General features: G+C 72.8%; 44 protein-coding genes, 1 pseudogene and 1 riboswitch. Of the genes and pseudogenes, 14 read left to right on the forward strand and 31 right to left on the reverse strand.

Translation table 11 applies throughout. The annotated features are described in order from the left end of the window. Positions 1-94: 94 nt before the first annotated feature. From AC1Q5D_RS13400 to AC1Q5D_RS13415, 4 genes are read right to left on the reverse strand one after another with little or no spacing between them, the layout of a single operon-like run. Positions 95-931, reverse strand: coding sequence for a bifunctional allantoicase/(S)-ureidoglycine aminohydrolase (locus tag AC1Q5D_RS13400; protein ID WP_481738962.1), 837 nt, complete (start codon positions 929-931; stop codon positions 95-97). Beyond that, entirely contained in the window at positions 924-2228 is a 1305-nt protein-coding gene (locus tag AC1Q5D_RS13405; protein ID WP_481738963.1) for a DUF6986 family protein, read from the reverse strand. Before AC1Q5D_RS13405 ends, AC1Q5D_RS13400 begins: the two co-directional genes overlap by 8 nt. After that, a complete protein-coding gene (gene aceB / locus AC1Q5D_RS13410; RefSeq protein ID WP_481738964.1) occupies positions 2225-3850 on the reverse strand; it encodes a malate synthase A in 1626 nt (541 codons plus the stop codon). Before aceB ends, AC1Q5D_RS13405 begins: the two co-directional genes overlap by 4 nt. A 27-nt stretch (positions 3851-3877) precedes the next feature. Further along, positions 3878-5263 (reverse strand): NAD-dependent malic enzyme, encoded by a 1386-nt coding sequence (locus AC1Q5D_RS13415; protein WP_481738965.1) that lies wholly within the window; start codon positions 5261-5263, stop codon positions 3878-3880. A 251-nt stretch (positions 5264-5514) separates the two neighbouring features. Here AC1Q5D_RS13415 and AC1Q5D_RS13420 point away from each other — a divergent pair, with 251 nt between their 5' ends. Beyond that, positions 5515-6276, forward strand: coding sequence for an IclR family transcriptional regulator (locus AC1Q5D_RS13420; RefSeq protein ID WP_481738966.1), 762 nt, complete (start codon positions 5515-5517; stop codon positions 6274-6276). Between the two features lie 193 nt (positions 6277-6469). Here AC1Q5D_RS13420 and AC1Q5D_RS13425 read toward each other — a convergent pair whose 3' ends face one another. The 4 genes from AC1Q5D_RS13425 to uraD all read right to left on the reverse strand — a co-directional run bounded on the left by AC1Q5D_RS13425 (position 6470) and on the right by uraD (position 10108). Beyond that, a complete protein-coding gene (locus tag AC1Q5D_RS13425) occupies positions 6470-8140 on the reverse strand; it encodes a nucleobase:cation symporter-2 family protein (protein WP_481738967.1) in 1671 nt (556 codons plus the stop codon). Positions 8141-8243: 103 nt separating this feature from the next. Further along, positions 8244-9170, reverse strand: a complete 927-nt coding sequence (gene pucL / locus AC1Q5D_RS13430; protein ID WP_481738968.1) for a factor-independent urate hydroxylase — start codon at positions 9168-9170, stop codon at positions 8244-8246. A gap of 2 nt (positions 9171-9172) precedes the next feature. After that, on the reverse strand, positions 9173-9535 hold the full coding sequence (gene uraH / locus AC1Q5D_RS13435) for a hydroxyisourate hydrolase (protein WP_481738969.1): 363 nt from the start codon (positions 9533-9535) through the stop codon (positions 9173-9175). A gap of 75 nt (positions 9536-9610) precedes the next feature. Then, positions 9611-10108, reverse strand: a complete 498-nt coding sequence (gene uraD / locus AC1Q5D_RS13440; protein ID WP_481739005.1) for a 2-oxo-4-hydroxy-4-carboxy-5-ureidoimidazoline decarboxylase — start codon at positions 10106-10108, stop codon at positions 9611-9613. A 461-nt stretch (positions 10109-10569) separates the two neighbouring features. On the opposite strand from uraD, the gene AC1Q5D_RS13445 reads away from it, so the two are divergent. Next, positions 10570-10767 carry a hypothetical protein gene (locus AC1Q5D_RS13445; RefSeq protein ID WP_481738970.1) on the forward strand — a complete coding sequence of 66 codons (198 nt, stop codon included), beginning with the start codon at positions 10570-10572 and terminating at the stop codon, positions 10765-10767. A gap of 292 nt (positions 10768-11059) precedes the next feature. Here AC1Q5D_RS13445 and aceE read toward each other — a convergent pair whose 3' ends face one another. After that, the gene (gene aceE / locus AC1Q5D_RS13450) at positions 11060-13738 is read right to left on the reverse strand and encodes a pyruvate dehydrogenase (acetyl-transferring), homodimeric type (RefSeq protein ID WP_481738971.1); all 2679 of its coding nucleotides are present in this window, start codon (positions 13736-13738) and stop codon (positions 11060-11062) included. 170 nt (positions 13739-13908) lie between these two features. On the opposite strand from aceE, the gene AC1Q5D_RS13455 reads away from it, so the two are divergent. Further along, positions 13909-14721: an SDR family oxidoreductase gene (locus tag AC1Q5D_RS13455; RefSeq protein ID WP_481738972.1), complete on the forward strand. Its 813-nt coding sequence runs from the start codon at positions 13909-13911 to the stop codon at positions 14719-14721. 39 nt (positions 14722-14760) lie between these two features. On the opposite strand, the gene AC1Q5D_RS13460 is transcribed toward AC1Q5D_RS13455, so the two are convergent. After that, positions 14761-15558, reverse strand: coding sequence for a dioxygenase family protein (locus tag AC1Q5D_RS13460; RefSeq protein WP_481738973.1), 798 nt, complete (start codon positions 15556-15558; stop codon positions 14761-14763). Between the two features lie 128 nt (positions 15559-15686). Here AC1Q5D_RS13460 and AC1Q5D_RS13465 point away from each other — a divergent pair, with 128 nt between their 5' ends. From AC1Q5D_RS13465 to AC1Q5D_RS13480, 4 genes are all read left to right on the forward strand, one after another. Further along, complete coding sequence (locus AC1Q5D_RS13465) at positions 15687-16823, forward strand: WD40/YVTN/BNR-like repeat-containing protein (RefSeq protein ID WP_481739006.1); 1137 nt, start codon at positions 15687-15689, stop codon at positions 16821-16823. Positions 16824-16832: 9 nt separating this feature from the next. Then, positions 16833-17150: a MoaD/ThiS family protein gene (locus AC1Q5D_RS13470; protein WP_481738974.1), complete on the forward strand. Its 318-nt coding sequence runs from the start codon at positions 16833-16835 to the stop codon at positions 17148-17150. 44 nt (positions 17151-17194) lie between these two features. Next, positions 17195-18283 (forward strand): tellurite resistance/C4-dicarboxylate transporter family protein, encoded by a 1089-nt coding sequence (locus AC1Q5D_RS13475; protein ID WP_481738975.1) that lies wholly within the window; start codon positions 17195-17197, stop codon positions 18281-18283. 127 nt (positions 18284-18410) lie between these two features. Continuing rightward, positions 18411-18917 (forward strand): GyrI-like domain-containing protein, encoded by a 507-nt coding sequence (locus AC1Q5D_RS13480; protein WP_481738976.1) that lies wholly within the window; start codon positions 18411-18413, stop codon positions 18915-18917. On the opposite strand, the gene AC1Q5D_RS13485 is transcribed toward AC1Q5D_RS13480, so the two are convergent. The 13 genes from AC1Q5D_RS13485 to AC1Q5D_RS13545 all read right to left on the reverse strand — a co-directional run bounded on the left by AC1Q5D_RS13485 (position 18907) and on the right by AC1Q5D_RS13545 (position 30231). Then, positions 18907-19764, reverse strand: coding sequence for a class II glutamine amidotransferase (locus AC1Q5D_RS13485; RefSeq protein ID WP_481738977.1), 858 nt, complete (start codon positions 19762-19764; stop codon positions 18907-18909). The two genes, AC1Q5D_RS13480 and AC1Q5D_RS13485, sit on opposite strands and share 11 nt — an antisense overlap. 2 nt (positions 19765-19766) lie before the next feature. Next, positions 19767-21143, reverse strand: coding sequence for a replicative DNA helicase (gene dnaB, locus AC1Q5D_RS13490; protein ID WP_481738978.1), 1377 nt, complete (start codon positions 21141-21143; stop codon positions 19767-19769). Positions 21144-22008: 865 nt separating this feature from the next. Continuing rightward, positions 22009-22515, reverse strand: a complete 507-nt coding sequence (locus tag AC1Q5D_RS13495; protein WP_481738979.1) for a flavin reductase family protein — start codon at positions 22513-22515, stop codon at positions 22009-22011. A 50-nt stretch (positions 22516-22565) separates the two neighbouring features. Then, a riboswitch (SAM riboswitch) is annotated at positions 22566-22680 on the reverse strand. Positions 22681-22834: 154 nt separating this feature from the next. Then, positions 22835-23293, reverse strand: coding sequence for a 50S ribosomal protein L9 (rplI, locus tag AC1Q5D_RS13500; protein WP_481738980.1), 459 nt, complete (start codon positions 23291-23293; stop codon positions 22835-22837). Positions 23294-23311: 18 nt separating this feature from the next. Next, positions 23312-23551, reverse strand: a complete 240-nt coding sequence (gene rpsR, locus AC1Q5D_RS13505) for a 30S ribosomal protein S18 (RefSeq protein ID WP_481738981.1) — start codon at positions 23549-23551, stop codon at positions 23312-23314. 65 nt (positions 23552-23616) lie between these two features. Beyond that, positions 23617-24207: a single-stranded DNA-binding protein gene (locus tag AC1Q5D_RS13510; protein ID WP_481738982.1), complete on the reverse strand. Its 591-nt coding sequence runs from the start codon at positions 24205-24207 to the stop codon at positions 23617-23619. 44 nt (positions 24208-24251) lie between these two features. Continuing rightward, the gene (gene rpsF / locus AC1Q5D_RS13515; RefSeq protein ID WP_481738983.1) at positions 24252-24557 is read right to left on the reverse strand and encodes a 30S ribosomal protein S6; all 306 of its coding nucleotides are present in this window, start codon (positions 24555-24557) and stop codon (positions 24252-24254) included. A 224-nt stretch (positions 24558-24781) separates the two neighbouring features. After that, positions 24782-26068, reverse strand: coding sequence for a M18 family aminopeptidase (locus AC1Q5D_RS13520; protein WP_481738984.1), 1287 nt, complete (start codon positions 26066-26068; stop codon positions 24782-24784). 56 nt (positions 26069-26124) lie between these two features. Next, complete coding sequence (locus AC1Q5D_RS13525) at positions 26125-26289, reverse strand: hypothetical protein (protein ID WP_481738985.1); 165 nt, start codon at positions 26287-26289, stop codon at positions 26125-26127. Between the two features lie 10 nt (positions 26290-26299). After that, positions 26300-27040 carry a response regulator gene (locus AC1Q5D_RS13530; RefSeq protein ID WP_481738986.1) on the reverse strand — a complete coding sequence of 247 codons (741 nt, stop codon included), beginning with the start codon at positions 27038-27040 and terminating at the stop codon, positions 26300-26302. Then, positions 27012-28340 (reverse strand): sensor histidine kinase, encoded by a 1329-nt coding sequence (locus AC1Q5D_RS13535; RefSeq protein WP_481738987.1) that lies wholly within the window; start codon positions 28338-28340, stop codon positions 27012-27014. Before AC1Q5D_RS13535 ends, AC1Q5D_RS13530 begins: the two co-directional genes overlap by 29 nt. Positions 28341-28432: 92 nt before the next feature. After that, positions 28433-29269 carry an ABC transporter permease gene (locus AC1Q5D_RS13540; protein WP_481738988.1) on the reverse strand — a complete coding sequence of 279 codons (837 nt, stop codon included), beginning with the start codon at positions 29267-29269 and terminating at the stop codon, positions 28433-28435. Between the two features lie 2 nt (positions 29270-29271). Next, a complete protein-coding gene (locus tag AC1Q5D_RS13545; RefSeq protein ID WP_481738989.1) occupies positions 29272-30231 on the reverse strand; it encodes an ABC transporter ATP-binding protein in 960 nt (319 codons plus the stop codon). Positions 30232-30412: 181 nt separating this feature from the next. On the opposite strand from AC1Q5D_RS13545, the pseudogene AC1Q5D_RS13550 reads away from it, so the two are divergent. Beyond that, positions 30413-31317: pseudogene (locus AC1Q5D_RS13550) on the forward strand (IS982 family transposase). A gap of 106 nt (positions 31318-31423) precedes the next feature. Here AC1Q5D_RS13550 and AC1Q5D_RS13555 read toward each other — a convergent pair. The 3 genes from AC1Q5D_RS13555 to AC1Q5D_RS13565 are packed head-to-tail and all read right to left on the reverse strand — an operon-like array spanning position 31424 to position 34835. Further along, the gene (locus AC1Q5D_RS13555; RefSeq protein WP_481738990.1) at positions 31424-32062 is read right to left on the reverse strand and encodes a response regulator transcription factor; all 639 of its coding nucleotides are present in this window, start codon (positions 32060-32062) and stop codon (positions 31424-31426) included. Continuing rightward, positions 32059-33336 carry a sensor histidine kinase gene (locus AC1Q5D_RS13560; RefSeq protein ID WP_481738991.1) on the reverse strand — a complete coding sequence of 426 codons (1278 nt, stop codon included), beginning with the start codon at positions 33334-33336 and terminating at the stop codon, positions 32059-32061. The genes AC1Q5D_RS13555 and AC1Q5D_RS13560 overlap by 4 nt, the downstream gene beginning before the upstream one ends. Beyond that, on the reverse strand, positions 33333-34835 hold the full coding sequence (locus AC1Q5D_RS13565; protein ID WP_481738992.1) for a glycosyltransferase family 87 protein: 1503 nt from the start codon (positions 34833-34835) through the stop codon (positions 33333-33335). The genes AC1Q5D_RS13560 and AC1Q5D_RS13565 overlap by 4 nt, the downstream gene beginning before the upstream one ends. A 174-nt stretch (positions 34836-35009) precedes the next feature. Here AC1Q5D_RS13565 and AC1Q5D_RS13570 point away from each other — a divergent pair, with 174 nt between their 5' ends. Together AC1Q5D_RS13570 and AC1Q5D_RS13575 are read left to right on the forward strand one after the other, a co-directional pair. Further along, positions 35010-36089, forward strand: a complete 1080-nt coding sequence (locus tag AC1Q5D_RS13570; protein ID WP_481738993.1) for a hypothetical protein — start codon at positions 35010-35012, stop codon at positions 36087-36089. A gap of 97 nt (positions 36090-36186) precedes the next feature. Continuing rightward, a complete protein-coding gene (locus AC1Q5D_RS13575) occupies positions 36187-37272 on the forward strand; it encodes an inositol-3-phosphate synthase (RefSeq protein WP_481738994.1) in 1086 nt (361 codons plus the stop codon). 160 nt (positions 37273-37432) lie between these two features. On the opposite strand, the gene AC1Q5D_RS13580 is transcribed toward AC1Q5D_RS13575, so the two are convergent. The 5 genes from AC1Q5D_RS13580 to AC1Q5D_RS13600 all read right to left on the reverse strand — a co-directional run bounded on the left by AC1Q5D_RS13580 (position 37433) and on the right by AC1Q5D_RS13600 (position 42177). Continuing rightward, a complete protein-coding gene (locus tag AC1Q5D_RS13580) occupies positions 37433-39118 on the reverse strand; it encodes a formate--tetrahydrofolate ligase (protein WP_481738995.1) in 1686 nt (561 codons plus the stop codon). Positions 39119-39411: 293 nt separating this feature from the next. Beyond that, positions 39412-39534 carry a hypothetical protein gene (locus AC1Q5D_RS13585; RefSeq protein WP_481738996.1) on the reverse strand — a complete coding sequence of 41 codons (123 nt, stop codon included), beginning with the start codon at positions 39532-39534 and terminating at the stop codon, positions 39412-39414. Continuing rightward, the gene (locus AC1Q5D_RS13590; protein WP_481738997.1) at positions 39527-39682 is read right to left on the reverse strand and encodes a hypothetical protein; all 156 of its coding nucleotides are present in this window, start codon (positions 39680-39682) and stop codon (positions 39527-39529) included. The genes AC1Q5D_RS13585 and AC1Q5D_RS13590 overlap by 8 nt, the downstream gene beginning before the upstream one ends. Positions 39683-40087: 405 nt before the next feature. Continuing rightward, positions 40088-40723 (reverse strand): histidine phosphatase family protein, encoded by a 636-nt coding sequence (locus AC1Q5D_RS13595; RefSeq protein ID WP_481738998.1) that lies wholly within the window; start codon positions 40721-40723, stop codon positions 40088-40090. Further along, positions 40720-42177: a CCA tRNA nucleotidyltransferase gene (locus tag AC1Q5D_RS13600; RefSeq protein ID WP_481738999.1), complete on the reverse strand. Its 1458-nt coding sequence runs from the start codon at positions 42175-42177 to the stop codon at positions 40720-40722. The genes AC1Q5D_RS13595 and AC1Q5D_RS13600 overlap by 4 nt, the downstream gene beginning before the upstream one ends. Before the next feature lie 114 nt (positions 42178-42291). On the opposite strand from AC1Q5D_RS13600, the gene AC1Q5D_RS13605 reads away from it, so the two are divergent. The 4 genes from AC1Q5D_RS13605 to trxB form a co-directional block, all read left to right on the forward strand. Then, complete coding sequence (locus AC1Q5D_RS13605) at positions 42292-42828, forward strand: NUDIX hydrolase (protein WP_481739000.1); 537 nt, start codon at positions 42292-42294, stop codon at positions 42826-42828. Further along, a complete protein-coding gene (gene murJ / locus AC1Q5D_RS13610) occupies positions 42818-44515 on the forward strand; it encodes a murein biosynthesis integral membrane protein MurJ (RefSeq protein ID WP_481739001.1) in 1698 nt (565 codons plus the stop codon). Before AC1Q5D_RS13605 ends, murJ begins: the two co-directional genes overlap by 11 nt. A 100-nt stretch (positions 44516-44615) precedes the next feature. After that, positions 44616-46529 carry a hypothetical protein gene (locus AC1Q5D_RS13615; protein WP_481739002.1) on the forward strand — a complete coding sequence of 638 codons (1914 nt, stop codon included), beginning with the start codon at positions 44616-44618 and terminating at the stop codon, positions 46527-46529. Positions 46530-46632: 103 nt separating this feature from the next. After that, a partial coding sequence (trxB, locus tag AC1Q5D_RS13620) for a thioredoxin-disulfide reductase (protein WP_481739003.1) occupies positions 46633-47498 on the forward strand: 866 nt, incomplete at its 3' end.

Below are 47498 nucleotides of genomic sequence, written 5' to 3' on the forward strand. Positions count from 1 at the left end.
GTGGCCGGCCGTTGGCCAGCCGGGTGGGGATCCCGGACGCACGCGGGCCCGGGCACCGCGTCGGCGGTGCCCGGGCCCGGCAAGGCGGCAGGCGCTACAGCGCGACCTGGCGGTTGACGTCCTTGTAGAGGAGGTAGCGGAAGTTCGCGGGACCGCCCGCGTAGCAGGCCTGCGGGCAGAAGGCGCGCAGGGACATGTAGTCGCCCTCCTGCACCTCGACCCAGTCCCCGTTGAGGCGGTACACGGCCTTGCCCTCGAGCACGTACAGGCCGTGCTCCATCACGTGGGTCTCCGCGAAGGGGATCGACGCGCCGGGCTCGAACGTGACGACGTTGACGTGCATGTCGTAGGCGAGGTCCTGCGGGTCCAGCATCCGCGTGGTGCGCCACTTGTTCTCGGTGCCGGGCATCGGGCTGGGCTCGATGTCCCGCTCGTTGCCGACGACCGGCTTCGGGGTGTGCCCGGCCAGCGGCTCGTAGCGCTTGCGGATCCAGTGGAAGTGGGCGGCGTCGACCCCGTTGTTCGCGACGCTCCAGGCCGTCCCGGCCGGGACGAACGCGAAGCCGCCCGGGACGAGCACGTGCGCCTGGCCCGCGATGGTGACGGTGAGCTCGCCCTCCATGACGAAGAGGAAGCCCTCCACCTCGGTCTGCGGCTCCGGCTTCTCGGAGCCGCCGCCCGGGGAGACCTCCACGATGGACTGCGCGAACGTCGTCGCGCCCCCGGCGACCGGCCGGTTCAGCACCCACGCCCGGGTGTTGGTCCACTCCGGGAAGACGGAGGTCACGATGTCCCGCAGGACCCCGCGCGGGATCACGGTGTACGCCTCGGTGACGATGGCGCGGTCGGTCAGCAGGTCAGTCTGCGGCGGGTGGCCGCCCTGGGCGGAACGGTAGTGGCCGGCGGAACGCGCCGTGGCGGTCTCAGACATGGGATTCCTCTTCGGAGTTGGCGGGGCGGTTGAGGGCGAGACCGCGCACGGTGGCGGCGTCGACCTCGGCGGCCTCCTCCACCTCCGCGGCGGTCAGTGCGCCGCAGACCAGGCCGCGGTGGATGAAGGCCGCCAGGGCACGGGCCGTGGCGGGTTCGTCCATGATCGCGGACTCGATGCGGTGGACGTAGTTGCGCAGCCGGGTCGCGGCCGCGCCGAAGCCGTCGCGGTAGAACGCGTAGGTCGCCAGGTAGCGCGTCGGCAGCTGGGCCGGGTGCAGGTCCCAGCCCTGGTAGATGCCCCGCTCCAGGTGGCGCCGCACCAGCCGGGCGTGCAGGCGCCAGGCGGCGGCGACGTTCTCCGGGTCCCCGACGGGCAGGATGTTCGTCGACCCGTCGGAGAGGTGCACGCCGGTGCCGGCGACCGCGACCTGCAGGACGTTCTTCGCGTAGTCCGCGGCCGGGTGCTCCATCGACTGGTAGGCCGCCGCGATGCCCAGCGACGCCGAGTAGTCGTAGGTGCCGTAGTGCAGCGACGTCACCCGGCCCTTGCCGGCGTGGATCAGCCGCGCGGAGGGAACGGTCCCGTCGGCGGCCAGGACCAGCTGCGGCGTCTCCATCTGCACCTCGAAGCCCAGGCGGCCGCGGCGCAGCCCGTGGGCGGCCTCGATGCGCTCGAGGGCGAACACCATCGCCTCGACCTGGGCGACGGACGTGACCTTCGGCAGCGTCAGGACCAGGCCCTCCGGCAGCTCCCCGGCCCCGGCGAGCCCGCCCAGGAAGAGGTCCAGCGTGCGCAGGCCGCGCGCCCTCGTGGGGGCCTCGAGGGACTTGAAGCGGATGCCGATGAACGGCGGCGCGGTGCCGTCGGCGACGGCCTGGGCGACGGCCGCCGCCGCGCGCAACGCCTCGGCGTCCTCCTCCTCGGCGCTCCGGTGGCCGTAGCCGTCCTCGAAGTCCAGGCGCAGGTCCTCGATCGGCTCGGCGGAGAGCTTGCCCCGGACCAGGCCGGCCAGGACGTCGGCGCGCGGGACGCCGCCGTCGTCCCCCTCCCCGAGCCCGGCGAGGCGGGCGACCTCGGCCAGCCCGCCGGCCGCGTCCGCCGCGGCCAGAGCGCGCGCGCCCCAGTCCGCGGCGAGCGCCGGGGTGAACTGGCCGGCCGGCACGTAGGCGGTGTGCACGGCCTGGCGGCGGCCGTCGTCGCCCGGGTACTGGCGCTCCAGCGCCGCATCCGCGGCGGCGAGCCGCGCCTCGATGGCCGCCAGGGCCTCCCGCCCGAGCGCGGGCCCGCCCGTCACGGGGCCACCAGCTCGGTGGTGAGCAGGCGGTACGCCGGCAGGGTCAGGAAGTCCTCGAAGTCCTCGTCGCGCCCGGAGACCAGGCGGCCGATGAGCTCGGACGCCGGCCGGTAGAAGCGCTCGAAGCGGGCGTCGTCGGCGACCTCGCCGCGCAGGCGCTCGGTCTCCTCGGAGAGGATCCCGGCAACGAGCTCGGCGGTGATGGTGTTGCCGGTGTCCTCGGCAACCACGCCGTTGCGGATCTGCTGCCACACCTGCGAGCGCGAGATCTCGGCGGTCGCGGCGTCCTCCATGAGGTTGTGGATGGCGACGGCGCCGTTGCCGGAGAGCCACACGGCGGTGTAGGCGACGGCGACGTAGAGGTTCGCGTGAACGCCCGCCTCGGTGACGCGGCCGGGCGCGGAGGCGACGTCGAGCAGCTGGTCGGCGGTCACGGAGACCTCGGGGCGCTGCCGGTCCACCTGGTTGGGCTTCTCGCCGAGCACGCCGTCGAAGACCTCCCGGCACGTGCCGACGAGGTCCGGGTGCGCGACCCAGGAGCCGTCGAAGCCGTCGTTCGCCTCGCGGGTCTTGTCCGCGCGGACCTTCTCGAACGCGGCGGCCGTGACGTCGGGCTCGCGGCGGTTCGGGATGAACGCGGCCATGCCGCCCATCGCGAACGCGCCGCGCTTGTGGCAGGTCTGCACGAGCAGCTCCGTGTAGGCGCGCATCATCGGGGCGGTCATGGCGACGTCGGCGCGGTCCGGCATGATGAACCGCTCGCCGGCCTCGCGGAAGTACTTGATGATGCTGAACAGGTAGTCCCAGCGCCCGGCGTTGAGTCCGGAGGCGTGCTCGCGCAGCTCGTAGAGGATCTCGTCCATCTGGAACGCGGCCGGGATGGTCTCGATGAGGACGGTGGCGCGGACGGTGCCGTGGTCGATGCCCAGCTCGGACTCCGCGAACGTAAACACGTCGTTCCACAGGCGCGCCTCGAGGTGGGACTCCAGCTTCGGCAGGTAGTAGAACGGGCCCTGGCCGGTCTCGGTGAGGTGCTTGGCGTTGTGGAAGAAGTGGAGCCCGAAGTCCACGAGCGCGCCGACGGCCGGCTCGCCATCGATCTCGACGTTGGCCTCCGGAAGGTGCCAGCCGCGGGGGCGCACGACGACGGTGGCCAGCGGGGCGTCCGCGCGCAGCGCGTACTCCTTGCCCTCGGGGGAGGTGAAGGACAGCGTGCCGCGGGCGGCCTCGCCGAGGTTGCGCAGGGCGTCCACGACGTTGGCCCATGACGGGGTGGACGCGTCCTCGAGGTCGGCCAGCCACACCTTGGCGCCGGAGTTCAGCGCGTTGATGGCCATCTTGGCCGGGGTGGCCGGGCCCGTGATCTCGACGCGGCGGTCGCGCAGGGCGGCGGGCGCCTCGGCGACCTTCCAGTCGCCGGCCCGCACGTCGGCGGTCTCGGGCAGGAAGTCCAGGCGGCCGGAGGCGGCCGCGGCGGCGCGGGCGCCGACGCGCGCCCCGAGGAGCCCGTCGCGGGTGGCGGCGAAGCGCCGGTGCAGCTTCTCGACGAACGCGAGGGCGTCGGCGGAGAGGATCGCCTCGGAGCCGGCGACGGCGGGGAGGGACTGTGCGGAGATGGTCATGACGGAGTTTCCTTCTCTCGGTGGTTCCTACTTGGTTCCGGCGGCGCCAGCCACGGCGGCCGCCACGTCGGAGGCAACGTGCGGGTCGAAGACACTGGGGATGATGAACCCGGGGTTGAGCTCCTCGTCGGAGACGCGGTCGGCGATGGCGTCGGCCGCGGCCACGAGCATGGGGTCGGTGATGTCGCTCACCTGGGCGTCCAGCAGGCCCCGGAAGAAGCCGGGGAAGGCCAGGACGTTGTTGATCTGGTTCGGGAAGTCGGAGCGGCCGGTCGCGACGACGGCGGCGTGCCGGCCGGCGGCCACCGGATCGACCTCGGGGTCCGGGTTGGCCATGGCGAAGACGATGGCGTCCTCGGCCATCGAGGCCACGTGCTCCTCGCCCATGATGTTCGGGCCGGAGACGCCGATGAAGACGTCCGCTCCGACCAGCGCCTCGTGCAGGGTGCCCCCGAACGCGTCCGGGTTGGTGTTCTCGGCCAGCCAGATCCGGTGCGCGTCGGTGTGCCCTTGGCCGCGGGCGATCGCGCCGCCGCGGCCGCAGGCCACGATGTTGCGGGCCCCGCTCGCCATGAGGAGCTGGACGATCGCGTGGCCGGCCGCGCCGACGCCCGAGACGACGATCCGCACGTCGGCGATCGCCTTCCCGACGACCTTCAGCGCGTTCTTCAGGGCGGCCAGCGTGACGATCGCGGTGCCGTGCTGGTCGTCGTGGAAGACGGGGATGTCGAGCTCCTCGCGCAGGCGCTTCTCGATCTCGAAGCAGCGCGGGGCGGCGATGTCCTCGAGGTTCACGCCCCCGTAGACCGGGGCGACGGCCTTCACCACGCGGATGATCTCCTCGGTGTCCTGCGTGTCCAGGCAGACCGGCCAGGCGTCGACGCCGGCGAACTGCTTGAACAGGGCGGCCTTGCCCTCCATGACGGGCAGGGCGGCCTCCGGGCCGATGTTGCCGAGGCCCAGCACGGCGGAGCCGTCCGTGACGACGGCGATCGTGTTCCGCTTGACGGTCAGCCGGCGGGCGTCGTCCTTGTTGGCCGCGATGGCCTGGCAGACGCGGGCGACGCCGGGGGTGTACGCGCGGGAGAGGTCGTCGCGGTTGCGCAGCGCGACCTTCGGGTTGACCTCGAGCTTGCCGCCCAGGTGCATGAGGAACGTGCGGTCGCTGACCTTGCGCACGCTGACGTGGTCCAGGGCGTCGAGGGCCGTGCGGATCCGCTCGCCGTGCTCGGCGTCGGTCGTGTTGCAGCTGACGTCGACGACCATGACGTTGTGCCCGGACTCGGCCACGTCGAGCGCCGTCACGGAACCGCCGGCGGCGCCGACCGCCGCGGCCAACTCGCTCGTGGCGGTGATCGTGGCGGGCGTCTCGACGCGGAGCGTCAGCGAGTATCCGGGGCTCGGGTTGGCCATGGTCGGTCCTCCTGGGGGACTGGGTCGGGAGGAGCTGGGCCCCTCCGTCTTTGAAAATTTGTTTCCGTATAGTGGATATTAGGAGGTTGGCTGGCGAATGGCAAGGGGGGAGCGTGATCCCCGTCTCAGGACTTTTTTCGAAAGGCGGAAAAGTGATCCCTTGATGCGGTAGCCTGAGGGGACAGGTCAGACCGCCGGACCGGGATTCTCGGCGACCGACGGCGGCCGCACGCCAGCGCGAGGAGACCACATTGCCCACCAAGACCGCACCCGGTGTCCAGTCCGTCGAGCGCGCGTTCGACCTGCTCGAGCTGATCGCGCGGGCCGGGGGCGAGTGCACGCTCAGCGAGCTCGCCGCCGAGACCCCGCTCCCCCTGCCCACGATCCACCGCCTGCTGCGCACGCTGGTCGGCATCGGACACGTGCGCCAGCTGCCCAACCGCCGGTACGCGCTCGGCCCGCGCCTGATCCGCCTCGGCGAGGTCGCCAACCGCCAGCTCGGCGCCCTGGCCGCACCCGTGCTCCGCGCGCTCGTGGACGAGCTCGGCGAGTCCTCGAACCTCGCCGTGCTGGACGGCGACATGGTGGTCTACACGGGGCAGGTCCCGTCGCCCCACAGCATGCGCATGAACACCGAGGTCGGACGCCGGGCGAACCTGCACAACAGCGGCGTCGGCAAGGCGATCCTCGCCGAGCTGGACGACGAGCGGATCGCCCGGCTCGTCTCCCAGGCCGGCATGTCCGCGCCGACGCCCAAGAGCATCACGACGCTGTCCGGACTGTTCGCGGAGATCGAGCGGATCCGCTCCCAGGGCTACGCCGTGGACGAGCAGGAGCAGGAGCTCGGCGTGCGCTGCTTCGCCATGGCGGTCCCGGGGGCGCCGACCCCGATGGCGATCTCGATCTCCGGGCCCGTCTCCCGCGTGGACCAGGACTTCGCGGACCGCGCGATCCCGGCCCTGCACCGGGCCACGTCGACCATCTCCGAGGCGCTCACGGGCGAATCCCGCTAGCCACCGGGCCGCGGGCCGCCCCGCCCGGGGCGCCGCGCCACCCGGGCGCCGCCGTCGTCCTCCCCGCGCACCACAGGGCCGGCGCCCGGATCGCTCCGGGCGCCGGCCCCTCGGTGTCCCGGCGGGCCCCTCCCCGTTCCGCCGGTGCCGGCGCGGGCGGGGCTCCCCTCCAGAAACCCCGCCCGCGCCGCGTCTAGTGGCGCGCCCTGGCCGCTAGGGGACGCTCCGATCCCGGGCCGGGCCCTTCCTCCTCCGCGGCGGAGGCCGGGGAGTCGGCGGACTGCGCCGACGACGCGGCCTCGAGTACCTCCTCGCGGCAGAGCCCCTCGGGAAGCTCCGCGTCGACCCCCGCCTCGTCGCACGCCCTGACGTGCTCGGCCAGCGCCTGGGTGAACTGCTCGGGCGTGACGACCGGGACCTCCGTGCCCTCGGCGTCGACGAGCCGGCCCGAGTCGAAGTGGTCGCCGTCGCGCAGGCCGCGCAGCTCGTCGCGGCGGACCATGCGCGGGGGTGCGGCCTGGAACACGGAGCCGCGCTTCGGGTTCCCGCGCGTGATCTCGTTGAACAGGATGTTCAGCAGGACGGCCATGACGGCGGCCGAGCTGATGCCGGAGTGGAAGATCGTGCCGAACCAGACGGGGAACGCGTCGTAGAAGTCCGGCTTGACGATCGGGATCATGCCGAACGCGATGGACGCGGCGACGATGATCATGTTCCAGCCCTGGTCGTAGCGGACCTTCGACAGGGTGCGGATGCCCGAGGCCGCGACGGTGCCGAACAGGACGATGCCGGCGCCGCCGAGGACCGGGGTGGGGATGGCTGCCACGACTCGGCCCAGAACGGGAAGGAGGCCGAGGACGACGAGGATGGCGCCGCCCGCGGTGACCACGAAGCGGCTCTTGACGCCGGTGATCGCGACCAGGCCGACGTTCTGGGCGAACGCGCTCTGGGTGAATGTGTTGAACACCGGCGCGAACATCGAGGAGACCATGTCGGCGCGCAGGCCGTTGGCGATGCGTTTGGAGTCGACGCGGGTCTTGGCGATCTCGCCCACCGCGAGGATGTCCGCCGTCGTCTCCGTCAGGATGACGAGGACCACGATGGTCATGGAGATGATGCCGCCGACCTCGAACACCGGCAGGCCGAACGCCAGCGGCTGCGGCAGGGCGAAGGCCGCGCCGTCGCCGACCCGGGAAAAGTCGGCCATGCCCAGCGCCCACGCGGCCAGGGTGCCGATGACCATGGCGAGCAGGATCGACAGCCGGGAGACCGCGGCGTTGCCGACCTTGCTCAGGACCAGCACGGTCAGCAGGGTCAGGGCGGCGAGCCCGATGTTCTCGAGGCTGCCGTAGTTCTCCGCGTTCGCGTTCCCGCCCATCGCCCAGTTCGCGGCGACCGGGGTCAGCGAGAGCCCGATCATCGTGATGACGACGCCGGTCACGACGGGCGGGAAGAAGCGGACAATGCGGGCGAAGAACGGGGCGATGACGAACCCGATGAAGGACGCGGCCAGGACGGCGCCGAACACGGCAGGCAGGCCCCCGCCGCCGTTGACGATGGCCACCAGCGTGGCGACCGAGGCGAAGGACGTGCCCTGCACCAGCGGCAGCTGGCAGCCGAAGAACGGGATGCCGACGGTCTGCAGGATCGTGGCGAGGCCCCCGACGAACAGGCAGCAGGCCACCAGCAGGGCCAGCTCGGCATCGCCGAGGCCGGCGGCGGCGCCGATGATCAGGGGCGGCGCGATGATGCCGCCGTACATCGTGAGAACATGTTGGAGCCCGTAGGCGAACGTGCGGCCCAGGGGCAGCCGCTCGTCCTCGGGACGGGTGGCGGCGGTGGTTGACTTGCGTGCAGCTGTCACAGCTGACCTCCTTGTCCGTTCGCCGGGGTGGGACGCCGGGGCCCGTGTTGCCGCGCGGGCCCCGGCGCGTTCCCCCACTCCGCGGCGGGTTCCGGCGTGCGGTTTAGCAGAAGCCGGAAGAGTTTTCCCAGATGGTGTGGGTGTCGGCGGTGCCGTCGCGCTTGACGGTCGCCTCGATGAGGCCGTACGGCCGGTCGGCCGCGTAGAAGACCTCGTTCGGGTTGTCCTGGCCGAAGGGGGTCAGGTCGACCAGGAAGTGGTGCTTGTTGGGCAGGCTCATCCGGATCTCGTCGATCTCCGGGTGCGCCTCGAGGACCTCGCGGCCCATCTCGAACATCGTCTGCTGCAGGGCCAGCGAGTGCGTGTCGGCGAACGCCTTGAGCAGCAGCTCCCGCACGGAGGAGTAGACGGCGTTGAAGTCGATGCGGCCCCCGTTCACGGCCTCCGTGTTGTAGCGCCAGCGCGCGGTCACGTCGGTCGCGAGGATGCGGTCGGTCGTCTCCTGCAGCGTGGTGTAGCGGTCCCGCGGGAAGCCGTGGAACTCGCTGCCCGTGGACTTCAGGACGGTCAGCCCCTCGATGCCGGCCACGATGTCCTTGGTCCCGTGGGAGATCTCCAGGATCGCGGTCCGGACCTCGCTCTTGTTGCGGGAGAACGCGTGGTCGTGGTCCTGGATTCGGTCCCAGAAGTACTGCTCCGCGGCCCAGCGCCCGCCGGTCACCCAGGCGAATTCGCCCGTGAAGTGGTCGCCGAGGCGCTTGAGGAACTCCTCGGGGGCGCCGACGCCGTCGCGGGCGAACGCGTAGACGGTGTTCTTCTGGGTGTCGGTGGCGACGACGTGCGCGTTGTCGCCCTCGGTGTGGGCGGCGAGGAAGTCCCCGTGCAGCTGCGAGCTGACGTTGAGGTCCTCGATCTCGTGGCGGTCCGTGTCGCGGGTGATCTTGACCAGGCGGACCTCGGCCTTGCCGTACTGGTTCTTTCCCAGCACGATCTTGGTGCCGTTCGCGGTCTGCGGGGCGATGGCGGTCATTTCTAGCTCCCTCGGTAGGTCGAGTAGGCAAACGGGCTGATCAGAAGGGGTACGTGGTAGTGCTGGGTCGCGTCGGCGACGGCGAACCCGATCACCACCTCGGGGAAGAAGGTTTCCGTTCCCTGGTTCCCGAAGTAGGAGCCGGTGTCGAAGACGACCCGGTATGTTCCCGCTTCAACCTGGATCGGGCCGAGGTCGCGGATGCGGCCGTCGCCGTCCGTCGTCCCGGTCCCGATCTCCTGCCAGCCGGATGCGTTGCGGTGCTCCAGCCTGGCCCTGACACCGGAGGCAGGCCTCCCGGTCCCGGTGTCGAGTACATGGGTGGTGATGTGGCTGGTCTGGGTGCCGGTGCCACTGGTGTTCATCGATGTGCTCCTTCGCTGCCGGGGGCGCGGCCCCTGGGCGGGTGGACGTGGTCGACGGCGGCGCCGTCGGGCGGGTCAGGGTGAGGCGACGGCGCCGCGGAGCCGCAGGAGCGCGATCTCGCGCAGCTGCGCGGCGGTCTCTGCGGACTCGCGCTCGGGGGTGTTGGCCAGCCGGCGCTCGAGGTGGGCGAGGATCTCGTCGGCGCTGCGACCCGCGGCGCGGATGAGGAACACGCGGCCGAACCGGTCCTCGTAGGCGCGGTTGCCCGCCAGGATGCGGCGGGCGGTCTCCGACGCGGCGTCCACGGCAGACTGCTCGTCCCGGCTCAGGCGGGCCTCGGCCGTGTCGCCGCCGGCGCGCTCCCCGATGCGGGGGTGGTGGGCCAGGGCGGCGTCGACCTCGCCCGGCGTGAACGGATCCGCGGCCGTGCGGGCGCGGCCGGCCAGGGCCTCGAGGTCGGCGTAGGGGCGGCCGGAGACGATGTCGTCGATCCAGCGGTCGATGTCGGCGCAGGGGCGCAGGAACGCGCGCGCCTCGTCGGCGGGTGCGGCATTGAAGTGCGGCAGGTCCATGGGGTTCAGCTCTTTCAACAGTTCGACTGCTTCCACCTCAGCGCTGAACACCCTTGACCATCGGCCGCGACCGACTTGATTCGATGTTTCTGTATGGTGGAATGTTTCTTCCGAGCACAATGTAACGCCGCTCACATATGGTGTGTCAAGAGCGGACCGGAATGCGTTCTCCGGCCGAGGGGAAATCGGCGCCGCCCACAGCTGCCCGCCGGCGGGAGCGGCGCGACGGAGGCCGCGCCAGTCGTCGCGCCGGACGCGCGCCGGACCAGTCGGCCCATCGGCCGCATGCCGCACCGATGGGTCCCCCGGGCCCGTGGCGCGGAGGGGAAGGACCAGGGATCAGGTCGGGCGCGGGATTCCGGAAAAGTCTTGCGCCCGACCCCGCGCCATCGCATACTGGTTTCGTAGTTCAGAATATCTTTTCCGAATTACGGAAATAATGAGAATCTAAGGAGGCTCCCATGACCACGACCAAGCGCACCGGCCGTCCAGCAGCGGCCCCGTCGCGGAAGGCCCCGGGGGCCTCCGCGCCGCACCTCGTCCCGTTCTACGCCACCGGCGGACTCGATCCCGACTTCGCGCTCCCGAAGCGCGGGGCGGCGCGTCCCGGCGTCTGGGGCCGCCTGCTCTCCGGCCTGCGGATGGGGCGGTCCCACTAGGCCCGACACCGGGCCCACGAAGGCAAACGGCGGATCCGTTGGTGAGGCGGCGGATCCGCCGTTTTCGGCTGCCCGGACCCGCGCGGCGGCGGCCCCGGTCCGCGGCGAGACGACCCGCCGGACACCAAACGACCCGCCGCGTCCGAAACACCCTGCCGCGTCCGAGGCACCCCGGCGGACACCCAACGACCCGCCGCGTCCGAGACACCCCGGCATACCGGGGCATCTCGCGCGCGGCGGGTCGTCTCGCCGGGAAGTGGTCCGGGCGGCGCGCCACCCGGACCCGCGTGGCCTAGCCGACCAGGCCGTACCGCTCGGCCGCCCGGGCCGGCGCGGACGCGTCGACCACGCCGTCGGCCGCGAGCATCTGCAGCGTCCGCACCACGACCGACTCCGCGTCGATGCCGAAGCGGCGCCGCGCGGCGGCGCGGGTGTCGGAGAAGCCGAAGCCGTCAGCCCCCAGCGTTGCGAACCGGTTCGGGACGAACTGGCGGATCTGGTCGGGGACCTGCGACGCGTAGTCGGAGACGGCCACGACGGGTCCCTCCGCCCCGGCGAGCTGGCTGGCCACGAACGGGGTGCGCGCGGGGGCCGCCGGGTTCAGGAACGCCTCGCGCTCGGCCGCGACGCCGTCGCGGCGCAGCTCGGTCCAGCTGGTCACGGACCAGACGTCCGCGGAGACGCCCCACTCCTCGGCCAGGATCCGCTGCGCGTCCAGCGCCCACGGCACGGCGACGCCCGAGGCCAGCAGCTGGGCCTTGGGCCCGTCGGCCGCGGAGACGCCGACGCGGTGGATGCCGCGCAGGATGCCCTCGACATCGGCCCCGTCGGGCTCGGCGGGCTGGGAGATCGGCTCGTTGTAGACGGTCAGGTAGTACATGACGTTCGGGTCCGGGTGGCTCCCGCCGTACATGCGCTCCAGGCCGGCCTTGACGATGTGCCCGATCTCGTACCCGTAGGCCGGGTCGTAGGTGACGACGGCGGGGTTGGTCGCCGCCAGGAGCGGGGAGTGCCCGTCGGCGTGCTGCAGGCCCTCGCCGGTCAGCGTGGTCCGCCCCGCCGTCGCGCCGATCACGAAGCCGCGCGCCATCTGGTCGGCGGCGGCCCAGAACTGGTCGCCCGTGCGCTGGAAGCCGAACATCGAGTAGAAGACGTAGACGGGCACGAGCGGCTCGCCGTGCGTCGCGTAGGACGTGCCGGCCGCGGTGAGCGCCGCGACGGCCCCGGCCTCGTTGATGCCCGGGTGGATCAGCTGCCCCTGGGGGGACTCCTTGTAGGCGAGCACGAGTTCGCGGTCCACGGACAGGTAGTCCTGTCCGGCGGGGTTGTAGATCTTCGCGGTCGGGAAGAACGCGTCCATGCCGAAGGTCCTGGACTCGTCGGGGACGATCGGCACGATCCGGTGGCCGAATTCCTTGTCCCGCATCAGGTCCTTGAGCAGGCGCACGAACGCCATCGTGGTCGCGGCCTGCTGCTTGCCGGAGCCGCGCTTCGCGACGGCGTACGCCTTCTCGTCGGGCAGCGCCAACGGCAGGGGCGCGTCCCGTCGCTGCGGCACGGGGCCCCCGAGCTCGGCCCGGCGCGCCAGTAGGTACCGGATCTCCGGCGCATCCATGCCCGGGTGGTAGTACGGCGGGCGGTAGGGGTCCTTCTCCAGTTCGGCGTCGGAGATCGGGATCCGGAGGTAGTCGCGGAAGGACTTCAGGTCCTCCAGCGTCAGCTTCTTCATCTGGTGGGTCGCGTTGCGGCCCTCGAAGTGCTGCCCCAGGCCGTAGCCCTTGACCGTCTTGGCCAGGATGACCGTCGGGCGGCCGTTCCGCTCGAGCGACTTCGCGTAGGCCGCGTGGACCTTGTGGTAGTCGTGGCCGCCGCGCTTGAGGTTCCAGATCTGCTCGTCGGTGAGGTCGGCGACCATCTCCTTCGTGGCCGGCGTGCGGCCGAAGAAGTGCTCGCGGACGAACCCGCCGGACTCGGCCTTGTAGGTCTGGTAGTCGCCGTCGCGGGTCTCGTTCATCAGGTCCACGAGGGCCCCGTCGCTGTCGCCGGCCAGCAGGGAGTCCCATTCCCGGCCCCAGACGACCTTGACGACGTTCCAGCCCGCGCCGCGGAAGAACGCCTCGAGCTCCTGCATGATCTTCCCGTTGCCGCGCACCGGGCCGTCGAGGCGCTGCAGGTTGCAGTTGATGACGAATGTGAGGTTGTCCAGCTTCTCGTTCGCGGCCAGCTGCAGGAAGCCGCGGCTCTCCGGCTCGTCCATCTCGCCGTCGCCCGGGTACGCCCACACGTGCTGCTGGGACGTGTCCTTGATCCCGCGGTGGTGCAGGTACCGGTTCAGCTGCGCCTGGTAGATCGCGTTCGCCGGGCCGATGCCCATCGAGACGGTCGGGAACTCCCAGAAGTCGGGCATGTTCCGCGGGTGCGGGTAGGACGGCAGGCCGCGCCCCTCGCGGGAGGTCTCCTGCCGGAAGGCGTCCAGCTCGGCCTCGGACAGGCGCCCCTCGAGATACGCGCGCGCGTACATGCCGGGCGAGGCATGTCCCTGGAAGAAGACCTGGTCGCCGCCGCCGGGGTGGTCCTTGCCGCGGAAGAAGTGATTGAAGCCGACCTCGTAGAGCGTCGCCGCGCCCGCGTACGTCGAGATGTGGCCGCCCACCCCAATGCCGGGCGCCTGGGCGCGGTGGACCATGACGGCCGCGTTCCAGCGCATCCACGCGCGGTACCGGCGCTCGGTCTCCTCGTCGCCGGGGAACTCCGGCTCCTGGTCCACCGGAATCGTGTTCACGTAGTCTGTCGTGTGCACCAGGGGCAGCTCGACGCTGCGCTCCCCCGCGCGGCCCCACAGGCTGCGCATGATGTCCTGCGCGCGCACCGTTCCCCGCACGTCGACGAGCGAGTCGAAGGACTCGATCCACTCGGCCGTCTCTTCCGGGTCCTGCCCGAAGGCATCCCGCGTGTCGTCCATGATGGTCATGACTGCCCCTTCGGCGGCCGGAGGCGGGTGACGCCCCCGGATTACCAACACTGATGTCACTATGCGGAATTATTTTCTCGCATAGTAGGATCTAGTGAACTCGGTCACTCGGTCCGGTGTCAAAGCGGACCACGTCACACGGCACGCCGCAGGGCGGGAAGGAGTCCGGCATGGAGCAGGACGCGGCACGGAACCCGGGGGATGCGGCGGACGGCCCCACGCGGGACCGCGAGCCCGGAGGGCGACGCACCGCCGTCGTCACCGGCGCCGGAAGCGGCATCGGGGCCGCCGCGGCCCGCCGGCTCCTGGCGGCCGGGTGGAACGTCGCCCTCGCCGGGCGGACACCCTCGGCCTTGGAGGCATCGGCGGCCGGCCATCCGCGCGCCCTGACGGTCCCCACGGACGTCACGGACCCCGCGGCCGTCGCCACCCTGTTCGACGCCACGGAGCGGCGCTTCGGCCGGCTCGACGTCCTGTTCAACAACGCCGGCAGCTTCGGTCCGCGCGCCGACATCGGCTCGATCGATCCGGAGGACTGGAACGCCGTCGTCGCGGTGAACCTGACCGGCGCCATGCTCTGTGCGGCCGAGGCGTTCCGGCGCATGGCCCGCCACTCCCCCGCCGGAGGCCGGATCATCAACAACGGCTCGATCAGCGCCCAGGCGCCCCGGCCGCGCTCCGTCGCCTACACGGCCACGAAGCACGCCGTCGCCGGACTGACGAAGTCGATCGAGCTGGACGGACGCCCCTACGGCATCTCCTGCACACAGCTGGACATCGGCAACGCGGCGAGCCCGATGATGGAGGGCATCGCCACGGGGCCGGGCGCCCTGCAGGCGGACGGGTCCACGCGGCTGGAGCCGGCGTTCGATCTGGCGGAGGCGGCCCGGACCGTCGAGTTCGTCGCCTCGATGCCCCCGTCCGTCAGCGTCAACCAGCTCACGGTCACTGCGGCGGGGATGCCGTTCATCGGCCGCGGCTGACCGGCCGCCGGGCCCAGGGGCCGGGGGCCGACGGCGGCGCTACGTCAGCGTCCAGGACCGCTTCGACAGCCCGAACCAGAACCCCTCGATCGCCGTCTTCGCGTCGATCCCCGTGGACGCCTCGGCGGCTCCGAGCGCCACGTACAGCGGCGCCCAGTGCTCCGAGCGCGGGTGCGCCTCCCGGGCCGCGGGGGCCTGGTGGATGAAGTCGAGGACCGAGTCGACGTCGCCGCGCGACAGCGCCTCCTCCGCCCAGTGATCGAACTCGCTCGAGGCGGCCGGCGGGGCGACGTCGGGGCCTCCGGCCGGGTTGAACCAGCGCAGGTTGTGCGTCGTGAACCCGGAGCCGACGATCAGGGTCCCGCGGTCGCGCAGCGGGGCGAGCTCCTGGCCGAGCCGGAACAGGCCGGCGGGGTCCAGGGTGGGCATCGACATCTGCACCACGGGCACGTCGGCGTCGGGGAACATCTCCTTGAGCGGGACGTACGCCCCGTGGTCGAGCCCGCGCTCCTCGTCGCGCTCGACGTGGTGGCCGTGCGAGGCCGCGAGCTTCGAGACCTCCTGCGCCAGCTCGGGGGCCTGCGGTGCGTCGTAGCGCACGTCGTAGTACTTCTGGGGGAAGCCCCAGAAGTCGTAGACCAGCTCGGTCGGGCGCTGGGTCGCGGACAGGGTCACCGGGGCGTTCTCCCAGTGCGCCGAGACCATCAGGATGTCCTTGGGCTTGCCGAACGCGGCGGACCAGTCCGCCAGCTCGCGCGTCCAGCGGGCATCGTCGGCCAGCGGCGGGGCGCCGTGGCTGAGGAAGAGGACCGGGGGGCGTTCGGTGGTCTGAGTCATGGCACCAGCCTAACCGCTTTTACTTGAAACTTCAATACTCTTGGGCGCGCTGCGGATCTACCCGCAGGATACCCGCGGCGTGGCCCTTGTCACAGGGTCGCGGCGGTGGTGCACTAGTGGCCATGACCATGGACCCCGCGACCGCGGCGGCCACCGCCAGCGGCGCATCCCTTTCCACCGGCACCACCGTCCTGGCCATCGGCACCAAGAAGGGCCTGTGGCTGGCCACCAGTACGGACCGGGAGCACTGGGAGCTCACGGATCCGCACTACTTCAACATCGAATGCTCCGCCGTCGCCGTCGATACGCGCGGCGGCTCGACACGCCTGCTGGCCGGGTTGCTCGACTGGCACTGGGGCCCGACCATCGTCTACTCGGACGACGGCGGCGCCACGTGGTCGGAGCCCGAGGCGGGCGCGGTCAGGTTCCCGGCCGACACGGACACCGCGCTGGAGCGCGTCTGGCACCTCAAGCCCGACGGCGCGGACCGGCCGGGCGTCGTCTGGGCCGGCTGCGAACCGTACTCGGTCTTCAAGTCCACGGACGGCGGGCGGCACTTCGAACTCAACCGCCCACTTTGGGACCACCCGCACCGGCAGCAGTGGAACCCGGGGGGCGGCGGCCCGACGGCGCACACGATCCTGCCGCATGCGACGGACCCCGATACCGTCCACGTCGCCATCAGCGCCGGGGGCGTCTACCGCACACGCGACGGCGGGGCGAGCTGGGAGGCCGTGAACCGGGGCATCGCCGCCGGGTTCCTGCCGGACCAGGAGCCCGAGTTCGGCCAGTGCGTGCACCGCATCGCGGCCGACGCGGGCGATCCCGAGCGGCTCTACGCCCAGAACCACGGCGGGGTCTACCGCTCCGACGACGGCGGGGACCACTGGCAAAGCATCGCCGAGGGCCTCCCGGCGGACTTCGGGTTCGTCATGCTGGCCCATCCGACGGTCCCCGGGACGGTTTGGACCATCCCCCTGCAGGGCGACTACAGCCGGGCCGCCGTCACCGGCCGGCTCTCCGTGTGGCGGACGGACGACGCCGGCGGGTCCTGGACGGAGATCCACACCGGCCTGCCCGACACGGACTTCAACGCGGTGCTCCGGGACGCCGCCGCGGTCGACGACCACGGAGACGACCCGGGCATCTACTTCGGAACCCGCGGCGGGTCCGTCTACGCGAGCCTGCCCGGCGGCTCGGGCTTCACGCAGGTCGCCGAGCGGCTGCCGGACGTGCTGAGCGTGCGGGCCGCCGTCGTCCCCTAGGAGGAGGGCATGGGAACGGTCGTGCTTGAGTTGCCCGCGGTCCTGGCCCCGGCCGCCGCGGGGCGCCGGCGTTTCGAGGTGTCGCTGGGCGGCGACGACGGCGGCGCCGGCCCGCGGGCCGCCCAGGCGACCGTCGGCGCCGTCTTGGATGCCGTGTGCGCGCCGCACCCCGTGCTGGCCCGTCGCATCCGCGACGAAACGGGCGCCGTGCGCCGCTACGTGAACGTGTTCCTCGGGGAGGAGAACATCAGGGACCTGCAGGGCCAGCTGACGCCGGTCGACGACGGCGCCCGCGTCATGGTCATCCAGTCCATCGCCGGGGGCTGAAGCGGCGATAGCCTAGGGAGGCACCGACCCCGGGAGGACCGCCCATGACCGCCAGCGCCGGACGCCGCCGGCCCGCCGGGCGGCTGGCCCACCACGCGGGACGCCTGGACGCCGCGGCGGCGGGCCAGCCGCCCGCCGCGTTCGCCTTCGTCATGGCCACCGGGATCCTCTCCACCGGGCTCGGCCTCGTGGGCCGGGACACGGCGTCGTGGGTCCTGTTCTGGATCGCCGTCGCCGCGGGCGCGGTCCTGACCGCGGGGCTGGTGTGGCGGGCCCTGTTGCACCGCGGCAGGCTCGCCTCCGATGTGGCGGCCCCGGAGCGCATGTTCGGCTTCTTCACCATCGTCGCGGCCGCGAACGTGCTCGCCCTGCACTACGACCTGGCCGGCAATCCCGAATCCGGGCGGCTGCTGGCGGCCGTCGCGGGAGGCGTGTGGGTGGTGCTGACGTACCTGCTGCCGGCGAGCCTGCTGCTGCGCGAGAGGGACCACCCGGTGCTCCACGATGCCAACGGCAGCTGGTTCCTCTGGGTCGTCGCGACCCAGTCCATGGCGACCGCCCTCGCCGTCGTCGGCCGGACCACGCACACCCAGTTCGTCGCGGCCGCGGCCATCGGGATGTGGGGCGTCGGCGTGATGCTGTACCTGATCGTCGGCACCGTGGTGACCCTGCGGATGTTGACCGTTCCGAACCGGCCGGAGAACCTCAGCCCGACGTATTGGATCTTCATGGGTGCCACCGCGATCACGGTGCTCGCCGGGAGCCAGCTGCTCACCCTGCCCGCGGAGTTCCCGTCCGTCGTCTCGACCCGGTCCTTCGTCGCCGGGGCGAGCTTCGTCCTCTGGGCTGTGGGGATGTGGTGGATCCCCCTCCTGGTCGTCTTCGGCATCTGGCGGCACCTGGTCCGCCGGTACCCGCTGCGCTACGAGACCGGCCTGTGGAGCATCGTCTTCCCGCTGGGCATGCTCTCGGCGGCGACCATCTTCTTCGGGCGCCACGAGGGGATCGGCGTCATGGTGCGCACGGGCGAGGTCGGCGTGTGGATCGCTGCGGCCGCCTGGGTCGCCGCTGCCGCGCTGATGCTGCAGGCGTGGGTCCGGTGGTTGCGGCGGGGGCGGACCCTGGCCGGCTGAGCCCGCCGGGACGCGCCCCGGCAGGCCGCCTCCACCGGCACCGCCGGACCGGGCCTCCCTTTCCGCGTCCGACCGGCCGTCGTACAGTGGCACGCACAGGGATCGGCCCACCACCGAGGAGCAGGCCATGACCAAGGCGCACTTCGAACCGCGCCGCGAGCCGGCGGTCATCCACGTGGCCCAGGCGCGCACCGCCGTCGTCCGGGCCACGGACATGTCCTGGGGAGAGATGCGCGGGTTCTACGACCGGGCCTTCGCCGCGATCTCCCGCGTCCTCGACGCCGAGGGGCTGAGCCCGGTGGGCCCGGCCTTCGCCCTCCACCACCGCCTGCCCGATGACACGGCCGACCTGGAGATCGGCTTCGCGGTGGACCACCGCCTCTCCGGGGAGCACCCCGCCGGGGACGGCCTCGTCGTCGTCCCGTCGGTCCTGCCCGAGGGGGCGGTCGCCATGGTCAGCCACCTCGGGCCCTACGACGGGCTGCCCGGCGCCTGGCAGTCGCTGGTGGACTGGGCCGCGCGCAGCGGCCACGAGGCGGGGCTTCCGCTGTGGGAGGTCTACGTCACGGAACCCGGCCCCGATGCGGACCCGGAGTCGATGCGCACGGACCTGTTCCTCCGGGTCAAGGACTAGGGGCCGGCCCGCCGTCGGCCGCCACGTGGTGGACGTCGCCGGCCGCCATCGGGCGCGCCGGCGGTCCGGCGAGCACCCGTTGCCGCGTGACCGCCAGGTCGGGGCCCACGTGCACCAGCGTTCCCGGCTCGATCTCCTCCCAGGGCAGTGCGGGCCCGATGCGCTCGCTGGCGATGACGACGCCGGCGTGCCCGGCCAGCGTCCCGGCCCGGACGCGCATTCCCTCGCTGGTCGTCGCCTCGGGGACCGCGTCGCCCGCGGACTGGCGCAGGAGGAACAGGCTCTCGGTGTCCGGGTAGCGGAACGCCCACAGGTCCGTCGCCGTGGCGAGGAGGAAGTTCAGCGACCGGACGGGCAGCTGCTCCGCAACCCAGCCGACGGCCGCCCGGATTCCGGCGGCCGTGTCGCCCGCGGCGCGGATCTCGCGCGTGACCAGAGCGAACAGGCGCTCGGAGTCGGTGCCGCCGCGCACCAGTCCCAGGTCTGGACCCAGGTGCCCTTCGAGCCGCTCCAGGTCGCCGACCGTCCCGTTGTGGGCGAAGATCCTGCCCTCCAGCTCGAAGGGGTGCGTGTCCTCGACGGCGCGCCGCCCGGCCGTGGCGTGCCGGACGTGGGCGACGAACGTCGTCGACCAGCGCTCGCGGCCGGCCCGCGCGAAGCCCAGGTCCTCGTAGGCGGCGATCGGGCGCTTCTCCACCCTGGGCGTCCCGTCCTCCCGGAACGTGCCGAGGCCGGTGCCGTCGGGGTGGGACCGGGACTGCGCGAGCAGGCCGTCCGGCGCCTCGAGCAGCCAGAACGTGGCGCGGACCCGCGCGTCCCCGGCGGCGAGCCCGAGCAGCCGGCACATGGCTAGAAGCCGCCGCCGTCGGTCGCCATGTTGTTGAACCGCGAATAGTGGCCCTGGAACGCGACGACGATGGTCTTCGTCGGGCCGTTGCGGTGCTTGGCGACGATCACGTCGGCTTCGCCGGCGCGCGGCGATTCCTTGTCGTAGACGTCGTCGCGGTGCAGCAGGATGACCATGTCGGCGTCCTGCTCGATCGAGCCGGACTCGCGCAGGTCGGAGACCATCGGCTTCTTGTCGGTGCGCTGTTCGGACCCGCGGTTCAGCTGCGAGAGCGCGACGACGGGGACCTGGAGCTCCTTGGCCAGCAGCTTCAGGGCGCGGGAGAACTCGGAGACCTCCTGCTGGCGGGACTCGACCCGCTTGCCGGAGCTCATCAGCTGCAGGTAGTCCAGGACCACGAGCTTGAGGTCGTGCTTCTGCTTCAGGCGGCGGCACTTCGCCCGGATCTCCATCAGGGACATGTTGGGCGAGTCGTCGATGTAGAGGGGCGCGTCGTTGAGCCGGCCCATCGTGGTAGCGATCTTCCCCCACTGCTCGTCCTTGACCGTGCCCTTGCGGAGGTCCTGGAGGCCGATGCTCGCCTCCGCCGAGAGCAGGCGCATGGCGATCTCGTTCCGGCCCATCTCGAGGGAGAAGAACACCGTCGTCTGGTTGTGCTTGATCGCCGCCGAGCGGGCCCAGTCGAGTGCGAAGGTCGACTTGCCCATGGCCGGACGGGCCGCGATGACGATCATCTGGCCGCCCTGCAGGCCCTGGGTGAGCTCGTCGAACTCGTAGAAGCCGGTCGGGACCCCGATCATGCCCTCGCCGCGGCTGCCCGCCGACTCGATCTCGTCGACCGTGCCCTCGATGATGTCCCGGAGGGGCACGTAGTCCTCCGCCGTGCGGCGCTCGGCGACCTTGAAGATCTCGGCCTGCGCGTCGTTGACGATGGCGTCGACCTCGCCGTCCTGCGAGTAGCCCATCTGCACGATCTTCGTCCCGGCCTCGACCAGGCGGCGCAGCACGGCGCGCTCGCGGACGATTTCCGCGTAGAAGCCGGCGTTCGCGGCCGTCGGGACGGACTGGATCAGCGTGTGCAGGTAGGCCGGCCCGCCCACGCGGGTGATTTCGCCGCGCTTGGTCAGCAGGTCGGAGACCGTCACGGCGTCCGCGGGCTCGCCGCGGCCGTAGAGGTCGATGATGGCTTCGAAGATCGACTCGTGCGCCGGCCGGTAGAAGTCGACCCCCCGCAGCGCCTCGACGCAGTCGGCGATGGCGTCCTTCGACAGCATCATGCCGCCGAGCACGCTTTGCTCGGCGACGAGGTCCTGCGGGGGCGTGCGCCCGAAGTCCGACTCCCTGGCGCTGGCCCCCGATTCCGTCTGCGTCAGCGACACCGTATCCCCTTCCCGCTGAGCCGGCGGCCGCGTCGCGGCCGCACCGGCACCCCACCAGTATCCCAGCCGGCACCGCCGGCGGGCGGTCCGGTGCCCCGGCCGTGGATTCGGCGGGCCTGTGGATAGTGGGGGAACCCCGCAACCATAGGCCCGCCCCCGGGGATCGCCAAGCGAGTTATCCACAGGAGGTGTGGATGAGCTGTGGGCATTACGGCGTGTTGTGTGCACAGCTTGGGGAAGAACCTGTGGATTGAGAACTATTTTTCGAGATAATCGCCGTTTGACTAGGCGTTTCTTGTTTCCACTGTTGTGGATTGGAACTCTATGGGTGTCGGGCGTGGCGCGGATGGTCCGTGGAAAACCCGTCGAATCCGGTCTAGTCCAGCGGTTTATCCACGGCCCCACCGCGGTTTTCCACAAGCGCGGGTCCACGTGGCGGGGAGGGCGGGTCCTCCGGCGGCCCGCCGCCGGCGTTCGGATGCGGAGCGTGTGGCCGTGGTCCCGCCCGCGTCGGGGACCGGGCATCCGCCTGCGCCCCGGCATACATTCCGCAGGCGCGGGCCCAAGACCCGTCCCGGGGCCGCCGATCCCCCGGGCGATCGATGCGGCCGTGGCCAACGGCACCGGACGCGCGGACGCCGAGGCGTCGCTGCGGCGCATCGGGGACCCGACGGGCGCACCCCGGTGACGTGGGGGCAGGGCAGCGTCGGCTCCGGGCGCTGCCGGTTCCCGGACGCGACCACGCGCGCCGGCGAGATGTGCGCGGTGGGCTTCTCCCCCGTGCGGGGAACCCGGCTCTCGTCGGCGTGCTCCAAGGGCCGGAGGCGGCCCTCCACGGGGGGTTGGCCCGGAGGCCTCGACGAACCTAGACCAGGGCGTCGCGGCGCAGCGTGTGGAACCCGGAGTCGTGGAAGACCAGCGGCGCCTCGGCGCCGTCGAGGGTGGAATGCCCGTGGACGCGCAGCAGCACCACCGTGTGGTCGCCGGCGGGGACCTCGTTCTCGACGGAGCAGTCCAGCCACAGCGAGGCGTCCTGCAGGAAGAGCGCGCCCTCGTCCGTGGAATCGAGCTTGAGGCCGGCGAAGCGGTCGCCGTCCCGGGAGGCGATCTGGCGGCACACGCCGTCGTGCTGCTCGGAGAGGATCGAGACCCCGATGCGCCCCGCCTGGCGGACGAGCGGCCACGTGCGGGACGTGTTCTGGACCGCGAACATCACCAGCGGCGGCTCGAGGGAGACCCCCACGGTGAAGGAGGACGCGACGATGCCCTGCGGCTCCCCGTCCACGATCGCGCAGAGCGCGGCGATGCCGGAGGGGTAGCGGGCGAACGAGCTGCGGAGGGCCAACGGGCTGAGGTCCTGGGAGAGCGGCATGGTGCGTCCTTCGCGTTGGGCACACCGCGTACCACCAAAGCGGACCGCGGGTGCGGTACTTGCCGTCCGGGGGCTCCCGGAGGCCGAATCGTCACCTGGAGCACCCCACTACCGGTAGAGGGTTGCCGGCCAACCAGCCAGGGCTTGTCGTTGGCTCTCTTGATTCGTTCTCCACGCTACGGGCCCCCACAGGGGCCGTCAAAGGGGGCCCGCAACATTTCGCAAGACGCGAGGGGGCCCCGCCTGGACAGGCGGGGCCCCCTCGGGGTGGCCCGGACCGCCGGAGGCGGTGGGCCGTGCGGCGCGGCGGCCGCGGTGGTTACTTCTTCTTCGCGGCGACGACCTGCAGGTCGACCGTGGCGGAGACGTCCTCGTGCAGGCGCACGGTGGCCTGGTAGTTGCCCAGCGACTTGACGTGCTCGGGCATCTCGACCATGCGCTTGTCGATGGAGCCGAGGCCGGCGGCCTCAACGGCCGCGGCCACGTCGGACTGCTTGACGGTGCCGAACAGGCGGCCGGCCTCGCCGGCCTTGACCTGGATCTTCACCGGCTGCGAGCCGAGCTTGGCCGCCAGCGCCTGCGCGTCCTCGAGGGACGCGACGGCGCGCGCCGCGCGGGCGTTGCGGATGTCCTCGACCTGCTTCTCGCCACCCTTGCTCCAGGTGATGGCGAAGCCGCGCGGCAGGAGGTAGTTGCGGGCGTAGCCGCCCTTCACCTCGACGACGTCGCCGGCGGTGCCGAGTCCGGTCACTTCGTGGGTCAGAATGAGCTTAGCCATGGTGTGTTCCCTCTTTCCTTAGCCGCGGCCAGCGCCGGAGTAGGGCAGCAGGGCAACCTCGCGCGCGTTCTTGATCGCCAGGGCGATCTTGCGCTGCTCCTGGACGGAGACACCCGTGACGCGGCGGGCACGGATCTTGCCGCGGTCCGAGATGAACTTGCGCAGCAGGGTGACGTCCTTGTAGTCGATGACCTTGATGTCAGCGGCCTTCAGGGGGTTGGACTTTGGTTTGGGCTTACGGAGTTCAGCCTTAGCCATCGTGGAGCTCCTCTATGGTTGGAGCCCGCAGACCGGGTCTGCGGGATGGTGGATGTTGGTTGTTTCTAGAAAGGCGGTTCGTCGTCGCCGGAGCTGTTGCCCCAGCCGGCGTTGCTGCCGGCCGACGAGGACCACGGATCGTCCGCGGGCTGGTTCCAGCCGCCGCCCTGGCCGCCCTGGCCGGGGTTGCCCCCGCCGAAGCCGCCGGACTGCTGCTGGCCGCCGAACCCGGCGTTGCCCCCGCCGAAGCCGGAGTTTCCGCCGCCGAACCCGCCGCCGCCACCGCCGGAGCGCTGGGCGCGGGTCACCTTCGCGGACGCGTACCGCAACGACGGGCCGATCTCGTCGACCTCGAGCTCGTTGACGGTGCGGCGCTCGCCTTCCTTGGTTTCGTAGGAACGCGACTTCAGCCGGCCCTGGGCGATGACGCGCATGCCCTTGGTCAGCGTCTCGGCGACGTTCTCCGCGGCCTCGCGCCACACGGAGGAGCGAAGGAACAGCGTTTCGCCGTCCTTCCACTCGTTCGTCTGGCGGTCGAAGGTCCGCGGCGTGGAGGCGATGGTGAAGTTCGCCACCGCCGCGCCCGAGGGCGTGAAGCGGAGCTCGGGATCAGCGGTGAGGTTGCCGATGATCGTGATGACGGTCTCGCCTGCCATGGTGCCTCCTGGCGTCGGTTACTACGGGTGCGGAACCGCGGGAACTACTTCGCGGAAACCTTCTGGTCCTCGGGACGGGTGATCTTGGTGCGCAGGATCGTCTCGTTGAGGTTCAGCTGGCGGTCCAGCTCCGCGGACGTGGCCGGAGTCGCGGTGAAGTTGACGACGGCGTAGATCGCCTCGGACTTCTTCTTGATCTCGTAGGCCAGGCGGCGGCGACCCCAGATGTCGACGTTGTCGATGCTCCCGCCGTCCTTGCGGACGACCTCGAGGAACTTGTTGAGCGTCGGGTCGACGGTACGCTCGTCGACCTCGGGGTCGATCAGCACCATCAGTTCGTAAGCACGCATGTGAACCCACCTCCTTTGGGCTAAGCGGTCACGGTCTTTCCGTAACAGGAGGTTCTGTGCGTTGGCGTTCGCCTTGCCCGGGGCGGGCAAGGCACAAACAGCCTGCACCATCCTACCCGATGGCCCGGCACCACCCTAAACGGGCGAGACGCCCCTCACCGGGCCCCGGGCGGGGCCCTGTGGACGGCCGCGGGACCCGGTGGAGGGGACGACGCCGGCGCCGGCTACGCGCGGAAGAACTCGGCGGCGATCCGGGCCAGCCGCAGCGGGTCCTCCACGGCGCACATCTCCCGCGCGGAGTGCATCGAGAGCAGCGCGATGCCCACGTCCACGGTGCGGATGCCCAGGCGCGTCGCCGTCAGCGGCCCGATCGTCGACCCGCAGGGGACGGTGTTGTTGGAGACGAACTCCTGGTAGGGGGAGTCGGCGGCCGCGCAGAGGCGGGCCCACAGGGCGGCGCCGTGGGCGTCGGTGGCGTAGCGCTGGTTGGCGTTGATCTTCAGCAGCGGGCCAGCCCCGGCCAGCGGGCGGTTGGCCGGGTCGTGCCGCTCGGGGTAGTTCGGGTGCACCGCGTGCCCTGCGTCCGCGGAGAGGCAGACGGAGTCGGCGTAGGCGCGGGCGCGGTCCGCGGCGTCGGCGCCGAGGGAGGCGGACACGCGCTCCAGGACCTCCTGCAGGAACGGGCCGGACGCGCCGGAGCGGGTGGCGGATCCGATCTCCTCGTGGTCGAACGCGGCCATGACGGCGATGTGCCCGCCCGGCGCCCCCTCGGCCGCGTGCCCGGCCAGGGCCACGGCGGACGCGTGCACGGAGGAGAGGTTGTCGAGCCGCCCCGAGGCCAGGAACTCGTCGCCGGCACCGAAGAGCCCGGGCGCCTGCGCGTCCGCGACGACCAGGTCGTACCCGGCCACCCCGGCCGGGTCGGTCGTCCCCGCGACGACCTCGGCCAGCAGGTCCGCCCGGCCGGGGTCCCCCGTGCCCCAGACGGGGCTCAGGTGGGCCTGCCGGTTCAGGGCCAGCCCGTCGTTCGCGTCGCGGTCCAGGTGGATGGCGAGCTGGGGCAGCCGCAGCAGGGGCCCGGTGCGCACGAGGTGCTCGGCGCCGTCGAGCGTGACGACGCGGCCGGCCAGGACGAGTTCGCGGTCCAGCCAGGAGTTCAGCAGCGGCCCGCCATAGACCTCGACCCCGGCCTGCAGCCAGCCGTCGCGCCCGGTGGTGGGCCGGGGCTTGAGCTTGAAGGACGGCGAGTCGGTGTGCGAACCGAGGATGTGGAAGCCCGTCGTCGGCCCGGCGCCCTCGGGGACGGCCCACGCGATGACGGCGCCGTCGCGCACCACGTACCGGGCCCCGGGGCCCGCGGGCCAGGCCTCGCGCTCGTCCAGGCGGACGAACCCTGCCGCCTCGAGCCGGCGGGCGGCCTCCGCGGCGGCGTGGTAGCTGGACGGGGACGCGGCGACGAACTCGCCGAGATCCCGGGCGTGGGTGGTGGCTGCGGCGGTCGGCGTGGCCATGGGCTGCGTGGTTCCTCCCGGTCGGGGCGTGGTGCCAGCCATGCTACCGGCGGTGCTCACACCCCCTGGCGGTAGCGGGCGAACGCGAGCGCCGCGAGCCCCGCGGCCAGGCAGGCCCACCCCGCGGCGTCGAGGGAGAGCACCACGAGCAGGAACGCTCCCCCGGCGAGCAGCACGACGGCGACGAGGAGCCAGGGGTTGCGCAGGAACTCGATGTTCACGGCGCCCCCCCTAGTAGTCCAGGCCCTGGCTGGGCACGACGAGCCCGGTCTCGTACGCGTAGACCACCGCCTGCACGCGGTCGCGCAGGTGCAGCTTGGTCAGGATCCGCCGCACGTGCGTCTTGACGGTCGCCTCGGAGAGGAAGAACCGGTGGGCGATCTCCGCGTTGGACAGGCCCTCGCTGATGGCCCCCAGGACCTCCAGCTCGCGGGGGGTGAGGTCCTCCAGCAGCGGGTCGCGCGCGGGCGGCGGGGCCGGCCGCCCGGCGGCCGCGGCGGGCCGCCGGACGTAGGTCTCGAGGAGGCGCTGGGTGACGCGGGGGGCGACGACGGCGTCGCCACTGGCGACGAGCCGCACGGCATTGACGAGTTCCTGGGGCGCGACGTCCTTAAGCAGGAACGCGGAGGCGCCCGCCTGCAGGCCGGAGAACGCGTACTCGTCGAGGTCGAAGGTCGTCAGGATGATGACCCGCGAGTCCGGGACCTGCTCGGCGATCCGGCGCGTCGCCTCGATTCCGTCCATGGCCGGCATGCGCACGTCCATCAGCACCACGTCGGGCCGCAGCTCGGCCGCCCGCCGCACGCCCTCGGCGCCGTCGGAGGCCTCGCCGGCCACGCGCAGGTCGGGTTCGCCCTCGAGGATCAGCCGGAACCCCATGCGCAGCAGGGGCTGGTCGTCCACGAGCAGGACGGTGACCCCACCGGGGTCGCCGGGGCCGTGGTCAGGGGCGCCGTACGGGGTCTCGTTCATCGGTGTCACTCTCCGGGGTGTGCGGGACGTCCCCCTCGCGGGGGACCGTGAGGATGGCGTGGACGACCCAGCCGACGGCGGGCCCTGGCCCGGCGTAGGCGGAGCCGCCGTAGATGGCGGCGCGCTCGGCGATGCCCCGGAGCCCCTGCCCGCTGCCGATCGTCTCGCGGGGCTGGCCGGCCAACTGTCCGTCGTCGGCGACGCGGAGTCGGACGGTGTCGCCGTCGCGCGCGATGGCCACCTCGACGCGGGCCACGCCGCGGCCGTAGCGCAGGACGTTCGTCAGGGACTCCTGGACGATCCGGTAGACGGTGAGCTGGAAGGCCGCGTCGTCGGGCAGGGGCGTGCCCTCCTGCGTGAACTCCAGCGGCAGCCCGGCGACGCGGAAGCCGTCAAGCATCTCGCGCAGGGACGAGCTCGCGGGCTGCGGAGCCAGCGGGGCGTTGGTCCCGTCCCGCAGGACGCCGATCACGCGGCGCATGTCCGCCAGCGCCCCGCGGCCCGTCGCCGAGAGTTCGCGCAACACCTCGGAGGCCCGTTCGGGGTCCCGTTTGATGACGACGGCGGCGCCGTCGGACAGCGCGATCATCACGGAGAGGGAGTGGGCCACGACGTCGTGCATCTCCCGCGCGATCCGGTTGCGCTCGGCCACCTGGGCCAGCGTGCTGACGCGGCAGCCCCAGTTCGCGAGCTCCGCGTCGTGCAGGCGGTTGTTGCGCACGGACGCGCCGATGCCGACCGCGGCCAGGTTTCCGACCGCGAGCAGTGCCGCCAGGAGCCACACGGCTTCCCCGGGGTTGCCCATGGCGGCGAGTCCGTCGCGGGCCCCCGCCTCCCCGGACAGGGACGCGGGCAGGACCCTGAAGAACAGCAGCAGGATCTGGACGGCGCTCGCCAGCACGGCGATGACGAACATGCGCTTGGAGGCATATTGGGTCGACGCCGCGTAGAGGGTCAGCCAGACGCCCCAGTCGGTGAACGCGAAGGCCGGGTCCGCCGCTCCGCCGACCGTCGAAAGGACGACCGTCGCCGCGAGCACCGCGAGCGCCCGCTGGCGCCGCCACAGCAGCAGCACGGCCGTGGCCGCCGTCGTCGCGGCCGGGATCCGGTGTCCCGCCTCGAGCGAGGGGACGACCGAGATGGCCATGACCAGCAAGTATGCCGCTGCAAGCATGAAGTCGGCGGCGACGGGATGGGCGTGGAGGAACCGGCGCACGGGGCCGCGGCGGCGGCTCTCCAGCTGCGCGAAGGTCGCGTCCGGCGCTACCGCCGCCCCCCGCGGCTCGTCCTCCCCCTGCATGCTTCCAGCCTATCCGTGGTCGGGTACTGAAGGAGGGGCCGGCGGCCGTTCGCTCCGCCGGCCCCGCCTGGTCTGGGGCCTTCCGGTGGGGCCTAGATGTCCCTGCGCTGGAGCACCAGGGCGGCCAGGGCGAGCGGGACGGCCACCCAGGCGCCGAGCGTTGCCCAGCCCTGCCACAGCTCCAGGGCGTTCGGCGCGTAGTCCGGGCCGAGGATCAGCAGGTTGGACACCTCGCTGGGGGTGAAGCGGGACGCGTCCCGCACGGAGTCCGCGGGGATCAGCGACAGGGCCATGGGCAGGACGAACACCAGCGCCACGAGCGAGACGATGGCTCCGGCCGAATTGCGCAACAGCGCTCCGAGCGCGAACCCGATGAGGACGACGGCGGCCACGTACAGGCTCCCGATCCACAGCATCCGCTGGTGGGTTTCCGCCCCAAAGGACAGGCCCAGGCCGTAGGCCTCGCCGATGGGCGTGATCACCGCGTAGGCCAGCAGCATCGAGGCGAAGGCGACGGCGAAGGCCGCCACGGCGACGATGGCCGCCTTGGCCCAGAACACCGGTTGGCGGGTAGGCACCGCCGCGAAGGTGGAGCGGGCCGAGCCCGTGGTGAATTCCGAGGCGATGCACAGGACCCCGAGGGAGCCGGCGATCAGCTGCGCGAAAGAGATTCCGGTTCCGGACAGCGTGTGGACCATGTCCCCGGTCCCGGAAGGGCCTCCCATCGCGGTGGGGTCGCCGCCGGTGGCCTCGAGCATGGTGCCGATGCCCCAGGCGGCGAGGGCCGCGAAGCCGACCATGACGGCAACGGTGCACAGGAGCAGCACGACCGTCGAGCGTAGCGACGTGAACTTCAGCAGCTCGGAGCGCAGGACGCGGCGGAAGGTGACCCCGACGGTGGAGGGGACGGAGGCGGAGCTGGCGGCCATGGTCATGCCTGCTTTCCGGCGGTGATGGTCTCGCCGGCCCCGGGCGCCGCCCCGGGGGGCGGGCTGGACGCGTACTCGACGGCATCCTGGGTCAGCTGCATGTACGCCTCCTCCAGGGAGGCGGTCAATGGGGTCAGTTCGTACACGAGGACGCCCGCGTCGAGGGCGCGGCGGCCGATGTCGCGCGGGTCCGCGCCGAGGACCTCGAGCGTGTCCGCGTCCAGCGTGGCGATCTCCACGCCGGGGGCGGCGAGGGACCGGGCCAGGGCCTCCGGGGCGTCGGTCCGGACGCGCGTGCGGGTCCGGCCGGCCCCGTGGAGGACGTCGGCGATGGGGGCGTCCGCGACGATCCGGCCGCGGCCGATGACGACCAGGTGGTCCGCGGTCTGGGCCATTTCGCTCATCAGGTGGGAGGAGAGGAACACGGTGCGGCCCTCGGCGGCGAGGCTGCGCGCGAGGTGGCGGACCCAGAGCACGCCCTCCGGGTCGAGCCCGTTCACGGGCTCGTCCAGGATCAGCGTCCGGGGGTCGCCGAGCAGCGCCGCGGCCATCCCCAGCCGCTGGCCCATGCCGAGGGAGAACCCGCCGACCCGCTTGCCGGCGACCGGGCCGAGCCCGGTCAGGTCGATGACCTCGTCGACGCGGCGCCGGCCGATGCCGTGCGTCGCGGCCAGCGCGGACAGGTGGCCGCGGGCCGTGCGGGAGCGGTGCACCGACTTGGCGTCCAGCAGCGCCCCGACCTCCTGGAGCGGGGCCGGATGCCGGCCGTAGTCGCGGCCATTCACGGTGATGCGGCCGGCAGTGGGCCGGTCGAGCCCGACTGCCATCCGCATGGTCGTCGACTTCCCGGCCCCGTTCGGTCCCAGGAAGCCGGTCACGCGGCCCGGGTGGACCGTGAACGTGACGCCGTCCACGGCGCGCTTGGGGCCGTAGCTCTTCGCGAGCGAGTGTGCCTGGATCATGGCCCCCACGCTATCCACGGCGCCCCTCCCGGTCGCCGCTCCGGAGGATGATCTTGGGCGGCCCCGGCATGCTCCCTGCGGACTAGATGAGTAAGTCCTAAATGCCCTGGGTGTGAAACAGGCCCCCGGCGTTTTCGCCGGGGGCCTGTTAATCGTAGGCGGAGGGCGTTAAAACAAAGGTGTGAACAATAATCTCAACACCCTCCTGACAACACTCTACGTCTTCCTCACCGACCGTGTCCTGCCCGATCTCGGGCACACCCGCGCCGGCCGGCGCGGCCGCAAGGCCGCCCTGGACGATGCCGAGCTGCTCTGCCTGGTCGTCGCCCAGCACCTGCTCCACGGCCCGTCCTCGGAAACCCGGTGGATCCGCTACGCGCGCACCCACCTGAGCGGGATGTTCCCCGGGATCCCGCACCAATCCGGCTACAACAAGCGCGTGCGCGCCGCCGGCCCGCTGATCTCCGCGGCCATCACCGCCCTGGCCCGGGACACCGAGTCCTAGCACGAGATCCTGCGCCTGGTCGACTCCACCCCGGTGCCCTGCGGCACCTCCCGCGAGACCGTCAACCGCTCCGACCTCGCCGGGGACGCCGGCTACGGCTACTGCGCCTCGCACTCCCGCTTCTTCTGGGGGCTGCGCCTCTACCTCATCAGCGCCCCGATGGGATGCCGGTGATCTGGGGACTGGCCAACCCCAAGCTCGGGGAACGCGAAGTCACCCAGGCGCTCCTGCAGGCCAACCACCACCTCGTCCGGCAGGGCCAGGTCCTCCTCGGCGACAAGGGCTTCGCCGGCCGCGACTTCGAGGCCTTCGTCACCGAGGACCTCGGCGCCCACCTGCTCCGCCCGGACCGCAAGGACGAAAAGCCCCGCTTCGGCAGCTTCGGGCGCATCCGCCAATGGATCGAGTCCGTCTTCGACACCCTCAAGGGCCAGCTCGGCCTCGAACACCACGGCGCACGCACCATCGAAGGCGTCTACGCCCGCGTCGCCTCCAAACTCCTCGCCATGGCCGCCGGCATCTGGCACAACTGGAAAACCAACGCCCCCAGCAAGCGCTCACTCACCGCCTACGACCACTAAAACCCCCATATCAATGGGAATTAATCATCTAGGGGATCCCCCGGGCGGGCCAGGGGGTACGCCCAGGGGCGGGTCCACGGGTGCCCCGGAGGGGCCGCCGCCGCCCCTAGCGGATGAGGCGGCGGCGGCGGGCGGCGTCGATGGCGGCCGTGCGGTTCTCGACGCCGAGCTTCGCGTAGAGATGGAGCAGGTGGGTCTTGACCGTGGACTCGGAGATGAAGAGGCTGCGTGCGATCTGCCGGTTGGTGAGGCCCTGGGCCAGGAGCCCGAGCAGCTCGAGCTCGCGGGGGCTGGGGTGGGACGCGTCGGGCCGGCGGGTCCCGGCGAGCCGCGCGCGGGCCCCCGGCGTCAGGACGGTCTGCCCCGCGGCCGCGGCGCGGACGGCCTCCGCGACCCGCTCGAGCGGCGCGTCCTTGAGCAGGTAGCTGGCGGCGCCGGCCGCGAGGGCGGCCTGGAGGTCGGCGTCCGTGTCGAACGTCGTCAGCACGACCACGGGCGGCCCGTCGCCGGCGCGGATGGCGCGCGTCGCCGAGACCCCGTCCATGCCCTCCATCTGCAGGTCCATCAGCACGACGTCGGCGGGCGTGCCGCGGGCGGCCAGCCGGGGCAGGAGGGCGAGCGCCTCCCGCCCGTCGCCGGCCTCCCCGACCACGCGCAGGCCCTCCGCCGCGTCGAGCACGGCGCGCAGCCCCGCCCTGACCACGGGGTGGTCGTCGACGAGGAGCAGGCGCAGTCCGTCGGTCACGCGGCTCCCCCTGCCGCGGGGATCCGGACGGCGACGACGGTGCCGTCCCCGGGGGCGGACTCCACCGCGAGGGAGCCGCCGGCCGCCGCGACGCGGGCGCGCAGGCCGGCCAGGCCGAACCCGGTCCCGTCCGGCCGCGGGGACGCAGGCGCCTCCGCGGGGTCGAAGCCGGCGCCGTCGTCGAACACGTCCAGTGTCGTCGCGTCGCCGTGGTGGCCCAGGGAGACGACGGCGCGGCCGGCGCGCGCGTGCTCCACGACGTTCGCCAGGGACGCCTGCGCGGCGCGCAGCAGGGTGTCGGACGCGGCCGCCGGGAGCGGGCCCGGGTCCCCGTCCTCGACGAAGCGGCACTCGAGGGCCGCCCCGCGGGCCGCAGCCGCCCGCTCCGTGGCCGCGCACAGCTGGCGCAGCCGCCCGGCGAGCGCCGCCGCATTGGTGGTGGCGTCGTCGTCCGCCAGGCCCCGGACGAAGCGGCGGGCCTCGGCCAGGTTCTCGGCCGCCGTCGCCTCGACCTCGGCGAGCCGCTCCGCGGCGGCACCCGGGCGGCCCGCGCCGAGGTCCGTGGCCGCCGAGCGCGCCATGAGGACGATGCTGGACAGGCCCTGCGCGAGGGTGTCGTGGATGTCGCGCGCCAGCCGCTCCCGCTCGGACAGGGCCCCGGCCCTGCGCTGCTCGGCGGCCAGTTCGGCGCGCGTGCGCCGCAGCTCATCCAGCACGCGGCGCTGCGTGCGGCCCTCCTCGAGCAACGCCCGGTAGGCCGTGCCGAGCACGACGGCGGCCGCCGCGCCGGCCAGGGGGCCCAGGACCATCGGGACGGAAAGGCGGCCGGCGTGCCAGGCCTGGGCGCCGACGACGGCCGCCACCAGCAGGGCCACGGCGACCAGGGAGTGCCGGGGTCCGAGGACGTGCAGGTGCAGGAAGAACAGCGGGAACGCCAGCCAGCTGAAGTCCGGGTGCAGCGCCAGCAGCGCCACCCAGGCCACGACGATCCCGGCGAGCCACCAGCGCGCCGCCCGGGAGCGCGCCAGCGACGGGCCCCTGCGCCGCTCGGCGGCGGTACCCGACGCGTAGCCGGCCGCGAGGACGGCCACGCCCGCGGAAATGGCGGGCGCCCACGCGCCGTCCGCGGCCGCCGGCCCCGGGGCCAGCGCCCGCACGGTGCCGACGGCGAGCAGGACGGCGAAGGATGCGTGCAGGCTCGTGCGCAGCAGCCGCAGGACGGTGGGCCCGAAGGCCGGCGTCCCGGCGTCCCCGGCCGGCGCGGCGCCGCTCACGGCACGGGGACCCGGCCGCGGGACCCGAGGCGTGCCCGGTCGCGGGACCCGGCCCGGGCCTGGTCGCGGCTCCGGCGGCGGACCAGGTGCGGCCGCAGCGTGAACCGGTCGGGGGCGCCCGCGAACGGGCCGGCCTGCGGATCCTCCTGGCCGACCCGCCGGACCGGGTCCCCGGAAGGCACGAGCACGTCGCGAGCCACCCGGTACATGAGGTAGGCCGTGGCCACCATGTGCCCGAGCACGGCCCAGACGTAGAAGGACTCCGGGAACGTGTGCTGCGCCTTGATGTCGGCGGACTGGGCGTACAGGTACATCCAGATCGCGGCGAAGTGGAGCGCCTCGACGAGCTGCCAGACCAGGAACGGGCGCCACCGCGGCAGGGCGAGGGCGGCGAGGGGGATCAGCCACACGACGAACTGCGGCGAGTACACCTTGTTCACCAGGACGAACGCGGCGACCGTCAGGAACACCAGCTGGGCGGTGCGGGGCCGCAGCGGGGCCACCAGCCCCAGGACGGCGACGCCGGCGCAGGCCGCCGCGAAGAGCCAGAACGCCGCCGCGTTGATGGTCTCGGCGTCCACGGGCGCGAGGGCCGGGATCGAGCCGGCCGCCGTGTTCCAGGCGTGCCACACGGAGGAGAGCCCCGCGCCACGCTCGCGGGTGAACGCGAGGAAGTGCGACCACGCCGGGTAGTTCGTCAGCATCAGCGGGAGGTTGACGGCCAGCCATGCGCCGGCGGCCCCCGCCGCGGTCCGGGCCAGGGGCGCGTAGCGGCCGGTCCGCAGGGCGAGGACCAGCACGGCCCCGAGGAACAGCAGGGGGTAGAGCTTCACTGCCGTGCCGAGGCCGATGAACACGCCCGCGGCCAGGGTGTGGCCGCGGGCGAACGCCAGCATCGCCGCGGCCAGCGCGGCGACCGCCCAGAGGTCCCAGTTGATGGTGGACGCGAGGATCATTCCCGGGGCGAGGGCGACCATCGCGGCGTCCCAGGGCCGCCGCCCCGCCGTGCGGGCCGTGGCGACGACGGTGGCGATCCACAGCGCGACGACGCAGAGCGTGTTGACGTCGAAGTAGGCCAGGGCCCGGTCGTAGTCCCCGGGCGGCACGAGCAGGGCCGTGGCGCTGGCGACGAGGGACATCAGCACCGGGTACTCGAACTGGGCGCCGGCCGCGAAGGGGGCCAGCGCGTTCTCGGCCAGCCCGCGGGCATGGAACAGGGCCGGCCAGTCGGAGTAGCAGGCCCAGATGTAGGCGTTGTTCCCGCCCCACCCGTGGACGCGGCACAGGTTCTTCGCGGCGACGGCGAGCAGCGCCGCGGCCACGGTCAGCAGGACAAGGACCCGCTCGATGGTCCAGAAGCCGGGGGCGACCCGGCCCGGGTCGGCGTGCCTGCCGAGCGGTCCGCCCACGGCCTCCGCCAGCCGGCGCAACAGGGGGTCGTTGCGGGTGGGCACGGTGGTGCGCACCGGTCTGGTCCTCGGTCCCTGCGGCTCGGGCATGGGGCCAGCCTACTGACTGGCCACCGGGGCCCGGGACCGACGTCCCGGCTCCGCCCCCTCCCGGCCACGGGGCGGCCCGCCCCCGCGCACCGGTGTTTCATCCCCGGGCCACGGGCCGTTAAGCGGGCGTGGCTAGCGTGGGCGGATGCAGCCCAGACTCCGGACGGCCCGGCCATGACCCCCAGCGGACGCCGCGCGCCGCTCCGCGTGCCGGGGCCCGCGTCGGCGCGCGCCCGCGCCGGGGTGGAGGTGCCGCGGCCCCGCCGCGGGATGGCCCGCGCCTGGATCGAGTCCCCGCTGCAGCTGCTCGGGGCCGTCGAGGCGCACAATGCCGGCCTGCTGGGCGAGGCCACGCTGGTGCGCCCCCGCGCGGGCCTGCGGGGCCTCGACGCGTGGTGGCCCGCGGCCGGGCCGCACCTGCCGCCGGGATTCGTCCTGGGGGCGCCCGCCCCCTTCCCCGCGCCGGCCGGGCGTGCGGGGGCCGATCGGTGGGTCGTCGGCGACGCCTACTCGGGACGGGTGCAGCGCGCGCTCCTGGCGTCCGGCCGCGTCGGCGAGGTCGTGGTCCTCGACGAGCGCCTCTCCACCCTGGACCTCCTCCGGGACCTCTCCGCGGACGGGCCCCGGCCGCTGGTCCGGCCGGGCCCGCCCCGCGGCCCGGGCCGCCGCGCCCTCGGCCTGGCCGCCTGGCACCGGCTGCGCCGCCTCGCCCGGCGTGGCCGGCTCCTCGCGGTCACGGCGCTGCCCGTCCCGCCCGGCCTCGAGGCCGGCTACCGCTCCGTGGGGGGCCACCTCGAGCGCCACGGCTTCGAATGGCTCGCGAGCCTTCCCGTCCCGGAGCCGGTCGACGAGCCGACGGTCGTGGTCGGATCCTCGCTCGTCGCGGACGGGCTCGTCCGCGAGGGGCCGTTCGTGGGCTGGGTGCTCGGGCTGGCGGAGGAGGGCCCGGTCGGCTACTTCCCGCACCCCAGGGAGCCGCGGTCGGTCCTCGAGGCCCTGGCACCGCATCCCCGGGTCCGCGTCCACCCGTACACGATGCCGGTCGAGTTCCGGCTGCGCGGGCTGCGGCGGGGGCAGACGCTGCGGGCCCTGCCGTCCGGGACGCTCGCGTCGCTCGGCCTGCTGCTGCCGCCGGGAGCCGCCGCGCTCCGGGGGCAGCCGGTGCCGGAGGATTGGTGGACGGACGCGGCCCCGGAGGCCGTGCGCCGGGGCCATGCCGAGACCCTGGCGGCAGTGGGCGGCGGGGCGCGCTGAGCACCCGGGCGCGAGCACTCCGCGCATTCACGTAGAATCTACGAGGTTACACCTGCGCTCAAGCCGCGCAGCACCAAGAATTTCCCGAGGAGTCACGTTGTCGGACCATCCCATTAGGGTCGCCATTGTCGGCGTGGGCAATTGCGCCGCATCGCTCGTGCAGGGCGTCGAGTACTACCGGAACGCCGACCCGGGAACGACTGTCCCCGGCCTGATGCACGTCCAGTTTGGTCCGTACCACGTCAACGACGTGCAGTTCGTCGCGGCCTTCGACGTGGACGCCAAGAAGGTCGGGATGGACCTCTCCGACGCCATTGGTGCGTCCGAGAACAACACCATCAAGATCGCGGAGGTGCCGCCGACCGGCATCCAGGTCCAGCGCGGCCACACCCTCGACGGCCTGGGCAAGTACTACCGCGAGACGATCGTCGAGTCCGACGCGGAGCCCGTGGACGTCGTCGCCGAGCTGAAGGCCGCGAAGGCCGACGTCCTCGTCTGCTACCTGCCCGTCGGCTCCGAGCAGGCCGCCAAGTACTACGCGCAGTGCGCCATCGACGCCGGCGTCGCGTTCGTCAACGCGCTGCCGGTGTTCATCGCGGGCACCAAGGAATGGGCCGACAAGTTCACCGCGGCCGGCGTGCCCATCGTCGGCGACGACATCAAGAGCCAGATCGGCGCGACCATCACGCACCGCGTCATGGCGAAGCTGTTCGAGGACCGCGGCGTCGTCCTGGACCGCACGTACCAGCTGAACGTCGGCGGCAACATGGACTTCAAGAACATGCTCGAGCGCGAGCGCCTGGAGTCCAAGAAGATCTCCAAGACGCAGGCCGTCACGTCGAACACGTCCGCGGCGCTGACCGACGACGACGTGCACATCGGCCCGTCCGACTACGTGTCCTGGCTCGACGACCGCAAGTGGGCGTTCGTCCGCCTGGAGGGCCGGAACTTCGGCGACGCCCCGGTCTCCCTGGAGTACAAGCTCGAGGTCTGGGACTCCCCGAACTCGGCCGGCGTGATCATCGACGCGATCCGCGCCGCGAAGATCGCCGCGGACCGCGGTGTCGGCGGCCCGATCCTCTCGGCGTCGTCCTACTTCATGAAGTCGCCGCCGGAGCAGTACAACGACGACGTCGCCCACGAGAAGGTCGAGGCCTTCATCCGCGGCGACATCGAGCGCTAGACCGGACGCGGTCAGGGGCCCCGGCGCCCCCTGGGGGAGATTCCTCCCCGGGGGGTGTCGGGGCCCTTCGCATGGGCGGTGCCGCGCCCCCGTGGTCCCACGGCGCCCTGTCGCGGCGGCGGGCCTCGACGCGGCCCGTGGCATCGCCGGGCGCCACGGGCTAGAACAGGCCGGCCGTGTTCCCTTCGGCGTCGACGTCCATCCGCAGCGCCGCCGGATGCCGGGGCAGCCCCGGCATCGTCATGACCGCGCCCGTCACGGCCACGATGAACCCCGCGCCCGTCTTCGGGATCAGCTCGCGCACGTGCACGGTGAACCCGTCCGGCGCACCCAGGCGCGTGGCATCGTCGGAGAACGAGTACTGGGTCTTGGCCACGCACACGGGCAGGGAGCCCCACCCGTTCTCGCGGATGAGCTCCAGGGTCCGGAGGGCGGCCGGGGAGAATTCGACGCCGTCGCCGCCGTAGACCTCGCGGACCAGCAGCTCGAGCTTCTCCTCGACGGGCAGCTCCAGCGGGTAGAGGGGATTCGACTCCCGGCCCTGGTCCAGGGCGTCGCCGACCAGCCGGGCGACCTCCTCCCCGCCCTCGCCGCCCCGCGCCCACACGTCGGCGACCGCCGCGGGCACGCCGCGCGCGGCGCACCAGTCGACGACGGCGCGCAACTCCGCGTCGCTGTCCGTCGGGAACCGGTTCACGGCCACCACGGGGGCGATCCCGAACTTCGCCACGTTCTCCAGGTGCCGGGCCAGGTTCGGCGTCCCGGCGAGCACCGCGCCCGGGTCCGGCGCGGACAGGGCGTCCCGGGCGACGCCGCCGTGCATCTTCAGGGCGCGCACGGTCGCGACGACGACGACCGCGGAGGGGGCGCACCCGGCGTAGCGGGCCTTGATGTCCATGAACTTCTCGGCCCCGAGGTCGGCGCCGAAGCCCGCCTCCGTGACGACGACGTCGGCCAGCCGGCGGGCGGTGTTGGTGGCGATGGCCGAGTTGCACCCGTGGGCGATGTTCGCGAACGGGCCCCCGTGGACCAGGGCCGGGGTGCCCCCGATGGTCTGCACCAGGTTCGGCTTGATGGCGTCCTTGAGCAGCATGGCCATGGCGCCCTCCGCGCCGAGGTCGGCCGCCGTCACCGGGCGCCGGTCCCTGGTGAAGGCGACGGTCATCCGGGCCAGGCGCGCCTTGAGGTCCCCCAGGTCCGTGGCGAGGCAGAACACGGCCATGACCTCGGAGGCGACCGTGATGTCGAAGCCTGCCTCCCGGGGCATGCCCTCGCCCGGGCCCCCGAGGCCCACCACGATGTGCCGCAGCGCCCGGTCGTTCATGTCCATGACCCGCTTGAAGACCACCCGCCGGGGATCGATGTCCAGCGCGTTGCCCTGCTGGAGGTGGTTGTCGAGCAGCGCCACGAGCAGGTTGTTGGCGCTCGTGATGGCGTGGAAGTCCCCCGTGAAGTGCATGTTGATGTCCTCCATCGGGAGGACCTGGGCATAGCCGCCACCGGTGGCCCCGCCCTTCATGCCGAAGATCGGTCCGAGGGAGGGTTCCCGCAGCGCGATGACGGTGCGCCGCCCGGAGCGCGCGAGGGCGTCGCCGAGGCCCACCGTCACCGTGGACTTGCCCTCCCCGGCGGGCGTGGGCGACATGGCGCTGACCAGGACGACCCGCCCGGGTGCCCGGTCCGCGGCCGGCAGGGCGCGGACGTCGACCTTTGCCTTGTAGCGGCCGTAGGTCTCGAGCGCCCCCTCCGGGATCCCGACCGCGGCGGCGATCTCGACGATCGGCTTGGGGTTCGCGCGGGAGGCTATGGCGAGGTCGCTGGTGTCCTGGGTCTCGAGGGCCGTCATCGTCGTGTCCTCCCGGTGCGCCGCGGTGGTCCTGCGGAGCGGGCGGCTCCGCCACGCTCAACGTACCAGCGCGCGACCGAAGGTGTGGTCTGGGCCACGCGCTCCGGCGTCGGCCCCCATCGGGCGGCACGGTAGCCCCGGCCGGCCGGGCCTCGGGCCCCAGGCCCGTCTCGGGAACGCGGCAAGGCCCGCCGGACCGGCCGGCGGGCCTTGCGTGCGGTGATGGTGGCGTCCACGTGCCCTCCTGGTGAAGCGACCGCTGATCTGGCCGGCTCGTGCCGGCGGCGTGTCGCCTACCTGATGCGGTAGAGCATCTCCACGGGGATCTGGACCTCGTGGCGGGCGCGGGGCTGCGGGTTGTAGCTCGTGGACAGCCAGGACGGGTCCCGGCGTTCGCGGCGCTTGCGCTCACGCATGCGTGTCACCTCCCCCCACGGCTGCGTCGATGGGCCGCTTGCCCTGCGCAGAGCGCTTCGACGGCCGGGCGCGGAGCACCTCGGGGCCGGAGAAGATCAGCTCGGCGCTGCGGGGAGTGGTGGTGGCGGTGGCGTTCAGGGCGGACATGGCTGCTGCTCTTCCTCGAGTGGACCTCTGGTGCGAGGCCCCGGGAGCAGCGTCCGCCGCGGACGCCGAAAGGCGGACTAGCGGTGGAAGGCCCCCGAGGCGGGGTGGTGCCTCCGGGCGCGGAAGCACGCGGGAGTGCCAAACACTCCGCCGATCTCCGTCATCGAAACCATCATTCCCACCTCCTTACGGGCTCCCGCGCCGGCATCCCGGCGCTCCGATCTTGGTCCGCGGACCGCGGATTCTCATTGAGAACCCCCAATCACAATGTCGAGGGTACACGGGAGGGCGGCGGCGCGCCAGCCCGTCGGGGAGGAAATCGGCAAGAACACGCGGCTCCGCGGCGTGTCCGCCCCGACACGCCGGACCCTGGCCGGTGGAGTGGTGGCGGCGGGGCCGGCGGTCCTAGAAGCCCCAGAGCTCGACGGCGGGGGTCCGCTTGTCCCACCCGAGCCGGCAGAGCTGCGCCGTGCCGAGCACGAAGTGCCGCCCGGCGTCCGGGGGCAACCCGAGCCAGCGCGCGGCGAGGATCCGGTGGTAGTGCCCGTGGGCGAAGAGGAGTGCGTCCCCGCCGTCGGGCAGCGCGGCGCGGACCCGGGCGACGACACGGTCGGCGCGCGCGCCCACGTCCCCGAGGCCCTCGCCGCCGGCCACGCCGTCGTCCCAGATGAGGTAGTCCGGGTTCTCGCGCCGCAGGTCGGCGCTGCGGACCCCCTCGTAGTCGCCGTAGTCCCACTCGTGCGCGTCGGGCTCGACGGCGGCGTCCGGGAACCCGGCCAGCTCCGCCGTCATGCGCGCCCGGGCGAGCGGGCTGGTGAGCACGAGCCCGAAGTCGACCCCGGCCTCGCGCACCGCGGCGAGCTTCTCGCCCGCGATCCGGGCCTCGCGGCGCCCCTCGTCCGTCAGCGGCAGGTCCGTGAGGCCCGTGTAGCGGTGGGCGCGCGACCATTCGGTCTCGCCGTGCCGAACGAGCCACAACCGCGGTCCCGCGGGCGGCGCCTGCGGGTCCGGCGACGCCGGCGCGCCGGCCGTGCCGGTCACTGCGCCGCCCCCGGACCGGCCGCAGCGGACTCGGGCTGTCGGGACCACCAGCGCAGCAGCTCCTCGGCCGCGGCCTCCTCCGGCAGCGGGCCCTCGTCGAGGCGGATCTCCAGCAGGTGCTTGTACGCGCGCCCCACGAGCGGTCCGGGCGGGATCCCCAGGATCGCCATGATCTGCTGGCCGTCCAGATCCGGCCGGACGGCCGCGAGCTCCTCCTGCTCGGCCAGCTCCCCGATGCGGCGCTCGAGGTCGTCGTAGGCGAAGGCGAGCCGCTCGGCCTTGCGCCGGTTCCGCGTCGTGACGTCGGAACGGGTCAGGCGGTGCAGCCGCTCCAGCACCTCGCCCGCGTCGGTCACGTAGCGGCGGACCGCCGAGTCCGTCCACCCCGCCTCGCCGTACCCGTAGAAGCGCATGTGCAGCTCGACGAGCCGGGACACGGCCTTGGTCGTGTCGTTGTCGAAGCGCAGCGCGCGCAGGCGCTTGCGCACCATCTTGGCGCCGACGACGTCGTGGTGGCGGAAGCTGACCGACCCGTTCGGCTCGAACCGGCGGGTGGCCGGCTTGCCGGCGTCGTGCAGCAGTGCCGCCAGGCGCAGGACGAGGTCGGGTCCGGGGACGGGGCCGTCCGGGCCGGTCTCGAGGTCCATCGCCTGCTCCAGGACCGTCAGCGAATGCTGGTACACGTCCTTGTGCCGGTGGTGCTCGTCGGTCTCGAGGCGGAGCGCGGCCACCTCGGGCAGGACCAGGTCGGCGATGCCGGTCTCCACCAGCAGGTCGATGCCCGCGCGCGGGCTGGCGCCGAGCACGAGCTTGACCAGCTCGTCGCGGACCCGCTCGGCCGAGACGATGCCGATCCGGTCCGCCATGGCCTCCATGGCGTCCCGGACCCCGTCGGCGACGCCCACCCCCAGCTGGGAGGCGAAGCGCGCGGCCCGCATCATCCGCAGCGGGTCGTCCGAGAAGGAGTCCGAGGGCGGCCCGGGCGTGCGCAGGACCCCCGCGGCGAGGTCGGCGGCCCCGCCGTAGGGGTCGACCAGTTCGAGGTCGGGCAGGCGCAGGGCCATGGCGTTCATGCTGAAGTCGCGCCGGTAGAGGTCGTCCTCGAGCCGGCGGCCGAAGCGGACCTCGGGCTTCCGCGACGAGGCGTCATAGGCGTCCGCGCGGTAGGTCGTGACCTCGATGGTGTGCTCGCCCTTCCGCAGGGCGATGGTTCCGAAGGCGCGGCCGACCTCCCACGTGGCGTCCGCCCAGCCGGAGACCGCGGCCAGCGTGGCGTCCGGGTCCGCGTCGGTCGTGAAGTCCAGGTCCGGCGACACCCGGCCCAGGAAGAGGTCCCGCACCGGGCCGCCCACGAGGGACAGTTCGTGGCCCGCGCTCCGGAAGCGCCGCGCGAGGTCGAAGACGACGCCGGGCAGGGAGGACGCGAGGGATTCCGGGGAGGGGAGCTGGTGCATAGTCCCTTAAGCGTGCCAGACTTTCGCGCTTCGGCCACGCCGTCGGGCGGGCAACGCGCGGGCGCGGCGCGCAACGGCGCACGGGGCGCGCGGCGAATGGCTAGAGTGGAGTGCATGGCCCGCCCCGTACCCAGCGCCCCGAAGCGCACGCCGTTGACTGCGTCAATGGCGCACGCTCAGGCGCAGACGGGTAGCGGCCACCCGTTGCCGACGGTCGAGGAGGTGTCCTCGGGCGGGGTGGTGGTCGACGCCGGGCGGCCGGACCTGCCGGTGGCCATCATCGCCCGCTACAACCGCGGGGGGCGCCTGGAGTGGTGCCTGCCCAAGGGGCACCCCGAGGGCGGCGAGACCAACCGCGAGGCGGCCGTGCGCGAGATCGCGGAGGAGACCGGCATCACCGGGGAGGTGCTGGCCCCCCTGGGCAGCATCGACTACTGGTTCACCGTCTCCAACTACCGGGTCCACAAGACCGTGCACCACTTCCTCCTGCGGGCCACCGGGGGCGAGCTGACGATCGAGAACGACCCGGACCACGAGGCGGTCGACGTCGCCTGGGTCCCCATCGCCGAGCTCGGGCGGAAGCTGTCCTTCCCCAACGAGCGCCGCATCGCCGAACTCGCCCGGGACGTCCTGCCGCGGCATGGCCTCTGACACGAAGGCCCCGTCCGGCACCGACGGGCACTCGAAGGCCTACGCCCTCATGGCCTCGGGGACGATGGTCTCCCGGGTCCTTGGCTTCGTGCGCACGGCCCTGCTGGCCGTCGCGATCGGGTCCGTCACGCCCGTCGCGGACATCTTCGAGAAGGCGAACGTCATCCCGACGATCATCTTCATGCTCCTGGCGGGCGGCGTCTTCAACGTCGTCCTCGTCCCCCAGCTGATCAAGGCCGCGCGCAACGCGGACGGCGGCTCCGAGTACACGAGCCGGCTCGTCACGCTGGCCACCTGCGTGATGGCGGCCTTCGCCGTGTTGCTGACGCTGCTCGCCGGCCCGGTGATCACGGTCCTCACGACGAACTGGACCGAGCCCATGCTCGCCCTCGGGACGGCGTTCGCCTACTGGTGCCTGCCCCAGGTGTTCTTCTACGGGGTCTACTCCGTCCTGGGCCAGGTCCTCAACGCCCACGGGCGATTCGGCGGCTACATGTGGGCCCCGGTGGCCAACAACCTCGTGCAGCTGGGCGTGATCGGGGCGTTCATCGGGCTGTTCGGCACCTACGACGGGGCCCCCGACCAGCTCGGGCAGTGGACCACGACCCAGACCGTGCTGTTGGCGGGCGGCTCCACCCTGGGCATCGCCATCCAGGCCGTGGTTCTCGTCCTGCCGCTGCGCAAGACGGGCCTGCGGCTACGCCCCGACTTCCGCTGGCGCGGCATGGGGCTGCGGCACGTGGGGAAGATCGCGGCCTGGACGCTCGCGTCGATGACGGTCGGGAACGTGGCGTCGCTCGCCTACGGCACGATCGTCTCCGGCGCGACCGCCGCCCGCGCCCAACTCGAGGACGGCGCCACCGTGGCCGGCGAGTACGCGCTGAACACGTCGCAGCTGATCACCGTCCTGCCGCACTCCGTCTTCGCGCTGTCCCTGGCCACCGTCCTTTTCAACCAGCTCTCGCGGGCCTTCGCGGACGGCGAGCGCGCCCAGGTCGGCCCGCTGCTCGCGCGCGGGCTGCGGACCACCGCGGTCCCGATCGTCTTCGCCACCGTGGCCATCATCGTCCTGGCCGGCCCCCTGGGCCGCCTGTTCGGCGGATCGGGTCCGACGGCCGCCGACGCCGGCGCCGCGATCGGCCAGCTGCTGCTGCTGACGGCCCTCGGGCTGCCGTTCAAGAGCGTGCACTTCTTCTTCATCCGGGTGTTCTTCGCCGAGGAGGACACGCGGACCCCGATGCTCATCCAAACGGTCGTCGCCGGGTCCGGCCTCGCCGTCGCCCTCGTCCTGATGGCGGTGCTCCCGGACACGCGCATCGCGGCAGGGATCGCGTTCGTGTACGGGGCGTCCAACATCCTCTCCGGCATCGTGGGGCACGTGCTCGTCGTCCGCCGGTACGGCGACTACGGGGCCGGCGCCGTCGTCGCCGCCTACGTCCGCATTGGGTGGCTTGCCGTGGCCTCGGGCGCCGTGGGCGCGGTCGTCCTGTGGGCCCTGGGCGGCTACGACCGCGGCTTCGCATGGTCGTCGCTGCCGGCCGCCGCGGTGAGCATCGCCGTCGTCGGCTCGGCCATGGCCGCCGTCTACCTGCTCGCGCTGCGCGCGGCGGGAGCCCCCGAGCTGGAGGACTTCCTGGGGCGCTGGACGCGGCGCATCCCCGACCTGGGCAGCGCCCTGCGGCGCTGACCCGGGCCGCGCTCGCGGCCGGGCCCGGCGCCACCGGTAGCATGGGGGCAGGAATCCAGCGGCGCACGCGCCGTCCTCCACCGATCCCCGGGAGTCTATTGTGTCGCAGTCCATCGAGGCCGGTTCCGTGCTCGGCGGCCGCTACAAGGTCACGGGCGAGGTACTGGCCTCCGCCGACGGCGACGTGGTGCTCGACGGCGTCGACCAGGTCCTGAACCGCCCGGTCAGCATCCTCGTGGCCTCGTCCGCCAACGCGAGCCAGGTGGCCACCAGCGCGCGGGAGATTGCCACGGGCGAGCGCTACGCCGCCATGCAGGTCCTGGACCTCGGCATCTCCGAGGGGACGACGTACCTCATCACCAACACGGCCGAGCCCGCCGACCTGCTCGACCTCGTCATCACCAGCGACGCGCCCTTCATCGAGCCCTTCCAGACCGACACCCTCGGCTCGGAGATCTTCGGCGAGTCGCGCTCACACGAGCCGCACGTCTACGAGGACGACGACGAGTACTACGAGGAACTCCGCGCCCAGGAGGAGAACCGGCCCAAGGTCATGGACCGCCTCGAGTCCGGCCTGTCGGAGCGCCTTTCCGACATCAAGTCCCGCTTCGGCAACCGGCGCCCCGGGCAGGGGGCCGGCGCCGGCGCGGCGGCGGGCGCGGGTGCCGCCCTGGCCGCCGGCGCGGCGGCCGGATCCGGCCCCGCGGAAGACGGACCCGACGGGCACCGCACCGAGTCCGCATCCCGGTCCCGGGACGACGCGGACTACGGCGAGCCCGAGGCAGACCAGGACTTTGGACAACAGGGGCCCGTCGCCGACGCGGCCCACGACGAGGACGTCAACACCTCCGAGCAGCAGGCCGTGGAGCCGGCGCCGACCCGGGCTCAGCCGGTGGCGCAGGAGCCGGAGGCCCGCGAGCGGAAGGTCTTCCTGTACGACGAGGCCGACGACGCGCCGTCGCCCACCCCCTCCGACGGCGGGGGCCCCGGGTATGTCCGTCCCGCCTCCCGGTTCCCGGCGGCGGCACGCGACTACGGGCGCGGCCCGGCCGCCCAGCCGGGCGGAGCGGGCGACGAGGACCAGCCGCCCCGGGAAGAGCGCCGTCGGGACGAGCAGCACCGCGACGGGCGCGGACGCGCCTCCCGGGCCGGGGCCGCCGGCGCAGCGGGGGCCGCCGCGGCCGGAGGTGCCGCGCTCGGCGCCGCGGCGGCCTCGTCCGGCGGTGCGTCCGCCGGCGGAGCCGCGCCGGCGGCAGGGGGCGCGGGAGCCGCGTCCGCCGCGGGCGCCCGCCCCGCCCCGACGCCTTCCGGAGCCGGCGCGGCCGTCCACTACGCCGACGCGGAAGAGCCGGCCGACGGCTCCAGGAGGGCCACGCGACTAATCGCCGGAGCCGTCCTCGGCCTCCTCCTGGTCGTCGCCGTGGTCATCGCCTTCATGAACCTGCTCCCGGACGGCAATGGGCCTGTGGCCGGCGAGAGCCCGTCTCCTTCGGCGCCCGCGAGCAACGGTGCCCCGCAGTCGGACGGATCCGCCCAGCCATCGGAGCCGGTCGTCGAGCCGCAGGTCTCCGGGATCTTCCGGCTGGTGCCCGGGAACCAGGAACTCAACGCCGAGACCGACTCGACGCTCGGCGCGGCCATCGACGGGAACCCGAGCAGCATCTACCGGACGTATTCGTACACGCGGCCTGACTTCGGTGGCTTCGCCTCCAACATGGTCCTCGTGGTCGAGCTCGAGGAGGTCGCCGACGTGTCCTCGATCGAACTGACGGGGCTGAACGGGTCCGGCGGCGCCTTCGAGATCCGCGTCGGCGAATCGAACGACCTGGCGTCCGCCCAGGAAGTGAGTAGCGGCTCCTTCACCGGCCCCACCGTGACCGTCCCCGTGACGGGAGACGAGCCGGTCAAGGGACAGTACGTGTTCATTAACGTGACCGAGCTGCCGCAGCAGGCCAACCCCGCCAACGAGTCCCGCCCCTACGGGCTCCAGGTGGCCGACATCGCCGTCAACTAGCCCGGGGGAATACGGGCGCGCCTGCCACGCGTTGTGCAGTGCAGGCATCAAAGACCAGCGGTCCACCTTCTGCGGCCGCGACGACAGGAAGGGCCACCACAGAGTGGGCACTGAAGCTACCGATGTGATTCGCGACGTTGTGATTGTTGGTTCCGGTCCGGCCGGGTACACGGCGGCCGTGTACACGGCGCGGGCGAACCTGTCCCCGGTGGTCGTGGCCGGGTCCGTGACCGCCGGCGGGGAGCTGATGAACACCACCGAGGTGGAGAACTTCCCCGGCTTCCGCGACGGGATCATGGGCCCGGAGCTCATGGACAACATGGCCGCCCAGGCCGCCCGGTTCGGCGCCGAGATCCTCTACGAGGACGTCGAGGCCCTCGACCTGGCCGGGGAGACCAAGACCGTGCGCCTGGCCAACGGGGACACCTACCGGGCCCGGGCGGTCATCATCGCCACCGGCTCCGCCTACCGCGAGCTGGGCCTGCCCGACGAGAAGCGCCTCTCCGGACACGGGGTCTCCTGGTGCGCGACCTGCGACGGGTTCTTCTTCCGCGAGCAGCACATCGCCGTCGTCGGCGGCGGGGACTCCGCCATGGAGGAGGCCCTCTTCCTGACCAAGTTCGCCTCCAAGGTCACCGTCGTGCACCGCCGCGACGAGCTGCGCGCCTCGAAGATCATGGCCGAGCGCGCCCTGGCCCACCCCAAGATCGACTTCGCCTGGAACCAGGCCGTCACCGGCATCGAGGGCCAGGACAAGGTCACCGGCCTGCGCCTGGCCAACACCCTCGACGGCACCGAGTCCCGCCTCGAGGTCACCGGCGTGTTCGTCGCCATCGGCAACGACCCCCGCACCGACCTCGTCCGCGGCCAGCTCGCCCTCACCGACGACGGCACCATCGCCGTCGAGGGCCGCTCCTCCCGCACCAGCCTCCCCGGCGTCTTCGCCGCCGGCGACGTCATCGACCCCAC

It is taken from the genome of Arthrobacter paludis (assembly GCF_056782315.1).

Coding starts and splice junctions, on each gene's coding strand:
- AC1Q5D_RS13400 (WP_481738962.1), bottom strand. CDS start 931: ATGTCTGAGACCGCCACGGCGCGTTCCGCCGGCCACTACCGTTCCGCC.
- aceB (WP_481738964.1), bottom strand. CDS start 3,850: ATGACCATCTCCGCACAGTCCCTCCCCGCCGTCGCCGGCTCCGAGGCG.
- AC1Q5D_RS13415 (WP_481738965.1), bottom strand. CDS start 5,263: ATGGCCAACCCGAGCCCCGGATACTCGCTGACGCTCCGCGTCGAGACG.
- pucL (WP_481738968.1), bottom strand. CDS start 9,170: ATGACCGCCATCGCCCCGCAGACCGCGAACGGCACCAAGATCGTGCTG.
- uraH (WP_481738969.1), bottom strand. CDS start 9,535: ATGAACACCAGTGGCACCGGCACCCAGACCAGCCACATCACCACCCAT.
- uraD (WP_481739005.1), bottom strand. CDS start 10,108: ATGGACCTGCCGCACTTCAATGCCGCACCCGCCGACGAGGCGCGCGCG.
- AC1Q5D_RS13445 (WP_481738970.1), top strand. CDS start 10,570: ATGACCACGACCAAGCGCACCGGCCGTCCAGCAGCGGCCCCGTCGCGG.
- aceE (WP_481738971.1), bottom strand. CDS start 13,738: ATGACCATCATGGACGACACGCGGGATGCCTTCGGGCAGGACCCGGAA.
- AC1Q5D_RS13455 (WP_481738972.1), top strand. CDS start 13,909: ATGGAGCAGGACGCGGCACGGAACCCGGGGGATGCGGCGGACGGCCCC.
- AC1Q5D_RS13460 (WP_481738973.1), bottom strand. CDS start 15,558: ATGACTCAGACCACCGAACGCCCCCCGGTCCTCTTCCTCAGCCACGGC.
- AC1Q5D_RS13465 (WP_481739006.1), top strand. CDS start 15,687: ATGGACCCCGCGACCGCGGCGGCCACCGCCAGCGGCGCATCCCTTTCC.
- AC1Q5D_RS13470 (WP_481738974.1), top strand. CDS start 16,833: ATGGGAACGGTCGTGCTTGAGTTGCCCGCGGTCCTGGCCCCGGCCGCC.
- AC1Q5D_RS13475 (WP_481738975.1), top strand. CDS start 17,195: ATGACCGCCAGCGCCGGACGCCGCCGGCCCGCCGGGCGGCTGGCCCAC.
- AC1Q5D_RS13480 (WP_481738976.1), top strand. CDS start 18,411: ATGACCAAGGCGCACTTCGAACCGCGCCGCGAGCCGGCGGTCATCCAC.
- AC1Q5D_RS13485 (WP_481738977.1), bottom strand. CDS start 19,764: ATGTGCCGGCTGCTCGGGCTCGCCGCCGGGGACGCGCGGGTCCGCGCC.
- AC1Q5D_RS13495 (WP_481738979.1), bottom strand. CDS start 22,515: ATGCCGCTCTCCCAGGACCTCAGCCCGTTGGCCCTCCGCAGCTCGTTC.
- rplI (WP_481738980.1), bottom strand. CDS start 23,293: ATGGCTAAGCTCATTCTGACCCACGAAGTGACCGGACTCGGCACCGCC.
- rpsR (WP_481738981.1), bottom strand. CDS start 23,551: ATGGCTAAGGCTGAACTCCGTAAGCCCAAACCAAAGTCCAACCCCCTG.
- AC1Q5D_RS13510 (WP_481738982.1), bottom strand. CDS start 24,207: ATGGCAGGCGAGACCGTCATCACGATCATCGGCAACCTCACCGCTGAT.
- rpsF (WP_481738983.1), bottom strand. CDS start 24,557: ATGCGTGCTTACGAACTGATGGTGCTGATCGACCCCGAGGTCGACGAG.
- AC1Q5D_RS13520 (WP_481738984.1), bottom strand. CDS start 26,068: ATGGCCACGCCGACCGCCGCAGCCACCACCCACGCCCGGGATCTCGGC.
- AC1Q5D_RS13530 (WP_481738986.1), bottom strand. CDS start 27,040: ATGAACGAGACCCCGTACGGCGCCCCTGACCACGGCCCCGGCGACCCC.
- AC1Q5D_RS13535 (WP_481738987.1), bottom strand. CDS start 28,340: ATGCAGGGGGAGGACGAGCCGCGGGGGGCGGCGGTAGCGCCGGACGCG.
- AC1Q5D_RS13540 (WP_481738988.1), bottom strand. CDS start 29,269: ATGGCCGCCAGCTCCGCCTCCGTCCCCTCCACCGTCGGGGTCACCTTC.
- AC1Q5D_RS13545 (WP_481738989.1), bottom strand. CDS start 30,231: ATGATCCAGGCACACTCGCTCGCGAAGAGCTACGGCCCCAAGCGCGCC.
- AC1Q5D_RS13565 (WP_481738992.1), bottom strand. CDS start 34,835: ATGCCCGAGCCGCAGGGACCGAGGACCAGACCGGTGCGCACCACCGTG.
- AC1Q5D_RS13570 (WP_481738993.1), top strand. CDS start 35,010: ATGACCCCCAGCGGACGCCGCGCGCCGCTCCGCGTGCCGGGGCCCGCG.
- AC1Q5D_RS13580 (WP_481738995.1), bottom strand. CDS start 39,118: ATGACGGCCCTCGAGACCCAGGACACCAGCGACCTCGCCATAGCCTCC.
- AC1Q5D_RS13585 (WP_481738996.1), bottom strand. CDS start 39,534: ATGCGTGAGCGCAAGCGCCGCGAACGCCGGGACCCGTCCTGGCTGTCC.
- AC1Q5D_RS13590 (WP_481738997.1), bottom strand. CDS start 39,682: ATGTCCGCCCTGAACGCCACCGCCACCACCACTCCCCGCAGCGCCGAG.
- AC1Q5D_RS13600 (WP_481738999.1), bottom strand. CDS start 42,177: ATGCACCAGCTCCCCTCCCCGGAATCCCTCGCGTCCTCCCTGCCCGGC.
- AC1Q5D_RS13605 (WP_481739000.1), top strand. CDS start 42,292: ATGGCCCGCCCCGTACCCAGCGCCCCGAAGCGCACGCCGTTGACTGCG.
- murJ (WP_481739001.1), top strand. CDS start 42,818: ATGGCCTCTGACACGAAGGCCCCGTCCGGCACCGACGGGCACTCGAAG.